We start from the raw sequence: 57671 nt of genomic DNA on the forward strand, positions 1-57671 counted from the left end.
GTGCCGCGCTCGCGCGCGTCCCAGCCCTGGTAGATGGCCTCCGGCACATGGAAGGGCGCATGCGGCCAGTCGAGCTGTTCGCGCGCCGCGGCGACCTCGTCGGCCCCCAGCGCCGCGCCGTGGCACTCCTCCTTGCCCTGCTTGTTGGGCGCGCCGAAGCCGATGACGGTGCGGCACACGATCAGGCTGGGGCGGTCGTCGTGACTGCGCGCCAGCTCGATGGCGGCCTTGACCTCGTCGGGCCGATGGCCGTCGACCTGGGGCACCACGTGCCAGCCATAGGCCTCGAAGCGCTTGGCGGTATCGTCGGTGAACCAGCCTTTCACCTCGCCGTCGATGGAGATGCCGTTGTCGTCATAGAACACCACCAGCTTGCCCAGCCCCTGGGTGCCGGCCAGCGAGCTCACCTCATGCGAGATGCCCTCCATCAGGCAGCCGTCGCCGACGAAGCAGTAGGTGTAATGGTCGATGATCGCATGCCCGGGGCGGTTGAACTGGGCCGCCAGGGCGCGCTCGGCGATGGCCATGCCCACCGCGTTGGCCAGGCCCTGGCCGAGCGGGCCGGTGGTGGTCTCGACCCCCGGGGTATAGCCCAGCTCCGGGTGGCCGGGGGTGCGCGAATGCAACTGGCGGAAGTGCTGCAGGTCCTCGAGGCCCAGTTCGTAGCCGGTCAGGTGCAGCAGCGAGTAGAGCAGCATCGAGCCGTGGCCGTTGGAGAGCACGAAGCGGTCGCGATCGGCCCAGTGCGGGTTGGCTGGGTTGTGACGCAGATAGTCGTTCCAGAGGACTTCGGCGATATCGGCCATGCCCATGGGGGCGCCGGGATGGCCGGAGTTGGCCTTCTGCACGGCATCCATGGACAGGGCGCGAATGGCATTGGCCAGTTGAAAACGGGTCGGCATGACGGAATTCCTGTGGTCAGTGGGCGGCGAGACGGTCGGCGATCAGGTTCTCGAGACGTGCCTGGTCCTCGGCGAAGCGGCGGATGCCTTCGGCGAGCTTGTCATTGGCCATGGCATCCTGATTGTGGCCCCAGCGAAACTCGGGTTCGGTGAGCGGCGTTGCCGGGCTCGGGCTACCGGGGCTGTCCAGCGCGATCTTGCGCTCCACCTCGCTGTCGCTGGCAGCCAGCTCCTCGAGCAGGGCCGGCGAGATGGTCAGCCGTGGGCAGCCGGCCAGCGCCAGTACCTGGCCAGTGGTACGGAAGCTGGCGCCCATCACCACCGTCTCGTAACCGCCCTGACGAACCCGCTCGCAGACGCCACGCACGAACTGCACGCCGGGGTCATCCTCGGCAGTGAAGTCCTGGCCGGTTGCCTGCTTGTACCAGTCGGTGACCCGCCCGACGAAGGGCGAAACCAGGAACACGCCGGCATCGAAGCAGGCCTGGGCCTGGGCCTCGCTGAACAGCAGCGTCAGGTTGCAGTTGATGCCTTCTTTCTCCAGCACCTCGGCGGCGCGAATGCCTTCCCAGGTGGAGGCCAGCTTGATCAGCACCCGCTCCTTTGAGACGCCGCGGTGTTGGTAGCGTTCGATCAGTTCGTGGGCCTTGGCGATGCTGGCCTGGGTGTCGAAGGACAGCCTGGCGGCGACTTCGGTGGAGACCCGGCCCGGCACCACACGGGCGATCTCCGCGCCCATGGCCACGGCTAGTTCGTCGACGGCCTGCTCAATCTGCATCTGGCGCTCGCCTGACATCGCTTTGACGGAAGCGAGCACCTCGTCGATCAGGGCTTGATAGCCGGGCAATTCGAAGGCCTTGAGGATCAAGGAGGGGTTGGTGGTGGCGTCCTGCGGCTGGTAGCGACGAATAGCCTCGAGATCGCCGGTATCGGCGACCACTAGGGAGAGTTGCTTGAGGGCGTCGAGTTGGGTGGGCATGACGTGGCTCCTGTCAATATGACATTCGATGTCAATGTTTATTTGAATTGTGTTTGTTCAAATGATCGATGCCTTTTCGTAATGTGTCAAGCCGTGCTAGGCAAGGCGATCATTGCCTTAAGGAGGTGGTGGTGGAGGAAAAATTTACGATGCGTGGAGTATATTGTTGATTTTACGGTATTTATACTGACTGCAGTTGTGGTATCTATGCTTGGGGTTGGTGCTGGGGAGGAGGTGTTCTTATGATCAATGGCTTTACAAATGAAAAGATGGTGTTATTTTGATCATAGGATCTGGTCGAGGATGGCCTCTGGTCAGGTCAAAGCTCCCTTAAACACAGAGAGGTGTCAGTCATGTCCAGTCACGCCAAGCCGCTACGAGTGGCCGTCGGTGGAGACGAGGCCGCCTTCGAGCTCAAGGAGGTGTTGATCGAGTACGTGCGCTCGCTGGGGCATGAGGTAGAGGATTTCGGTACCTACAATGCCGAGCCGATCCTCTATCCCGATGTGGCGGTGACGGTGGCGCAAGCGATTGCCGATGGCCGCTTCGATCGCGGCGTTCTGGTTTGCGGTACCGGCATCGGGGTGGCGATCGCCGCCAACAAGGTACCGGGCATTCGTGCCGCTCAGGCCCATGACACCTATTCCGCCGGCAAGGCCAGGACCAGCAACAATGCGCAGATCGTGACCCTGGGCGCGCGCGTGGTGGGGTCGGAGTTGGCCAAGGACATCGTGTCTACTTTTCTGGGCAAGTCTTTCCCCGGTGGACCTTCCGCCCAGAAGGTGGCCAAGATCAGCGAGTATGAGGCGCGCCTCAGTGGCGGTGAGGTCTGAGTCTTATCAATAAAGAATAATTCTGCTGTGCCGGTGGAGACCCTTTTTCGGACCGGCCTGCCTTTCACCCTAGGGGGCATTTTTCCATGACACGCCTGTTCAATGATCCCAGTGACTTTCCCGAAGAGGCCCGCTTGGGGCTGGTAGCAGCCCATCGCGACAAACTGATGGCCGTGCCCGGCGGGGTGGTGCGCAGCACCCGCAGCGAACCTGGCACCGTGGCGGTGGTAATCGGCGGTGGCAGTGGCCATTACCCGACCTTTGCTGGCTTGGTTGGCCAGGGGCTGGCTCATGGTGCTGTCATGGGCAACCTGTTTACGTCCCCTTCGGCGCAGCAGGTCTATTCGGTAGCCAAGGCGGCCGACAATGGCGGCGGCGTGCTGTTGGCCTTTGGTAACTATGCCGGTGATGTGCTGCATTTCGGCCAGGCCCGGGAGCGGCTGATCGCTGAGGGCATTCGCTGCGAGATCGTCACTATCACTGATGACGTTGCCAGTGCTTCGCTGGACGAGTTCGACAAGCGCCGCGGCATCGCCGGTGACCTGACGGTGTTCAAGGCGGCGGCTGCCGCCGCGGAGTCCGGAGCCGGCTTCGACGAGGTGGTGGCGGTGGCCAAGGAGGTCAATCGGCGCACGCGTTCCTTTGGCGTCGCCTTCGATGGCTGCACTCTGCCCGGCGCCGAGGATGCGCTCTTCCATGTGCCTGCCGGCAAGATGGCGATTGGCCTCGGCATCCATGGCGAGCCCGGCATCAGCGAGCAGGATGTGCCCACCGCCGATGGCCTCGCCGAGATGCTGGTCAAGCGCCTGCTCGAGGAAGTGCCGGAAGGCGTCGAACTCAAGGGCGCGCGAGTCGTGCCGGTGCTCAATGGTCTCGGAACCGTCAAGTACGAAGAGCTGTTCGTGGTCTACCGCCGGGTAGATGAACTGCTGCGTGAGGCGGGTGTTGAAATCGTCGAGCCCGACGTGGGGGAGCTGGTCACCAGTCTTGATATGGCGGGGGTATCGCTGACGCTGTTCTGGTTGGACGATGAGATGGAACGTCTGTGGAAGGCGCCGGCGGATACACCTGCCTATCGCAAGGGGAGCGTGAGGCCCGCCGAGGCCATCGACCCGGCCGAGGTGGAGAGTGCCACCCAGCGTGAGATTCCGCTGGCTACCGAAGCGTCCAAGCAGCTCGCCGGCGGCGCGGTGGCGGCTCTGGAGGCGCTGGCGTCCACCATGGACGACAAGGCTGAGGAGCTGGGGCGCATCGATGCGGTAGCCGGAGACGGTGATCACGGTATCGGCATGCAGCGCGGCAGCAAGGCCTGCCTGGAAGCAGCCAGGGAGGCCTTGGACGGTGGTGCGGGTGCCGAAACGGTACTGCGCTGGGCCGCCGAGCGCTGGGCCGACAAGGCTGGTGGTACCTCTGGGGCGATCTGGGGAGTGATCCTGACCTCCATTGGCGAGGCCTTGGGTGACGAACAGCCAATGGCCGCCGAGCGTCTGGCCGCTGGGGTGTCCGCCGCTAGTGATAATGTCATGAGCTTCGGCAAGGCCAAGCCCGGTGACAAGACACTGGTGGACGTACTGGTGCCCTTTGCCGAGACCCTGTCCGCGGCGGTGGCATCGGGTCAGGGCGTGGTAGAAGCCTGGGCGCAGGCCTCCGAAAGGGCTCAGCAAGCCGCGCAGGACACCGCCAACCTGCTGCCCAGGATGGGGCGGGCTCGCCCACTGGCTGAGAAGAGCCTGGGTACGCCGGATGCGGGCGCTATGTCCCTGGCCATGATCACTCGAGCCCTCGTGCCAGTGCTGAAGCGCTGTGAGCAAGCTTGACGCCATCTTCGACGCCTTGAAAACCGGCGTTGTCAACATCCTTGCCACCAACGCCCATGCCATCATCCGCCTCGACGGGACCACCCGTCGAGGTGGAGACATTTCTCGAGAACTGACCGTTGTTCGGTTGGTGTCCGTCCCCCCCCTCTCTTTGAGCGAGGTGCGATCTCTTCTGGTTCCCATCGGGCTGGCGCTATAGATCTGCCTGTTCGTTCTCATCTTCCGAATAATTGGTTGACATTTTATTCATCCGGCATGAAATGCAGGCATGATACCATTCTCCTCTGTAATTCAATAAAATGCATTAAATTCAATTTGTTAATATAAACTTCTTCATAGACAAAAGTCGAATTTTGTAAAGGGTTGAATGGGGTTACTCTGAATTGGTCAACCATTTTAGAAGAGGTGACCAATGAGCACTTCACTATCGAGAGTAGGGTTAGAAGATCTGGAGAAGCTGAAGCGGCATGCATATCGCATCCGCCGCAACGCGCTGCTGATGGGGGAGGTTCAGGGCCAGGGTTATGTCGGTCAGGCCCTGGGGGTAGCCGACGTGTTGGCGGTGGCCTATTTCCGCCATCTCAAGTTCCGCGCGGATGACCCCGAGTGGGAAGGGCGAGACCGTTTCCTGCTATCCATCGGTCATTACGCCATCGCGCTCTATGCCGCGCTGATCGAGGCGGGCATCGTCTCGGAAGACGAGATCGAGAACTACGGCAGCGATGACAGCATCCTGCCCATGTCCGGCATGGCGGCCTATACGCCGGGGATGGAAATCACCGGCGGCTCCTTGGGCCATGGCCTGGGTATCGGCGTCGGCATGGCCCTGGGTCTAAAGCGCAAGAGCAGCGACTCCTTCATCTATAACCTGCTTTCCGATGGTGAGCTGAACGAAGGCTCCACCTGGGAGGCGGCAGCATCGGCTTCGCACTGGAAGCTGAACAACCTGATCGCCATCGTCGACGTCAATGACCAGCAGGCTGACGACAAGTCTTCGACGGTGCTCGCCTACGAGCCGGTCGCGGACAAGTGGACGGCATTTGGGTGGGAGACCTGGCGGGTCAACGGCAATGATCTGGAAGAACTGGTTCAGGCCTTTGACGCCGCGGTCAGCAGCGAGTCTGACAAGCCCCGCGTGATCATCTGCGACACCTTGATGGGTCGCGGTGTGCCGCTGCTGGAAGCCCGTGACAAGACCCACTTCATCCGGGTGGATGAAAACGAGTGGGGTCTCGCGCTGGCACAGCTGGACGATGCTTACGGGATCAAGTGAGGAGACAGTAATGACAGCCAAGAAGAAGTTGAAGACCTCGGCAATGATCGCCTCTATCGCGGCGGAAGGGCAGCCGACGACGGCGGCGCCCTTCGGACACGCTCTGGTGGAAACCGCGGCGTCGAATGACAAGATCGTGGGCATGTCGGCGGACCTTGCGAAATACACCGACCTGCATATCTTCGGTAACGAGTATCCCGATCGCTTCTACCAGATGGGCATGGCCGAACAGCTGCTGATGAGCGCCGGTGCCGGCATGGCTCGCGAAGGCTTCATTCCTTTCGTCACCACCTACAGCGTTTTCGCCTCGCGCCGGGCCTATGACTTCATCGCCATGGCCATCGCCGAGGAAAAGCTGAACGTCAAGATCGTCTGTGCCCTGCCAGGTTTGACTACCGGCTATGGCCCAAGCCACCAGGCCACCGAAGATGTCGCCATTTTCCGTGGCATGCCGAATCTCACCATCATCGATCCCTGTGATGCCATCGATATCCAGCAGTCCGTCCAGGCCATGGTTGACTATGATGGCCCCGTTTATATGCGCCTGCTGCGCGGCAAGGTACCCAATGTGCTGGATCGCTTCGACGATTACCGCTTTGAGATCGGCAAGGCCAAGCGTCTGATCGAGGGTGGTGACGCACTGATCATTTCCTCCGGCCTGATGACCATGCGTGCCGTGGAAGCCGCCGATGAGCTGAAAGAGAAAGATGTTGCGGTAACAGTGGTCCACTGCCCGACCATCAAGCCACTGGACGAGGAGACCATACTCGCCGAAGTGCGTCGCCATACGGGCAAGCCGGTATTCGTTGCTGAAAACCATTCTGTGGTCGGCGGCCTGGGAGAAAGCATTGCTTCACTGCTGATGCGAAACGGTGTTCAGGCGAAGTTCCAGCAGATCGGCTTGCCGGATGAGTTCCTGGATGCCGGCGCATTGCCGACATTGCATGATCGCTATGGAATATCGACTCAGGAGGTGGTGAAAAAAGTAAATAGTCCCATTGATTAATGCACATTCATGAACTTATACAACAACATATAACGTGGAGTGGCTACTCATGAAAAAACTGATTGGTAGTGTATTTGTTGCCGGCTCAATGGTCGTTACGTCTTCGGCGTTAGCTGAGCAGACCTTGAAGTTTGCCCACGGTGCAGCAGAGGGCAATCCAAGGTGGGAGGCGTCTGAGCTCTTCGCCCAACTGGTCGAAGAGTCCACCGATGGTGAGATCAAGATCGATGTGGGCGGCAATGCCCAGTACGGCGATGACATGGAAGCTATTTCCCAGATGCGTCTTGGTACCTTGGCGATGAGTGCCAACTCTCAGGGCGCAACTGCATCAGTAGTGCCTGAATTCAACTTGCTGGGCCTGCCGTTCCTGTTCGATTCACTTCCGACCGCGTGGCGGGTCATGGATGGGGAAGTGGGTGACGAACTCAAGAAGGTCGCCAATGAAAAGGGCTTAGTACTGCTCACTCTGTGGGATAACGGCATTCGCCATGTCAGCAATAGCGTGCAGCCGATCGAGTCACCGGAAGACCTCGAGGGCATGAAGGTTCGTACTCCACCGGATGAAATGACGGTCGATATCTTCGAGGCCCTGGGTGCCAATCCAACACCAATGAACTTCTCCGAGCTTTACATTGCTCTTCAGCAAGGTGTTGTGGATGGGCAAGAAAATCCGTTGATGAATATCTACTCATCCAAGATTTATGAGGTGCAGGACTATATCTCTTTGACTGCTCACAAGTACGAATCGACACCTGTTTTTATAAGCAAAATGGTTTGGGACTCTCTGGCTCCTGATCATCAGGAGGCCATTCAGGAAGCGGCGCTGGAGGCCGGTGAATTCCAACGACAGGCATCACTTGAAGCCGACGAGGAGTTGAAGGGGGAAATGATTGAGGCCGGAGTCGAGTTCAACGAGGTCAGCAAGCAGCCCTTCATCGAAGCCACCGCCTCGGTTTATGACGCTTGGCGCGAAGAGTATCCCGAACTGGTGGATATGGTCGTCGAGGCAGCCCAGGGCGACGCTCAGTGAGCAGGAGGACCCCGTGATGAAGCTCTCCGAGGGGAGCCGTGTTGGTGAAGTGGCTTCGGCCACTTCACTGATGCTGAGCTCCAAGGCAGCGATCTACCAGCTAGCCAAGTGGATCGCCATCCTGTCTATCGTGGTCATGTTCCTGTCCTTGATGACAGGGGTAATCGTCCGCTACGTCCTGTCCACCAACCTGGGCTGGGTCGCGGAAGTTCCTAACCTGTTCTTTCCCTGGCTTACCATGAGCGCCATCGTCGCCGCGGCGGCCAGGAATGAGCACATCGGCATCGACCTGATTGTCGACCATCTGCCGGTGATCGCCCGGCGTCCCGTGATCTTCGCCACCAACGCCCTGGCCGTGATCGCTTTCGGGATGATCGCCTACCGCGGCCTGAATGTCATTGAGATCGCCGGTGGACAACGGCTACCCATCACCGGGATAGCCATGTCCTGGGCCTACTGGGCGGTTGTGGCCGGATTCGCCACTTTGGCGGTCGTCTCCTTGATAAACGTCGGTCTGTTGTTGACCGGTCATGAGGAACATACCGCATCCCAGGTCCCCCACGGGGAGGAAGCGCTATGACTGTTCATATGTTGCTGGGCTTCATCACCTTCATGCTGCTGGCCATGCCGGTGGGGTACTCCCTGGTCATCAGCGGCTGGGCGGCGCTCTCGGTATTCGGTTCCGTGCCGTCGAGCATGGTGGTAATGAAGATCTTCCAGCCGACCCAGAGCTTCCCGCTGCTCGCCATTCCGTTCTTCATTCTGTCGGGCAGCCTGATGATGTCCGGGAAGCTTGGCCAGAAACTTGTCGGGCTGGCCTCCATGCTGGTTGGTAAGTACCACGGTGGCCTTGGTCAGGTGACCGTCGTTGGCTCCACCGTTTTCGGGGGGGTATCAGGTTCCTCGGTGGCCGAGGCCTCGGCGCTGGGTTCCATGCTGATTCCTTGGCAAAAGAAGGAAGGCTATCCAGGGGCCTTCGGTGCGGCGGTTACCTCTTCGTCTTCCGTCATCGCCGGTCTGATGCCGCCCTCCATTCCGTTGATCCTGTTCGCGGTGGTGTCCAATACTTCTATTGCCTCCCTGTTCATCGCCGCCGTGATACCGGCCTTGCTGCTGGCCTGTGGGATGATGATTGCCTGCTATGTCATCGGCAAGCGTCGTGGCTTTCCAAGGCTTAAGATGAAGCATACGCGGGCCGAAGTGAGGTCAACACTCCTCAGCGCGCTGCCCGCCCTGATGATGCCGGTATTCATTCTGGTGCTGCTGCGTGCCGGCATTGCCACCCCGACCGAGGTCAGTATCATCGCCGTGGCTTATGCCCTCGCGATCAGTGCACTGATCTACCGTGACCTTAACGGCGCAAGGGTCATGGCGGCGCTCACCAATACCGTGATCACTACCGGTGTGGTGATGTTGATCATCGCAGCGGCCAACATCATCGGCTATATCCTGACGGCTGGCGGTGTGCCCCAGGCCGTGGCCAGTTGGGCTTTAGAATATCTCCAACATCCGCTGTTGATCATTATCGCCATCAACCTGCTGCTGCTGCTGATCGGCATGTTCCTGGATCTGCCCGCGGCCATTCTGCTGCTCGGCCCGACCCTGGTGTCCATCGCCAATGCCATCGGCCTGGATCTGGTTCAGCTCGGCATCATGATGTGCGTCAACCTGAGCATCGGCCTGTTCACGCCGCCCATCGGTACCACCCTGTTCGTCTCCTCGGCTATCGCCAAAGAGAGGATCGGCTCGGTAGTCAAGGAACTTCTGCCCTTCTATCTGGTGGCGCTGGTGGTGTTGCTGTTGGTGTCTTTCGTGCCTGCACTGATCATCTACTGAGAGGGCCGTGATGAGTAGCAATACGCCGGAAAGTTATATGTCGGTGAGCACCGCGGCTTACGATGGCTATGGCTTCCATGAGATCTTTCCTTCGCTTGCCCGCTGCGGGGTAAAGCAGGTTGAGGTGGCCTTTATCGAGGGGTATGTCGAGGCCTTCTCCGACAACGGCTTGACCACCGCCTACGGCCGAGAACTGCAGGAGGAGATGCGCCGCAACGGCCAGGAGTGCCGCTATTTCTCCGGCCATATCGACCTGGGGGAATCGAACGCCTGTCAGCGGCTGGAGGCGCGCTGCCGCTTCGCCTCCGCTCTGGGTGCTGCCTATGTGATCACCAATGCGGCCAGCATCGACTCCAGCGAGACCTTCCTGGCCCAGGCCGATGAACTGGCCGCCATCGCCAGGTACTACGGCATGCGCATTCTGCTGGAGAACCCGGGCAACCGTGTGGCGAACCTGATCGATCACTCGGCACATCTCGCCCCGGTGCTGGAAAAGCTGGAGGCCCCGGAGTTTGGGGTCAACTTCGATGTGGGCAATCTGCTATCCCACTGCCCACACCTCGATCCTCTGGCCGATGCCCTGGCGGCGGTTTCCCGGGTGGATCATTTCCATATCAAGTCCTGTTCCAAGATTGCCGAAGGCATCGTCTTCACCACGCTGGGCGAGGGCGATATCCACGAGGCGCCTTTACTCAGGAAGTTGATGAAAGAGGGCATTCCCTTTTCCCTGGAGCTTCCTTTCCGTCTGCGTCGTGATCGCGACGCTCAGCCCTGGCGGCTGGATTCAGCAGTACCGATGAAAGAGATCGAGGAAAATATTATTCGCTCGATTCGTTGGATAAATGACATCAAATCGGAGATGTAATCGTCATGACCAAGTTACTTGAAAACAAAGTCTGCATCGTCACCGGCGCAGCCGGCATCAATGGCATCGGCTTGCGTACCGCCAAGCTATTCTATGAACATGGTGCTTCCATCGTTATCACCGATGTGAATGAGCAGGCTTGCGATACTGTGCGTTCCATGTTCAATGAGGACCGCTCCTTGGTGCTGGTCGCCAACGTGGTCAGCAAGGATGATTGTGAGCGGGTGGCCAGTGCGGTGCTGGAGAAGTTCGGTCGTATCGACGTCCTGGTGAATAATGCTGGCATTACTCAGCCGGTGAAGTTCGATGAGATTCAGCCGGATGACTATGATAGAATCCTCGATGTCAACCTGCGTGGCATGCTGTACATGTCCCAGGCAGTGACCCCGCAGATGAAGCAGCAGGGTTCGGGTTCCATCGTCAATACCTCATCCGTTTCCGCCCAGCGCGGTGGCGGTATCTTCGGCGGCCCCCATTACAGTGCGGCCAAGGCCGGCATGCTTGGTCTCGGCAAGGCCATGGCACGTGAGCTCGGAGCCTTTGGGGTGCGTGTCAACGCCGTCACTCCCGGCTTGATCGCCACCGATATCACAGGCGGCAAGCTGGACGACGCCATGAAGCAGAAGATTCTCGAAGGTATTCCGCTCAATCGTCTAGGTAAGCCAGAGGACGTTGCCAAGGCTTTTCTGTTCCTGGCTTCCGATCTCTCTGATTACATTACGGGTGCCACGATCGACGTTAATGGTGGCATGCATATCCACTAAGTGATGCTATGCTGCCCTTGGCAGGCGCTGTATAAAGGAGTAGGTGACCCTGCCAGGGGCTACATTGGGTAATCTTATGAGTGCTATTGATCCGAGTCTTCTTGATAGGCTTAAAGAATTCGTTTCCATCTCCGATTTATCCAAGGATGGTCGCTTGAAGCTGCCTCCTGAAAGGGCTCTTTGCGAGCATTTCGGCATGCACCGAACGTCGGTGAGAAATGTTCTTTCGGTGTTGCAAAGCCTTGGGTTTATCGAGCGGAAGCAGGGCAGTGGCACCTTTCTCAAGATGCCGGAACCTGTCTTTATTCAGTTATATTTCGAGCTGGCGCTCAGGCTGAATTACATTTCCGTCGATCATCTGGAAACTGCCCGTGAAATGTTCGAGCGAGAAATCGTTCAGGCAGCGGCGGTCAACCATCTCAAGCCGGAACTGGAAAGGCTGCAAGCGCTTTGCGACAAGATCGTCAATTCCACGGATGTGATGGAAGGCCTTCAGGCCGACTACGAGTTCCATGAACAGCTGGCCATCATGGCCAAGAACCCCGCCATTTTGATCATCTTCCAGGGCCTGTCATCGGTGCTGAAGAAGGTGCTCCATCAGCGTCGCGTACTGGCACGGCAGTCGCCGGGGGCCCAGGAGAAGACCAACGAGACCCATATCGCCATCGTCGCCGCTATGAAGGCCCGCAGCCGTAAACTGGCCCGCCAGGCCATGGACCAGCATTTCGAAACCTGGAACCAGCAGACCATGCGCAGCTATCGCCAGGCATCGGATAGCGTGGTGGAGGAATAGATTCGGCGAAGGCTGTATTGTCGCGGGCATCCTGCGGCTCTTTGTGCCCCGCTGTTCCGCGCGGCGGGGCAGGGGGAAGTCGGCGGTCGATGTGCTATCGTATGGCGCCATTTACCACGATATTCGACCATCAGGGACAAGCGTGATGCACGACCGCCAGGACAACGCCGATATCGATCTGATGACGGAAATCGCCACCCTCTACTATGTGGAGGGTGAGACTCAGGAAGTCATCGCCAATCGCCTGGGGATCTCCCGTGTTCGGGTCGGGCGCTTGCTCAAGCGGGCCCAGGCGGAAGGCATCGTCGATGTGCGGGTGCGCCAGCATCCAGCGGTCAGCGCCGAGATCGAACGCGAGTTGAAGCAGCGATTCGGCATCAAGCGCGCGCTGATCGCGCTCGATCAAGGCGACGCCGACGCTCAACGTTCGGCAGTGGCCAGCCTGGTGGCGGATCATCTGGCGCGTAGCCTGGTGGAGGGCAGTATCGTCACCGTGGGCATGGGGCGAAATGTCGGCGCGGTGGCGGACAATGTATTCACGCAGGGCGAACGCAAGTGCTCCTTCGTCTGCGCCATCGGTGGGTCCCAGCGGGCCGGCGAATACATGAACCCCGACCATATCTGCCGCCGCCTGGCGATGAAGTTCGGCGGCGATAGCGAGACGCTCTATGCTCCCGCATTGGTACAGAACACGGCGCTGCGCGACGAACTCTACGAGAACCGTACGGTCAGGCAGACCCTGGATCGTGCCCGTCGCGCCGACTTTGCGCTGGTCGGCGTCGGCGACCTCAGCGAGGACAGCAACATGGTGCGCATGGGCTGGTTCTCACCCCAGGAGATCGCCGAGGCGCGCCTCTCCGGCACGGTGGGTGACATCATGGGCTGCCACTTCATCGACATCCATGGCCGGCCTTCGGCCACTCCCATGCAGGGGCGAGTGATCGGGCTCGGCCTTACCGACCTGGCGCGTATACCCGATGTCATCGCCATCGCCAGCGAGAACACCAAGGCGGCGGGAATTCTCGGCGCGCTGCGCACCGGGGTGGTGGATACCCTGGCCACCAGCGTCACCAATGCGCATACCATCATCCACCTCGATGAGGCGACGGTGACGGAACGCTGAGTGTCGGATGAGGGCATTTGTCGTTGGTGACAGCGGTCAGCGGGAGATGCCGGGGATCTCCACCTGCCGCGGGCAGGCGCGACCGTCGGGGCCAAACAGGTGGCAATGCTCGCCGGCAAGCCCCAGAGAAACGACCTGGTGCTCCTCGAGATGAGCCAGTCCATCCAGGCGTTGGGTGATAGCGCTCTCGAGACCATCGACCTGCAGATGCGCCAGGGTCTCGTAGCCGAGCTTCTCGGCTACGGTCAGCCTGGCCTGCAGCGTCGCTTCGGCATGCCCGGGGGCAACGAAGTCCTCGGCGCGTACGCCTAGCGTGGCCTGATCGCCAGACGACAAGCCACGGCCGTCCACCGCCACGGCCAGGGTGTCACCATTGGCCAGTTGCACGCCGGTGCGGTGTGGGCCGGGGTCGATGACCGTCACCGGCAGGGTATTGATACGCGGTGAGCCGATGAATTCAGCCACTTCCAGGCTCTCGGGAAAATGGTAGAGCGTCAGCGGCGCGCCGACCTGGGCGATGCTTCCGCCACTGAGCAGCACGATTCGGTCGGCGAGTGTCATCGCCTCGACCTGATCGTGGGTCACGTAGATCATGGTCGCACCCAAGCGCTGGTGCAGTTCGGCGATCTGTACGCGCATCTCGACCCGCAGTGAGGCGTCTAGATTGGAGAGCGGCTCGTCGAACAGGAATACCGCTGGTTCCTTGACCAGGGTGCGGCCGATCGCCACCCGTTGGCGCTGGCCGCCGGAGAGGTCCTTGGGCCTGCGTTCGAGCAACTCGCTGAGCTGCAGGATACCGGCGGCATGGGTGACGCGATTGCGGATCTCATCCTTGTCGGTGCGCGCGAGCTTGAGACCGAAGGCCATGTTCTCGGCCACGCTCATGTGCGGGTAGAGCGCATAGGACTGGAAGACCATACCAATGTCGCGCTCCTGTGGCGGGATCTCGTTGATGCGTTCGCCATCCAGGCACATCTCGCCATGGGTGATGTCCTCGAGCCCGGCGATCATGCGCAGCAAGGTCGATTTGCCGCAGCCCGAGGGTCCGACGAAAACCACGAATTCTCCATCCTCGATGGTCAGGTCGATGTTCCGCGAGATCTCGACGCCATCATAATCCTTGCCGATACCGCTCAGTGTCAGACGTCCCATTGGATAACCTCCTCATCGGATTGCGGGCAGCGAGCGATGGCGATGCCGTAAGGCGGCAACTGGAGCTTGCCGTCACTCCAGGTACCGTTGATCAGTGCCGGGGCTTCCTCGATGGCCATTGCCTGTGGGGGAGCCGGCAGCTCCCGGGCTTGGTCCGAGAAGTTCAACGCCACCAGCAGACGCTGAACGGGAGCGTTGGATGGATGGCAGCGTTCAAAACACAGCACCTCGTTACGTACCGGGTGGTAGTGCACCGAGCCCTTGACCAGCGCGGGTTGCTGGCGACGGAAGGCCAGGAAGTCGCGGTAGGCGTTGAGCAGCGAGTCCGCAGCACGATCCTGGTGATCCACCGCCAGGCCCAGATGCGTATCGGGCACCGGCAGCCAGGGTTCTGCCCCGGTGAAACCGGCGTGGCAGGCGTCGGCTTTCCACGGCTGTGGCGTGCGGCAGCCATCGCGCCCCTTGTAAGCCGGCCAGAAGGTAATGCCGGCGGGATCGATCAATTGCTCGAAGGTGAGTTCCACCTCGGGCAGGCCCAGCTCTTCTCCCTGATAGAGGCACACGCTACCGCGCTGGGTAAGCAGGAAAGCCATGTACAGTCGCAGTGCGGCCGGGTTGCCCTCGGCCTGCCAACGGGTGGCCAGACGAGTCACGTCATGGTTGCCCAGTGCCCAGCACGGCCAGCCGTCGCCGATGCGCGCTTCCATTTCGGTCAGGGTATCGTGCAGGTATTGCGGGTCGGCTTGCTCGGTCAGCAGGTTGAAGGAGTAGCACATGTGCAGGCGCTTGCCGCCTTGGGTGTACCCGGCCATCACCCCCAGCGAGTCATCGTCGCCGACTTCGCCGACGCTGGTGGTGCCGGGGTATTCGTCGAGCAGGGCGCGAAGCCGCTCGAGGAAGGCGAGATTCTCCGGCTGGGTCTTGTCGTGGAGGTGCTGCTGGTAGCCGTAGGGATTGTCCGGTCGCACGCCGATGAAGCCCTCGGCGATCTCCTCCTGTGGCGGGTTGTCCCTGAGCTCGCCATGGGTGCAGAAGTTGACTGCATCGAGGCGGAAGCCGTCGACGCCACGTTCCAGCCAGAAGCGCACCTCGCCGAGGATCGCCTCGACCACTTCGGGATTGCGGAAGTTGAGGTCGGGTTGGGTGGTCAGGAAGTTGTGCAGGTAGTACTGGCAGCGTCGGGTATCCCATTGCCATGAACTCCCGCCGAACACCGACTGCCAGTTGGTGGGCGGAGAGCCGTCCGGTCTGGCGTCGGCCCACACGTACCAGTCGGCCTTGGAATTGTCACGGCTCGAGCGGCTCTCCTGGAACCAGGGGTGTGCATCGGAGGTGTGCGACAGTACCTGGTCGATGGTGACCTTGAGGCCCCGAGCGTGGGCGGCCTCCACCAGGCGGTCGAAATCTTCCAGGGTGCCGAACATCGGGTCGATGTCACGGTAGTCGCTGACATCGTAGCCGAAGTCCTTCATCGGCGAGGTGAAGATGGGCGACAGCCAGATGGCGTCGACATTCAGCGAGGCGATGTAGTCGAGCTTGTCGATTACCCCCTGCAGGTCACCGATACCGTCGTTGTTGGCGTCCATGAAGCTGCGCGGGTAGATCTGGTAGATAACCGCACCGCGCCACCAGTCCTGGCCTTGATGGCCAATGAGAGTCGAGTTGCGAGTCATGTGCCGTGTCCATGTTGTCGAGTAGCGTTTCACGACATGGTCGCGCGACATCGCGCAGGAAAAATCCTCCCAGGGGGAGGAGAGGTGGCGTAGGAAGGGGGAGGAGAGCCCTACGCGTTGTCTGAAAACTGCCTGCACTCGATCATACGGCGTTAAAAACCGGCTCAAAGTACTCATTTACATCCCGTAAACTCCGTCTTCTCGTCGGTTTTTGCCTTGTCTGATCATCGTTCGGTGACTTTTCAGACGACGCTTACTCCCCTTGGATGCGCGAGAGCAGGTCTCGTGCCAGGGCAATGGCCTCCTCGCGGCGACGAATGTTCTGCTTCTGGTACAAGCTTCGAATATGCGTCTTGATGGTGGTGGGGGCCACCGACAATTGTTCGGCGATCTGTTCGTTGGACAGTCCGGCATGGATCAGACCAAGGATCTGCCACTCGCGGCGGGTCAGCGGTGAGGTACGAATCAACTCGGGAACATCGGGACGGGAGACGATATCGGCGATCACCGATTCGTCGAGCATCAGTCGCACGGCACGGCCAAAGTCGCGCTGGCGGCCGGCCAATTCGAGCAACCGCTTGGCACGGGCTCGGGCCAGGTCATCCATCTCGTCGGCGTCCAGCAACGCCTGCAGCATCTCTCCCAAGGGCTTGCCCAGACGCAGGAAACTGCCGACCAGCGCGGTGCGTGAGGCCAGTTCCAGTGCCTGACACATATGGTCGAGCGCCCCCTCGCGGTTGTCGGCCTGCCACTCCAGCGCCGCCAGGCAAAGCTGATTGCGGTTGGCGTCGGTAACGAGTCCGAAGCGTGCGGTCTGCTGTTCCAGAGCCCTGAGCAGCTGCCGAGCCTCCTCCAAATGGCCGAGCAGAGTCAGGGCGCGAGCATGGTTGCGCACATTGCACTGAGCGAAGTGGTTGCTGGCAGACTCGGGCTCGGCAGTGGGGGCTTCCTGCAACCAGCGCGCCACGGCATCGTGATCGTCGTTGGCCTGCCACCAGGCGAGCAGGGTGGCATGGGCATTGGCCAGCCAGTCGATATGGTAGTCGCCGTCGGCCAGGATCTTGCGCAAGCGGCGGATATGGTCGGCACATTGGGCCTGGTCGCCACGTGCCTGAGCCACCTTGGCCAGGCTGATATGGCACTGCAGCGTCCAGCGCTCGCCCTGGTTGTCGAGTACGGCGATGCCGTTGAGTGCGGCCTGTTCAGATTCATCCAGGCGATGCCATTCCCACAACAGCTGGCTGCGGATGCGATACAGGAATTCGGTCACTGGCAGATGCTCCAGGCCACAGCGCTCGACGTGCGCGAAAGCACGCTCCTGGATGTCGAAGGCAGCCTGCAACCGGCCTTGCGCGACCAGCACCTCGGATTGTTGGCAGAGAGTCTGCAGCAGCAACTGGTCGTCGCCGATGCGGCTCGCTTCGCGTTCGACGTCCCTCACCCGGGCCAGCGACTCCTCGAGCCGCCCCTGGACGAAACGCGCCTCGGCGAGAATCGCCGCCGCCGATACCGGGGTCGGGGCCAGGTAACGGGCCGGCAGGGTCAGTGCCCGTTCGGCGAGCGGGGCGGCGCGCTCGGCATCGCCCTGGTTGATGGCCAGTTGCGCGCGCAGAGTCGCGAATTCGGCGGCGAGTTCCTGCCATGCCGGCTCTTCTTGCTGCGCCTCGATCCAGCCAATGGCACGTTCGGTACGAGCAAATTGGTACTGGGCATGGGTCACCCAGCCGTGGATCAGGGTCAGGCGTGGCAAGGCACCGATGCGTGGCTCGCCGAGAGTCTCCATGGCACGGGCCAGTAAGGCGAAATGACCGTTGGCCAATAGCTTGGGGCCATGTTCCTCGATCAATGCGACAAGGGCTTCGGGGTCGTCGGCGTCGATGGCTTGGGCCAGCGCGAGCGCCGGATCGCCGAGTGCCAGCCAGGCCTGACCGGCGCGGCGATGGAGCTGGCGCTGGGAATCCAGGCTCAACTCATGGCGGCGGTGACGCAGGTACTGGGCGAACAGGGTGTGGAAGCGGCACCATTGGTCGTGGGAGGCGAGCCGCTGAATGAAAAAGCCACCACGCTCCAGTGTCTCCAGGCGCTGGGAAACGCGCTCGCCTTCGAGTAATCGGGCCACGATCTGTGGCGAGAAGCGTTCGAGCACCCCAAGTTGCAACAGCAGGTGGCGGTCGTCGTCTTCGAGCGCTTCGCGCAGCAGGTCGTCGAACCAGGCCACGAAGTCCGGATGGTTGCCGCCCAGGCGCTCGACCAGGGTGTCGAAGCCGGCACGGGTGGTGGTGCGTTCGACCAGCCAAGTCAGTGCCATTGGCCAGCCTTCGGTGCGCCGTAGGGCTCGCTCCAGGCTGACCCGGGTTGGCGGGAAGCTGAGCTGCTCGGCGCACAGCGTCTGGGCCTCTTCCAGATTGAACGCCAATGCCTCCAGGTCGATCTCCTCCAACTCGCCGCGTAGGCGCATGGCCGGCAGGCCCAATGCCGGGCGTGTGCGCGAAATCAGGGTTAGGGTCAGCCAACGGGGCTGGTGGCGTAGCCAATGGCTCAGGCCTTGGAGAAGGGCCGGGTGGCTGATGTGCTCGAACTCGTCGATCACCAGTCGACAGGGGGTAGCTTGCGTCGGTAAACCACTCAGCCAGTATTCGATGACGGTGTTGAAGGGGCCGGCTTCGTCTGTCGACGGCAGCTCGACGTCGAGATGCTCGCGACACAGGGTCTTGAGCGCCGCCTGGAAATAGCGGCTGAAACGCTCGGGCTCATCGTCGCAAGCGTCCAGGCGTAGCCAGGCTGCCGGCTGCTCCAGGGCCGGTAAGCGCTCGGCCAGCAGCGTGGTCTTGCCGTAACCGGGCGGCGCCTGCACCACCTGCAGCCGCACCCGCTCGTCGAGCACGAAACAGTCGTTGAGCCGTTCGCGGGCCACGATGCCTGGTGGCAGGGATGGCGGTGTCAGCTTTTCCTGGATCAGTCGCATGCGTTTCTATGGGAGTTTCTGAAACGTTTCAGTTCGCGATTAGTATGCCGGTTAAACAGGGGCAACGGGGGCCATTGCGACCAAGGTGGTAGACATCGGTGGACAGGTTCGTCTCAGGCCGGCATGCGGCCATGTTGCCGCCTACCCGGGATGACTCCAGGGCAGGCGGCGAGACTATCGAGGTCGGATCAAGCCATCAGCGGAGCCAGGGCGGCGTTGATGCGTTGGCCCTGCTCGGCGGTGATCAGGCGCGTGAGCACGCCGGCGAAGCGCGGCTCCAGCACGCCGGAGACAATGAACTGCCAGCGGTAGGCATCCAGGAACGCCTCGGCGATCCTGGCGTTTTCCTCATCGTTGTGGCGAGGGGCCAACTGCTGGAAGTAGTCGGCGTCCGCCGCGGCCTGTGCCTGGAGGATGCCGTCGACCGCAACGACCAGGTCGATCAGGTCGGTAACGGCCTGCTCGCGCTCGTCGTCGGTGAGCCGGGCGTCCTCGCGCACCCATTCCAACTCGTCGAGGATGGCATGCTGGGATTCTTCCTTCCAGTGATACAGAAAGACGTCCTTGTAGAGCGGATCGATGTGCTGTTGCGGATCGATACTCTGCCGGTAGTGGGCCTGGGTGAACAGTTCGATATGCAGGGTCAGTCCCAGCACCGCCCAGGTCGACTTGCCCAGCACCACCAGCGCCACCTCGTTGGGTTGCGGCAGGAAGCGGTATCCCTCCGGCATGCGGCGGGCGATCATCTGCTCGATGCGTCGGAAGAGCTCCTGGTGCTTGAGTTCCTCGTCGCTGAAACGCACCAGCGCTTCCAGGGCCACCTGATCGCCCAGGAAGTGGTCGCGGCTCAGTTCCAGGATCTTGGCGCAGATGAAGCGTTCCACCAGCCCGAACATGTTGGCATAGGTGCGGCCTTGGATATGGCTATACAGGCGCTTGTCGTCCGTGTTCAGGAAATCCAGTCTGTCGACCCGGGACAGGCCATCCGGGATGAAGGTCTTGCCGAAGTCGAAGTCACGGTCGCGGATGACGTCCTTGTCGATGTCCCAGCGCACGCGCTTGGAGACTTCGATGCAACGGGCATAGCGGTCGACGGCCTGGGCTTGGATCATGGCGGTCATGGTGTGGCTCCTCGTATTGTCGTTTTGGGGATCGCGTTACGGCAGGGCGGCGCGATGGAGCCAGATTAGGCGCGTCTCGTATCCAGGGTATTTCCGTACGCGATGGTATTGTTGCCGAAGTGCTTCAGTGGCTAGTCCTTTGTTGCCGTGCCGGGAGGAGCAGTGGTCAGCAACTCGCTCAACTGCTGGTGAAGGGCCCCGGTGTCCACGGGTTTGCGCAGGAACGCGCGGACGCCGGCGGCAAGCGCCTGGGCATCGGTCAGGTCGTCGCTGAAGCCGGTATACAGGATCACCGGTAGCGCCGGCCAGCGTTGACATAGGGTATGGGCCAGTTGCAGGCCGGTCATCCTGGGCATGGTCTGGTCGGTGATCACCAGGTCGAAGACGGCGTCGCTATCGAGCAGTGTCAGAGCCTCGGTGCTGGACAGCACCACGGTCGGCTCCAGACCCCAGCCGCTGAGCAGGTCGCCCATGAATTCGGCGACCATGGCCTCATCGTCCACCAGCAGGACCCGGCCGGACAGCCGTTGCGGCTGGGCCGGGGGCACGGCCGTCGGCGTAAGGCCGGCGGAGCGATCGGTAGCGGCGACAGGCAGCGGCTTGAACAGCACCCGGAAGGTGGTACCTTGCCCTGCCGTGGTATCGACCAGGATATGGCCGGCGTAGTCATGCACGAGGCCATGCACGGTCGACAACCCCATACCGCTGCTCTTGCCGGTCTGCTTGGTGCTGAAGAACGGCTCGAACATGCGCTCGAGCACGCTATCCGCAATACCGGTGCCCTGGTCGCTGACACACAGCTCCACCCAGTTGCCCTCGACCGGCTGATGACAGGAGCGACAGTGGCCGCCGGAGAGCCGGTGGTGGGATACCGAGACGTCGAGCGTGCCGCCCTGGGGCATGGCATCGCGGGCGTTGATGCAGAGGTTGAGCAGGATCTGCTCGAAGTGCACGGGGTCGATCATGAGCGGCGCGCAGGCGGCCTCGCAACGGGTGGTCAATTCTATGGTGGAAGGGAAGGTGGCGGTGATCAGGTCCACGGACTCCGCCAGGATCGTTGCCAGTTGCAAGGGTTGGGGGGTGCCGTGTTGACCGCGGCTGAAGGTGAGCATCTGTTGGATCAGGTGGCGGGCCTTCTGCCCGGCCTGCTGGACCCGATCCAGGTATTTTTCCAGCTTGGCATCGGGCACTTGGGCCAGGCGCTCCTGGGCCATGACGGTATAGCCTAGCGCGGTCGTCAGGATGTTGTTGAAATCGTGGGCGATACCGCCGGTCAGATGGCCGATGGCCTCCATTTTCTGGGCCTGGCGCAACTGGGCTTCCAGTTGGGCGCGTTCGCGCTCGGCTTGCTTGCGTTCGGTGATGTCGCGCAGGTAGCCGATGAAGATCGTGCCGTCCTTGCCCCGGGCATGGTCGATCGCCAGCTCGACAGGAAATTCGCTGCCATCGGCGCGCATGGCCGTGACCTCCACCCGCTTGCCGATATAGGGGCCGGAGTGGGTCAGGTGAAAGCGTTCCAGGCCTTGTTGATGCGCCTGCCGGTAACGAGGGGGGATCACCAGGTCGGCGAGGGAGCGGCCGACGGCATCCTGCTTGCGGATGCCGAAGCAGCGCTCAGCGGCGGGATTGAAGTCGATAATGTCGCCGTTGCCGTCCATGCCGACGATGCAGTCCAGGGCGGCTTCGACCGTGGCGCGCAGCCGGTCCTCGCTCTTGTGCAGGGCTTCCTCGTGCTCCTTGCGTGCGGTGATGTCCCGGGTAAAGGCGATGATGTGGGCGGTATCGCCCAGCGAGAACCGCTTGAGCTTGACCTCGTCCCAGCGCAGGGAGCCGTCCTTGTGTCGGGTACGCCATTCGAATCGGGTCGGTTGGCCGGCGCGGGCCCGCTCGAAGTGTTGTCGTGCCTCGGCCGCGGTATAGGGGCGGTAGCCCGCGCTGAGGGCGCCGATCGACAGGTGGTGAAATTCTTCCCGCGAATAGCCATAGGTTTCGCAGGCCCGGGGATTGACGTCGAGGATGACGCCAGTGGTCAGGTCGTAGATGAAGACCGCGTCATCCGTGGCCTCGAAGAGCGTGCGATAGTTGGCCTCCGAGCGTTGCTTGGCCGCCAGCATGTGGCGCTGTTCCAGTTCCAGGGCCGCTCGCACGGCAAAGATCTTGAGCAACGACTCGGTCAGCTCGGGTTGGGTCAGTGGCTTGGTGTCCAGTGCCGCCATGATACCGATGGGGCCCCCGGTGGAGGAGAACAGGGGGATCGCGGCATAGCCTTCGGCGCCCAGTTCGCGGAGATGGGGGTCGAGGAAGCGGGCCTGGATATTGTCAGGGTAGAAGCGGTAGCACTGGCCCACCACGTTCCGGCAGGGAGTGTCCCGCAGGGGATAGTCGAAGTTTGCTTCGCAGCGCCCGGCGAAATAGCCACCGATCACGTGCACCACCTCGGGTTCCCTGCCGGCGTAGAGTTCGCCGATAAAGGCATGGGCGACACCCAGGGCCTGGGCGAGATGACGGGCCAACTGGCAGAAGACGTCATTATCGCCAGACGTGCTGCGGGCTTCCGCTGCCAGCCGCAGGGCGTCGACGATGCGTTGTGGCGGAAGTTCCGGCTGGCTGGATGCGCTCATGGGGGCACGCTCCGGTAGCGACACGAACTATGGATGAAGTCTATCTTTCGCCATCGATCCCGAGGGCGACCGGAAACACTTGTGACAACTGAAACGGGCGGGAAACACGCTGGCATTCCCGTCCGGATCATCCCCCGCCGGGTGGCTGGTAGCGATAGCCGGCCCCGCGCACCGTCTTGATGAACTCGGGCTTGTCCGGCGTCGCTTCGATCTTCTTGCGCAGTCGGGCTACCCGAATATCGATACTGCGGTCGAAGGGATCCCAGTCCCGGTTTTGGGTCAGGCCGAGGAGGTCGTCGCGGCTGAGGACGCGATTGGGACGTTCGAGAAAGACCCTGAGCAGGTCGAATTCCATGCTGGTGAGGGGAATCTCGGCTCCCCCGCCATCCAGCAGTCGTCGGCCGTCGAGGTCCACCTGGCAGCGCCCGAAGGGTCGCCATGCTTGCGTATCCGTGGTGTTCGTAGCGGTGGCCGAGAGAGCGGAGGATAGCGGCGGGTAGCGGCGGATCACACTCTTGACGCGAGCCAGCAGCTCCCGGGGATCGAAGGGTTTGCTGACATAGTCGTCGGCACCGACTTCCAGTCCGATGATGCGGTCCACGGTCGCGCCAGCCCCCGAGACCATGATGATGCCGATGTCGTAGTGCTCGCGAATATGCCGGGCCAGGGACAGACCATCCTCATCCGGCAGGCTCACATCGAGCAGTACCACTTGCGGCAGACAGGCTTGCAGCATGGCTCTCAGCTGGGTTGCGCTCTCGGCCTGGCTCACCTGGTAGCCGAACGGGGAGAGATAATCGACGAGCATCTCCCGAATGTCCGCATCGTCGTCGACGACAAGAATGTTGTGCATGCCGGCGCATCCCGCCTCCCATGACGTTCAGAACAAAACCATGCCTGTTCAAGGATTTTAGCACCGGATCGCCAGCCGGTATCTTGAAGTTTGTCGGCAGCGGGAATCATCTGTCAGGTCGGTTGCGTCGCTCAGGTGCTTTCCCCGACCGCCAGTTCGAAGCCGACGTCGACCTGATCGGCATCGAGAGGGCGTCCCTCGATGCGCGCAATCACCTGTTCGGCGGCGATGCGGCCGATGGCCTCGCGGGGCGACATGATGGTGGTCAGGCGTGGTGTCAAATGCTGGCCGAGCGGCAAGCCGGTAAAGCCGCAGATGGCGACATCGTCCGGCACCTTGAGGCCGACACGGTTGGCGTGAAGAATCGCGCCGGTGGCGAGGATGTCGTCGGCGAAATGAATCGCCTCGGTCTGCGGGCGAGTCGTCAGGACATGCTGGAGCGCATGCGCTCCCCGCTCGAGCTCGCTGGCCTCGGGCCACTCCACCAGCGGGGCCTCGATGCCGTGCCGTTCGAGCAGGTCACGGTGCCCCTCGTAGCGCAGCCTGGCGCGGTAGTTTCCTTCCATCTGGGTCCCGGCGTAGACGATGCGTCGATAGCCTCTGTCCAGCAGATGCTGGGTCATGCAGCGCCCGGCATCGTAGTGCGATAGGCCCACATTGAGGTCGATGCCTTTCCCCAGTTCCATGATTTCCACCACCGGCTTCTGCCAGCGCCTGAGCAGGCTGGTGCAGTTTTCCTCATGACGCAGCCCGGTGGTCACCAGGGCCAGCGACGACCAGCCGAGGAAAGCGTTAACCAGCTCGTATTCGCGCTGCATGCTGTAGTCGGTATTGCCCAGCAGGATCTGATAACCGTGCTTCTCGAAGGTGGTCTGCAGGCCCTGGATCACCTCGATGAACACCACGTTGGACAGCGAGGGCACGATCACCGCGATGAAGCGCGAGCTGGCCGAGGCCAGGCTGCCTGCCACCATGTTGCGCACATAACCGACCCGTTCGATGGCCGCCTCGACCTTGTGCCGGGTGGCCTCGCGGACGCTGTCCGGCGAGTTGAGCACCCGCGACACGGTAATCGACGACACGCCTGCCTCCTTGGCCACGTCGTCGAGCGTGGGATTGTTGGCACCTCGGCGCCGTCGCCGCTCCGGGGGTTGCTGGTTAGACATTGGTCGGACTCCTTTCGACAGCGCTTGCATGTCCTTAGAGCATAATCTAAAAAGAATGGTAGCGCTAACATCGGGCGATCGAATTCACGCGTTCAGGTTCACGCGGTCATGGGAGGAAGTGTCAGGATGCAGCAGCAATCGCCAAGCAGTGCGGTCGGAGTGATCGGCCTGGGAGCCATGGGCATGGGCATCGCGAGCGCTTTGCTCGAGGCCGGACTGCCGGTGATCGGCTGCGATGTGTCGGCCTCGACACGGGACGCCTTCGTCGCCCAGGGGGGCAGGAGCGTGGCGACCCCGGCCGAACTGGCCGCTGAATGCGACGTCGTGGTGCTGGTGGTGGTCAACGCCGAGCAGGTCGAAGCGGTGCTGTTCGGAGAACAAGGCGCGGTCGCCGGGCTGGCACCGGGTAGCCTGGTCATCCAGTGCGCGACCGTGGCGCCCAGCTTCGCCAGGTCCTTGGGGGAGCGCCTGACAGCGGCAGGCCTCGAGATGCTCGATGCGCCGATCAGCGGCGGGGCGGCCAAGGCACGCTCGGGCGACTTGTCGGTGATGTCGTCCGGCAGCGAGGCGGCCTACGCCAAGGGCCAGGCGGCACTGGAGGCCATGGCCGCCACCGTCTATCGCCTGGGCGATACGCCGGGAGCCGGTTCCAGCGTCAAGCTGGTCAACCAGCACCTGGCCGGGGTGCATATCGCCGCTGCCGCCGAGGCCATGGCGCTGGGCATGAGCATGGGCATCGACCCCGACACGCTGTATGAGGTGATCACCCACTCGGCGGGCAACTCCTGGATGTTCGAGAACCGGGTGCCGCATATCCTCAAGGCCGACTACACCCCGCTGTCGGCGGTCGACATCTTCGTCAAGGACCTCAATATCGTTCATCAGACCGGTCGCGAGCTGCGCCTGTCGATGCCGGTCGCCGCCAGCGCTCTGCAGCAGTTCACCGCCGCCAGCGGGGCCGGGTTCGGTCGCGAGGACGACGCCGCGGTGATCAAGGTCTACCAGCGACTGTCGGCTCTCGAGCTGCCGGCGGCCAACGACGCGCAGCGGGAGGGCGAGCCATGAGCCTCGTGCTGGGCGCCATCGCCGACGATTTCACCGGTGCCACCGATCTGGCCAATAACCTGGTGCGTGCCGGCATGCGCACCCTGCAGGTCATCGGCGTGCCAGGAGGTGAGCTGCCGCTCGATGATGTCGATGCGCTGGTGGTGGCCCTCAAGTCGCGTTCCTGCCCGGCGGACGAAGCGGTCGACGACTCCCTGACGGCGCTGGACTGGTTGCGGGCGCTGGGTGCCCGGCAGATCTTCTTCAAGTACTGCTCGACCTTCGACTCCACCGACGCGGGCAATATCGGGCCGGTCGCCGATGCCTTGCTGGATGCGATGGAGGCACGCCAGACGGTGATGGTGCCGGCCTTTCCGGCCAACGGTCGCACCGTCTACCAAGGGCACCTGTTCGTCGGCGACCGGCTGCTCAACGACAGCGGCATGCAGAACCACCCCCTGAACCCGATGACGGATGCCGATCTGGTGCGGGTGCTGGCACGCCAGACACCGCATCCGGTCGCCCTGTTGCCTCGCCCGGTCCTGGCCAGGGGCGCCGAAGCGGCGCAGACCCATCTCGACGATCAGGCGGCACAAGGCGTACGCCATATGATCTGCGATACCCTGGATGAAGCGGATCTCGAAGTGCTCGCCGCTGCCGTGGCGGAGTATCCCCTGGTGACCGGCGGCTCCGGGCTCGGCCAGGCGCTGCCCGCCGAGTATCGCCGCCGCGGCTGGCTGGAGACGGTCGACAACGCCGGGCGTCTGGCACCGGCCGGCGGCGCGGCACTGGTGCTGTCCGGGAGTTGTTCGCGGGCCACGCTGGGTCAGGTCGAACATTTCCTGGCGACGCATGACGGCTTCACCTTGGATCCGCTGGCGCTTGCCGAAGGGAGTGGCCAGGTCGAGCAGGCCTTGGCCTTCGCTCGGGAGCGACTGTTCGCTACCGACGGCGGCGAGGCACCGGTGCTGATCTACGCCTCGGCGGCGCCGGACAGGGTCAAGCGTGCCCAGCAGCGCCTCGGCGTGGCCGCGGCCGGGGAATTGGTCGAGCGTGCCCTGGCCGGACTGGCGAAAACGCTGGTGGCGGAGGGCGTGGGCCGGCTGGTGGTGGCCGGTGGCGAGACCTCGGGGGCCGTGGTCTCCGCGCTGGGTATCAGGGAATTGCGCATCGGCGAGCAGATCGACCCCGGCGTGCCTTGGACCCAGACCTACATCAAGGGACACGAGTCGCCACTGTCGCTGGCGCTGAAGTCCGGCAATTTCGGTGGTGTCGATTTCTTTTCCCGAGCCTTCGATGCCCTTCGAGAGGAACGTCTGCCATGAGCGTGCACGACGACAACCGTCTGCGTGAGCAAATCGCCATGTTCGGCCAGTCGTTGTTCGATCGTGGCCTGACCATGGGCTCGAGCGGCAATATCAGCGTGCGGCTCGCAGACGGCGGCTGGCTGATGACCCCGACCAATGCCTGTCTGGGACGCCTCGACCCGGCGCGTATCTCGCGGCTCGATAGCGAAAGGCGGCTGCTGGATGGCGACCGGCCGACCAAGGAGAGCTTCCTGCATCTGGCGGTGTATGGCGAGCGTCCGCAGTCCGGGGCCATCGTGCACCTGCATTCCACTCATTCGGTGGCGGTGTCCTGCCTGCCCGAGATCGACCCTGGCGACTGCATCCCGCCGCTGACCGCCTATTACGTGATGCGTGTCGGCAAGCTGCCGCTGGTGCCTTACCACATGCCCGGCGACCCGACCCTGGGCGACGCGGTCAGGGGACTGGCCGGCAAGCACAGTGCGGTGCTGCTGGCCAACCATGGCCCGGTGGTGGCCGGCAAGTCGCTGGAGGCGGCGGTGTACGCCACCGAGGAGCTCGAGGAGACGGCCAGGCTGTTCCTGCTGCTGCGCGGTCAGAACCCGCGCTGCCTGAGCGATGCGCAGGTCGCCGAACTCGAAGCGCGCTTCCTGCGCGATTGACACCGAACGAGACAGGGAAGGAACCGAGATGATTCGACTGGCCGCCAACCTGAGCATGCTGTTCCCCGAGCACGATTTTCTCGCTCGCTTTTCGGCCGCTGCGGCTGCCGGCTTTCGTGGCGTCGAGTACCTGTTTCCCTATGCCTACGAAGCGGGCGAGCTGCGAGCGGCACTGGATGACAATGGCCTCAGCCAAGTGCTGTTCAACCTGCCACCGGGCGATTGGAACGCTGGCGAGCGGGGACTGACCAGCCTGCCGGGCCGCGAGGCCGAATTTCGCGACTCGCTGGTCGAGGCGCTGCGCTACGCTGAGGTGCTGGACTGCCCGCGTGTGCATGCCATGGCCGGCCTGCTGCCGGAGGACGCCGATGCCGACACTCGCGCGGCCCACCTGGCGACCTATGTCGAGAACCTGCGCTTCGCCGCCGGGGAGCTGGCCAAGGTCGGCAGGACCCTGCTGATCGAGCCGATCAACGGTCGCGACATGCCGGGATTCTTTCTCAATCGCCAGGATCACGCCCGCGAAATCCTGGCGCGGGTAGGGGCCGACAACCTGCGCGTGCAATTCGACCTCTACCACTGCCAGATCGTCGAGGGTGACCTGATTCGCAACCTGGAAGCGCAGTTCCCGCATCTCGGCCACGTGCAGATCGCCGGCGTGCCCGAGCGTCACGAACCGGATCGCGGCGAGGTGCATTATCCGGCCCTCCTCGAACGCCTCGAGGCGCTGGGCTATGACGGCTGGGTGGGTTGCGAGTATCGACCGGCCGGCGACACGCGGGCCGGCCTGGGCTGGGCCGCCGCCTATGGGCTGACGCCATGAATAGCGAGACGACCACAAGGAACACGCCATGCATGTTGTGATCACCGGCGCCGCCGGCTTTCTCGGACAACGCCTGACCCACGCGCTGCTGGCGCGCGGGGAACTCGACGGCCGACCGCTGTCGCGGCTGACGCTGATCGATCGGGACGCCCCTGTCCCGCCATCCGACCAGCCTCTCGAGATCGTCTCGCGAGCGGTGGACATTACCGCCCCCGGCGCCCTGGAGTCGGTCCTGGATGAGCGCCCGGACATGATCTATCACCTCGCGGCGGTGGTCAGCTCGGCGGCCGAGGCGGATCTCGACCTGGGACTGACGGTCAACTTCGATGCCACACGCGCGCTGCTGGAAGGCTGCCGCGCCCGGGAGCTGTCGAGCACACGCCTGGTCATGGCCAGTTCGGTGGCGGTCTACGGCGGCGAACTGCCCGCGGTGCTCGACGACATGACCGCCCTGACCCCGCAAAGCTCCTACGGCACCCAGAAGGCCATGGGCGAGCTGCTGATCAACGATTACAGCCGTCGTGGCCTGGTCGACGGCCGGGTGCTGCGCCTGCCGACCATCGTCATCCGCCCCGGCCGACCCAATGCCGCGGCGTCCAGTTTTGCCTCGAGCATCTTGCGGGAGCCGCTCAATGGTGAAGAGGCCATCTGTCCGGTGCCGACCGACCTCGACTTGTTCGTCATGTCGCCCGACCGGGTGATCGAGGCGCTCGTGCATGGAGCCGAGGTGGCGGGGGAGGCCTTCGGCGCCTCGCGCAGCCTGATGCTGCCGGGCATCACCGTGAGCGTTGCCGAGATGCTCGACACCCTGCGTGAGCAGGGCGGCGAGGAGGCCCTGGCACGCGTCCGCCACGAGCCGGATGCACGTATCGAGGCCATCGTCGCCAGCTGGCCGGCACGCTTCGCGACCCGCAAGGCCGAGCGACTCGGCTTCGTGGGCGACCGGAACTTCCGCGAGATCGTCGAGGCCTTCCTCGCCGACCCCGCACGAAACGACTGATATCGGGTTCGCGTTCGCGCGGCTCGACCAGCAAGGTGCCAGCGGACTTCGCCGCTGGCCACCACCACCAGCGTTAAACCTGCAAGAGGACACAACAATGACAGTACGCTTCGCTCGCAACGCCCTGAATGCCGCCATCGCCGGTGCCTCCACCCTCGCCCTGGCGGCGGTCAGCTTCAATGCCCTGGCTGCCCAGAGCATCACGGTGGGGCACACCACCTCCGACAACTCGCACTACTCGGTCGGCGTCGATGCCTTCAAGGAAAAGCTCGAGGAACTCAGTGGTGGTGAATTCACCGTCGAGGAGCATCCTTCCGGTGCTCTCGGGGGGGAGCGCGACATGATCGAGGGGCTGCAGATCGGTACGCTCGATGCCGTGGTCACCTCCACCGGGCCGCTGGGCAATTTCGTGCCGGAAACCTATGTGCTCGACCTGCCGTTCCTGTTCAAGGACTACGCCCAGGCGCGCTGTGTACTGGACGGCGAGGTCGGTCAGGATCTATTGGCCAAGGTCGGTGAGCACGAGCTGGTCGGCCTGGCCTGGTCCGAGAATGGCTTCCGTCACATGACCAATAGCCAGCGCGAGATCAATACGCCCGAGGATGCTGCCGGATTGAAGGTTCGCACCATGGAGAACGAGATGCACATGGCGGCGTTCCGCGAGATGGATGTGCACCCCACCCCCATGGCCTTCCCCGAGGTCTTCACCGCCCTGCAGCAGGGTACCGTGGACGGTCAGGAAAACCCGATCCCGGTGATTCTGACCAGCAACCTGTGGGAGGTGCAGGACTACCTATCGCTAACCGGTCATGTCTACTCGCCGGCGATCATGCTGGCCTCGCCGATCCTCTGGGAGGGGTTGAGCGAGGAAGAGCAGGGCTGGTTCATCGAGGCGGCCCAGGCCGGGGCCGAGGCGACTCGTGCCGAGGTCTCGCGGCTCGAAACCGAGGGGCTGGCGGAACTCAAGGAGAAGGGCATGACCGTGGTCGAGGATATCGACAAGTCACTGTTCCAGAATGCCGTCGAACCGTCCTACAAGGGCTACACCGACCAGTACGGCAGCGAAATGCTGGATCGTATCCGTAACAGCGACTGCTGATCGTCCCGATCTGCCCGCCCCGGTGTTATCGCCGGGGCGGGCCGACGCAAGGTGAATGTCATGGTGGAATTCTTTCTGCGTATCGAACGCTTCACGTCGCGCATGGCGCTGGTGGCTGCCGTCCTGATGCTGGTCGTCTCGGTGACCATGGGCTTCTATCAGGTGCTGACGCGCTTCGTCTTTGATGCGCCGTCGACCTGGTCCGAGGTCATGGCACGCTCGACGATGATCTGGTGCGTGTTCCTGGGTGCCGCGGCGAGCTTTCGCGGCGGCTACATGATGGCCGTGGAGGTCATCTACAAGCTGGTGCCGAGGCGCCGCTTGATCCTGGTGGAGAGCCTGATCGCCCTGTGCTGCATCATCTCGCTGGTGGTGCTGATCTATTTCGGTACCGCCATGACCTGGCGGGTGCGCTCGCAGGTACTTTCGGGGCTGGGGATCTCCATCTCCTGGGCCTATGCCGCTATTCCTATCGGTGCCGGCTTCTCGTTATTGGCGGTATTGGCACGCTTGTTGGCCCAGGCCACCGGCCGTGAGCCGGTCGGTATTGCCGACGCCGACATGCCGTCTGCCCATGACCGGCAACCAGTGGCGGAGCCTTCGCTTGCAACGCCGTCGGAGCCTGAATCGCCTGCCGTCTCCAACTCGTCTCGACTCACCAGGAGGGCTCGCTCGTGAACGCAGCCATCGGCCTGTCGCTGATCATTCTGTTCGCCCTCGGTGTTCCCATCGCCGTCTCGATCATGCTGGCCTCGATCATCGGTATCGAGTTCTTCTCGCGGCTGCCGCTCTTGATGGTGCCCCAGCGGATGTTCGTCGGCATCGACAACTTCCCGCTGATGGCGATTCCGTTCTTCATCCTGGCCGGCAACCTGATGGCGGCGGGTGGTATTTCCCAACGTCTGGTGGATCTGGCCAAGTCGATCGTCGGCGGGCTGCAGGGTGGCCTGGCCATGACCTGCGTGTTGACCTGCATGATGTTCGCCGCGGTCTCCGGCTCGAGCGTGGCGACCACCTTCGCCATCGGTTCGATCCTGATTCCGGCGATGGTCAAGCACGATTATCCCAAACCCCTGGCGGCCTCCATTCAGGCCTCCTCCGCGGAGCTCGGCGTGCTGATCCCGCCGTCGATTCCGCTGATCCTGTATGGCGTGAGTACCGACACCTCGATCGGGCGGCTGTTCATTGCGGGAATCGGCCCCGGCCTATTGATCGGCGGGGCGCTGCTGCTGTTCCTGTTCCTGTTCTGCAAGGTGCGCGGCTACGGCCTGCGGGACCGCGAGGACCGCTCCGATTTCCCCTCGGCCTTCAAGCGGGCCTGGGTGGCGCTGCTGATGCCGGTGGTGGTCATCGGCGGCATCTACGGCGGCGTCTTCACCCCCACCGAGGCCTCAGCGGTGGCGGTGGTCTATGCGCTGATCGTCGGCGGCCTGATCTATCGCGAACTGCCCCTCACGGAACTCTGGCCGATCCTCAAACAGAGCGTGATCTCCACCGCCACGGTGATGCTGATCATCTCGGCGGCGGCGTTGTTCAGCTTCCTGATCAGCCGCTCGGGGCTGCCTACCCAGGTCGCGGCCTGGGTCACCCAGGTTTTCGACAGTCCGGTCTCCTTCCTGCTCGCCGTCAACGTGATGCTGCTGGTGATCGGCATGTTCGTCGAGACCTCCGCGGCGATCCTGGTGCTGGCCCCGATCTTCACGCCGATCGCCATCCAGTACGGTATCGATCCGGTGCATTTCGGGTTGATCGTGGTCGTCAACCTGGCGCTGGGCATGTTCACCCCGCCGCTCGGCGTCAACCTGTTCGCCGCCTGTGCGGTGGCCAAGCTGTCCATCGACCAGTTGATTCCCTGGCTGCTGCGCTTCGTGCTCGTGGTGCTGGCCTGCCTGATCGCGATCACCTACCTGCCCTGGATCTCGCTGGGGCTGGTCGATCTCCTTTACTGACACCGACTTGAAGAGAGGGAACAACGATGCGTGACCTTCCTGCAATGCCGCCTTGTGCCGCGTTGATTGCCGGTGAGTGGGTGCGTACGCCGCATGTGCTGAGCGTCGAGGCCCCCGCCACCGGCAAGACGCTGGCCGAGATCGCCCGCTGTGAGGCGGAACATGTCGAGAATGCCGTCATGGCGGCGCGTCAGGCCTTCGACGGCGAGTTGGGCGACTGGAGCCAGTGGTCGGCGCGTCGGCGTGGCGAGTGGCTGTATGCCTTCGCCGCGGCGATCGATGCCGACGCCGAGTCGCTGGCCGCTCTGGAGTGTGCCGATACCGGCAAGCCGATGAGTCAGGCCAAGGGCGATATCGCCGTCTGTGCCCGCTATTTCCGCTTCTATGCCGGGGCCGCCGACAAGCTGCACGGCGAGACCATTCCCTTCGAGACCGACTACGCGGTGATGACCCTGCGTGAGCCGTTCGGCGTCTGTGCCCAGATCATTCCCTGGAACTATCCGGCGCAGATCTTCGGGCGCTGCGTCGCCGCGGCGCTGGCGGCGGGCAATACCGTGGTGCTCAAGCCCGCCGAGGATGCCTGCCTGAGCATCCTGCGTCTGGCGCAGATCGCCATGCAATGTGGCCTGCCGCCCGGTGTGCTCAATGTCATTCCCGGGTTGGGCAACGAGGCCGGTGCGGCGTTGGCCGCGCATCGACGCATCGATCACCTGTCGTTCACCGGTTCGCCGGCCACCGGCACGCTGGTCACCCAATCGGCGGCGGCCAACCACGTTCCCGTGACCATGGAACTGGGCGGCAAGTCGCCACAGGTGGTGTTCGCCGATGCCGATCTGGACGCCGCGCTGGCGGCGGTGGTGCGCGGCATCATCCAGAATGCCGGCCAGACCTGCTCGGCGGGCAGCCGACTGCTGGTCGAGGCCTCGTGCTACGACGAGGTGCTGTCGCGCCTCGCCCAACGCTTCTCCGAGTTGCGTTGCGATGCCGGTGAGAACGATCCGGATTGCGGGCCGCTGATCAATGCCCGCCAGCGCGCCAAGGTCGAGGAGTGTCTCGCCGCCGCCAGGGCCGATGACATCCGCGTGGTGGCCGAAGGGCGGCTGGCCGAGGATGCCCCGGCCGAGGGGCACTTCGTGGTGCCGACGCTGCTGGCCGATATTCCCGAAGGACACTACGTCACCTGCGAGGAGCTGTTTGGCCCGGTGCTGGCGGTGCAGCGTTTCGAGGACGAGGAGGACGCCGTGCGCCTGGCGAACGCGACCGACTTCGGCTTGTGCGCCGGTGTCTGGACGCGCGACGGCGGTCGCCAGTTGCGCCTTGCCAAGCGCATTCGCAGCGGCCAGGTGTTCGTCAACAACTACGGCGCGGCCGGTGGTATCGAGTTGCCGTTCGGCGGCGTCGGTCGCTCCGGCCATGGTCGGGAAAAAGGCTTCGAAGGCCTCAAGAGCTATACCCAACTGAAAACCATCGCCATCCGTCACGGGTAGCGATACCAACACCGCGTTCAGCAGCGCTTTTCATGGCTGCCAACGGGTCTGCATGGGCGACCCGCGGCAGCAGGGACCTCTGCGTGCGCGCTAAACGCCATCAGGCGGTTGCCGGAGTGAAAACATGACATACAGGATTGCCGTATTGCCGGGTGATGGGATCGGCCTCGAGGTCGTGCCGGAGGGACTTCGCGTCCTTGAGGCGGCGGCGAAGCGCTTCGACCTGCCGCTCGAGTTCGAGCCCTTCGATTTCGCCAGCTGCGCCTATTACCGGCAGCATGGCGACATGCTGCCGGACGACTGGTTCGAGATCCTCTCGAAGTTCGATGCCATCTACTTCGGCGCGGTGGGTTGGCCCGACACGGTGCCCGATCATGTCTCGGCGTGGGGCTCGCTGCTCAAGTTCCGCCGCGCCTTCGACCAGTACGTCAACCTGCGCCCGTGCCGGCTGATGCCGGGCATCGAAAGCCCGCTGAAAGGCCGGGTCCCGGGGGACATCGACTTCCTGGTGGTGCGCGAGAATACCGAGGGCGAGTATTCGCGGCTCGGCGGCAAGGTCTTCGAGGGCACCGAGCGTGAAGTGGTGCTGCAGGAGACCATCATGACCCGGGTCGGCGTCGACCGGGTGCTGAAGTATGCCTTCGAGCTGGCCCGGTCGCGGCCGCGCAGGAAGCTGACCTCGGCGACCAAGTCCAACGGCCTGTCGATCTCGATGCCCTACTGGGACGAGCGGGTCAAGGCGATGCGGGCCAACTTCCCCGATATCGAGGTCGACCAGTACCACATCGATATCCTCACCGCGAACTTCGTGCTGCACCCCGACTGGTTCGATGTGGTGGTGGCCAGCAATCTGTTCGGCGACATCCTCTCCGATCTGGGCCCGGCGTGTACCGGCACCATCGGCATCGCGCCCTCCGGCAACATCAATCCCACGCGGCAATATCCCAGCCTGTTCGAGCCGGTGCACGGTAGTGCGCCGGACATCGCCGGCAAGGGTATCGCCAACCCCATCGGCCAGATCTGGTGCGGGGCGATGATGCTCGAGCATCTCGGCGAGGCCGAGGCGGGGGCGGCGATCGTCGGGGCCATCGAGGCTGTCCTCGAACGCAGCGACACGGCAGTGATCACGCCGGACCTCAAGGGCACCGGGGCGACCGGGACGCTGGGGCGTGCCGTCGCCGAGGCGCTCGAACTACGCTGATATCTGGATCCGAACAATGCAGGAGGGAGAAGTCCCGATGAGTAGAACCTACCGAGTGGGCATGGTGGGCGTCGGCTTGATGGGCCATGGCATCGCCTTGAGCCTGCTGCGTGCCGGCCACGACTTGTGTTTTCTCGATCACCCCGGCAACCAGCCGGTCGACGATCTGCTGGGGACCGGTGCGGTCCGCAAGCTGACGGCCCGCGAGGTCGCCGAGGCCTCGGAAGTGGTGATCCTGTGTGTGACCGGCACCCCCCAGGTCGAGAGCGTGCTGTTCGACGCCGGCGGGGTGCTCGACGGGTTGCGGCCCGGCACCGTCATCGTCGATTGCTCCACGGCGATTCCCCGCTCGACCGAAGCCACCGCCGAGCGTGTCGCCGCAGTGGGAGGACGGTTCATGGATGCCGCCATGACACGCACCCCCAAGGAGGCGGCCGAGGGGCGACTGAATCTGATCGTGGGGGCGTCGGACGAGCTGTTTCGCGACGTGCGACCGCTACTGGAGAGCTTCTCGGAGCATATCACCCACGGCGGTCCGGTGGGCTCGGGCCACAAGCTCAAGCTGCTGCACAACTATGTGTCGCTGGGCTTCACCGCGGTCCTGTCGGAAGCGACGGCGGCGGCTCGCAAGGCGGGTATTGCCGACGATGTCTTTCTCGAGGTGCTGGGTAACGGCGGTGGCGGTGGGGTGGTGCTCGAGCGCCTGCGGCCGTTCATCGTCGCCGAAGATCCCTCGGGTTTCCGCTTCAGCCTCGCCAACACCCTCAAGGACGTCGGCTACTACAACGCCATGGCGACGGATGTCGGGGCATCGCACCATGTGGCCGAGATCATCGAGGCGCTCTACCGCGAGGTCAACGACCAAGGGCATGGCGAGCGGCTGGTGCCCGAGCTGATCCAGCTCCTGGAAGCACGCTAGCCGTGTGACAGTTACGAGGCGTCGGCGTCGCGAATCTTGCCGAAGTAGGCATCGCTGCCGATCTGCCCGCCCTTGAAGGCGATCTCGAGCCCATCGAAGGCGGGATTGTCGCTGTGCGCGGTGCACAGCGGCGAGCCCGGTGTTTCCGGTAGCGGGAGACGGGTCGTCAGTGCATGAATGCCCAACTGCTGCAGCGCGTGGCTGGAGGTGTCGCCGCCGGCGACCACCACCCGGGTCAGCCGTTCCTGCACGACCAGCTCGCGCAGGATTAGCCCCAGTCGCCGCCCGATACCGTGCCGAGCCTGCTCGGTACTCAGCGAGCGGTCGTTCGTCTCGGGTCCCAGGGCGGTGTAGAGCACCACGCTCTTGCCCTCTCGCAGCGCCGTCAGTGCCTGCGCCAACAGTTCGTCCTGCATGGCATCGGCCGTGGCGTCACTGGCGAGGCGCGCCACATCGATACCGATGGCACGGAAGCCGTTTTCCTGGGCCCAGCGGATCTGCCGTGCGGTGGTCTCGGAACAGCTGCCGGAGACCACCGCGATGCGCTCCACGGCACCGGGGTTCTCGAAAGCTGGTGGGGCATCGATCAGGCCCTGGCGACGCCACTCGGCGAGCAGGGCATATTCGACCCCGGACGAGCCGACCACGAAGCTGCCCTCCGGCCGGCGCGTGCGCCACAGCTGGTGCCCGACGGTTGCCTGGCTCGTTGGGTCGAGCACATCATAGAGCAGCGCCTCGTATCGACGCTGCCAGTCGTCGACGCGGGCATCGAGGTCGTCCGCGGTGAGCGACACCACGTCCACCAGGCCGATATCGAGCGCGGTCTGGTGGCTCAGGTGCCGGCACAGGTCGGCCTCGGCCATCGGCGTGACCGGGTGGCGCGACATGACCGGATGACGGTCGATGCGATGGACCTCACCCTGGGCGGCGGCGAAGAGCTGGCCGAACGCGGTGTAGCGCTTCATCTGCGGCACGCCGACCACCAACGGCACGCAGGACTGCTCGAACTGTTCGCGACCGATCTCCAATGCGCAGCCGATGCTGCCGACTTCGGGGGCGCTGTCGAAGGTGGAGCAGGTCTTGTAGTGGCAGAAAGCGGTATCCAGGGAACGTAGCCATGCCAAGGCGGGCGTCAGGTGTTCATGCATCCAGGCGGGCGATTCGCTGCGACTGGTGCCGGCCAGGCCGATGGCTCGGCAGTCGGCGAAGCGCGCCAGTTGCGACGCCTCGGGAATGGCGGTGAACAGCACCGTCGGTACGCCCTGGCTGCTCAAGGCCTCCATGACATCCGTCGAGCCGGTCAGGTCGTCGCCGTAGTAGGCGATCAGCGGCGTGTCGGCTCCCATCAGCGGAAGGCCTCCAGTGCCTGGGCGAGTTCGCGGTGCTCACGGGCGTAGTCGCCCAGTGCCACGCCTTGGACTGCCGCTTCCCAAGCCTGGCGCAAGCTACGGACTCCCGCGCCGATACCGCCGGGGTGGGCCATGATGCCGCCGCCGGCGCAGTAGATCAGGTCGGTGCTGGCGATGGCCTGATAGGTATCGGCGGCCTGGGTGGCGGTCTGGCCCGAGGAGAACACTGGCATCACCTCGCAGCCCGGCGCGGGCGGCTCGAACATCGGCGTCAGGCAGGCACGCGCGCTGGCGATGACACTGGCATCCTCCTCGCTGAACTTGTTGCGCAGGCCATTGACGTGAATGTGGTCGACCCCGGCCAGGCGCCACAGCTTGTGGTAGGCGTTGAAGCTCATGCCGAGATGCGGCGAGCGACTGTACAGGCCCCAGCCGGCGCGATGGCCGTGCAGCGCCACCTGACAGTGGCGGCGCAGATGGGTGACGCCGGCCAGCCCGACGCTGTTGATCGCGACCATCACGCAACTGCCACCGGCGGCGACCACATGGTCGTGGTTGTCGAGCATTTCGTCGATGTCGCCGGTGACGTTGAAGGCGTACATCACCTGACGCCCGGTGCGTGCGGCATGGGCGTTGATGATCGGCATGACGGCATCGACCCGCGCCTTGAGGGGGTTGTGAGGCCCGTTGGCCTGCAGTTCATCGTCCTTGATGAAATCGATGCCGCCCTCGACCAGTTCCCTGACCACGTCGGCGGTCTGCTGTGGCGACAGGCCGACGCTGGGCTTGATGATGGTGCCGATCAGCGGGCGTCGCTGAATGCCGGTCAGTTCCCGCGTCCCGGCGAGGCCGAACTGGGGGCCTGGGTAGGCGTCGGCGAAGCTCGGCGGCAACGTCAGGTCGAGGAGCTTCAATGCCGAGAATTCCTTGAGCTCGAACAGGTTGCCGGCGACGGTCGACATCAGGTTGGGCAGCGATGGGCCAAGGTTGGCGATCGGCCAGGAGAGGGTGACGTTGCCGCGCCGGTAACGAGATACGCCGGCCTGACCCGGTATCGGCCGTGACGGTAGCGAGGGGACAGCGACGCTCTCCAGCGGCTCGATGCGCTCGACGATGGCGCCATGGTTGGCGCGCAGCGCGTCGGTTTCGTTGGCCAGCCGGGTGAAGGTGCCGGAGGATTGCTCGCCGGCCATGACCTCGGCGGCCCGTGCCAACGGGTAGGGCGTTTCGATGAAGTAGGTGGCAAAGATACGCTCGGTCATGGGCCGGCTCCACGAGGTCAGGTGATGAGCCGGATGCTTTCGGCAATCTCGTCGCGCTCGAAGACCCGCTTCCAGTCGTCGCGCATCAGCAGTGGTTTGCCGTTTTCGATCGCCTTGTTGCAGGCATCGGAAAAGGCCCCGGGCTGTTCGTCGAAGATCACCGCGCCGAGGATGTTCATATGGCCGAGCAGGAAGTCGCGGGCGCACTGCTGCGACACGCCGCGACTGACCACTTCGTCCATGGCCTCGCGCATCACCGACAGCAGGGTGGCGCAGACGGTCTCGGACAGGCCGGGTTCGAGCAGCGCCATCTCATCGACGGAGACGCGATGCGAGCGGCCCACCGGCGCGTAGATGGTGCGTGCGATTGTCTCGCCGAGCGCATAGCTCTCCTCGGGGCCCTGCATCAGCGCGCTGACGATATGCTGGGTGGCCTTGTAGCCGCCGAAGAAATCCTTCTTGGCCTCCATTTCCGTCTCGTCGTTGAAGATCGACGGATGGCAGGGATGAGTGACGAAGTAGGTCAGGTCATCTCGTGCCGGCAGGTGGCCGGCGAAGGGGGCCGCGGCGTCCAGCGTGATCACCATGGTGCCGGACTCCATCATTGGCGAAAGCTGGTGAGAGATTTTCCCGACCAGGGTATCCGGCACCGCCAGGATGACCACGTCGGCGCCGGGCACGGCCCGATCGGCGTCGCGGCAATCGATGCCCAGTTCTTCCTTGAGCCGGACACGCCCCGATTCGCTGACTTCGACATGGCTCACGGAAAATGCCGAGCCCTGGAGATTTCGTGACAGCCGAAAGCCCATCTTGCCGCCGGCACCGATCAACGCGATGGTGGTCATGGTTTACGCCTCGTTCTGGTGTGGAGAGCTATTGCGTCGTGGAGCGAGTGTGATGTGAAGCTATTGAGGAAATGTGAGGGGGTTATCATTGGGAAACTGGTATAATGACATAATAAGTATGCCAGTCTGTCAAACACAACTTTAGTCGTGGTGGCGCTGATTGCCGGTGATTTGCTGGGTATGCTGCGATCTTGCCGATCATTGACTGAAGGCCGTTATCATGAGTGATGTCTTGAAGATCCCGCGCCGCAAGCTGTCCGATGAAGTCTTCGATCGGCTCTATGCCATGCTGCTCAATGGCGAATATGTCCCCGGCGATCTGCTGCCCTCGGAACGGGAACTGATGGAGTTGTTCGGCGTGGGGCGACCGGCCATTCGCGAGGCCATGCAGGACTTGGAGCGGCTGGGCCTGGTATCGATCCAGCACGGCCAGCGTCCGCGGGTAATCGCGCCCACCGCTTCAGAAATGCTGGCACAGATCGACCTGACGGCGATGCACATGCTTTCCAGCTCGCCGCAATCGTTGGAGCATCTGAAGGAAGCCCGGGCCTTTTTCGAACTGGGCATGGTGGCGCGGGCCGCAAGAGTGGCCAGTGACACGGACATCGCCAGCCTGGAAGCCGTACTCGAAAGACAGCGCGCCGAGCTGAACCGCGATACCGGCGCCTTCATCAAGGCCGATATGGCCTTTCACTCCACGATTGCCGAAATCACGGGAAATCCGATCTTCGTCGCGGTCAGCCATGCCATGCTCAACTGGCTGGCGCACTTTCATGCCACGGTACTGCACTGGAAAGGCAACGAGCACATCACCCTGGAGGAGCATGCGCGGATTCTCGATGCGATCAGGGCCCACGACGAAGCGGCGGCGATCCGCGAGATGCGGTCCCATCTCGATCGGGCACGCAACCTCTACAGCCTGACGTGAATGTCACCATGCAGAAAGGCAACCCGCAACACGTCCAATGACGAAAGGTGTGCGCCATGGATGACTGCCTGAGCCTGACCGCAACGCAACTGCTGGCAGCCTACCGCTGCAAGACTCTTTCCCCGCTGGAATACGTCGAGACACTGACGGCCCATATCGAGCGTTGGGAACCTGAGTTGAACGCACTCTACGCCTATGATCCCGATGGATTACGGCAGGCGGCGAAGGCAGCCACCGAGCGCTGGGCGCGTGGCGAGCCGAGAGGGGCGCTGGATGGGGTGCCGGTGACGCTCAAGGAACTGATCGCCACGCACGGCTTGCCGGTGCCGCATGGCACCCTCGCCGGGGACCATCCTCCGGCGGTGGCGGACGCGCCGCCTGCGGCGCGGCTGAACGAGGATGGCGCCCTGCTGGTGGCCAAGACCACTTGTCCCGATTACGGCATGCTGTCTTCCGGCCGCTCCTCCTTTCACGGGCTGACGCGCAACCCCTGGAACCTGGCATGCAATCCCGGCGGCTCGAGCTCGGGAGCGGCAGTGGCGGCAGCCGCTGGCTACGGCCCCCTGCATGTGGGCACGGATATCGGCGGCTCCATTCGTCTGCCGGCGGCCTGGTGCGGCATCGTCGGTTTCAAACCGAGCCTGGGGCGTATCCCCATCGACCCCTACTATGTCGGGCGTTGCGCCGGGCCGATGACTCGCTGCGTCGATGATGCCGCGCTGATGATGGCCACGCTATCGCGTAGCGACCGCCGCGATGCCATGCGGCTGCCACCGGAAACCATCGACTGGCAGGATCTCGCCTGCGAGGTCGGCGGTATGCGATTGGGGGTGATGCTGGATGCCGGCTGTGGCCTGCCCCTGGACGAGGAAATCCGCCATGTCGTCGAGGCCGCTGCGCGGCAGTTCGAGCGCGCCGGTGCGACCCTGGTCCCTCTGGCGCCGGTCATGACCCGCGAGATGCTCGACGGCCTGGACCGTTTCTGGCGGGCCCGTCAGTGGAGCGAGCTCGAACTCCTGGGGCCCGAGGAGCGTGCCAAGGTACTGCCCGAGATCCTGGCCTGGGCCGGTGACGGGGCACGGCTCAGTGGCGTCGAAGCAGTACGCGGGTTCCAGCAGACCCTGAACATGCGTCGTGCCACCGAGGCAGTGTTCGACGACGTCGATGCGGTGCTGTCGCCCACCACCCCGAACGTCGCCTTTCCCGCCGGCTGGGTTTCGCCGACCAACGACCCCCAACGTCCCTTCGAGCATATCGTCTACACCGTGCCATGGAACATGGGCGAGCAGCCTGCCGTGTCGCTGAATGCGGGGTTCAGCCACGCCGGCATGCCCATCGGTGTGCAGATCATCGGGCCGCGCTTCGCCGATCGCCTGACGTTGCAACTGGCCAGGGCGTTCGAAACCTGGCGAGGCGTCATGACTGCCTGGCCATCGCCGCCGCGAAGCTGACCCTGAACGGCTTCGCGCTGTCGGCGTTGATGGTTATACTCTGCGCAGTCACTTCGTTGCAGGGAGCAACCAATGCAAGGACCGCAGCGCAAGATAGCCCCTCGTCAGCATGTCCTGCAGCTCGGTTGCGTGCTGGTGGTCGCGATGTGGCTCGCGGCCTGCACCTCGCCACTGACAAGGCCGGCGCCGCAAGTCGATATCGCCAGCCAGATCCAGGCCCGCTACGAGGCCGAGTTGTTCACCCTGCCGCTATCCAAGCAACGCCACTATGCGCAGCGGCTGTACCGCATCACCGGCGATGAAAAGTACCTGCCGCTCAATCGAGGCTATGCCAAGCGTCTGATCCCTGGCTTGCGCGAGGATATCGAGGGACTTGCACAGCCTGGTTATGCGCTATCACGCAGTCAGGCCCTGATCGCCGACTACCCTACCCGTACCGACAAGCAGCGGGCCCGCAAGCAGATGCTGGGCGAGTGGGGCGAAATCGCATTTGCCCGCAATCTGCTATTTCGCCTGGTCCAGCTCGAGTACTACCAGCTATTGGAGTCTCCGCCTCTGGCAGGTCACGAGCGAGCTCTGGACTATCTGGCGACGGTGGATTTTCGTGCCTTCCTGACCGATCCGGCGGTCATGCGGGTCTATGCGGCCCAAGTGGCCAATATCGTCTATTACCTGCATCAACTGGGGATCGACGATCTGCGCGGCGAGGTCGTCACGGCCTTTCGCGAACAGTATCCTCCCGAGCGAGATGCCATGCTGTCCAATGCCGAGTATCGCAACAAGATCTACGGCATGACCCATTTCGTGATCGCCGCCAGCCGCTATTATCAACAGCCGGTGAGTGGGCAGGAATTTGCCTGGATACTCGAGGAGTTCGAAGACAGTCTACCGCGCATTCTCGATGAGACTACCGAGGATATTTATGCTGAGGTGGGCATTAGCTTTCTGCTGGCCGGGCAGCAGGAACATCCGGCTATCGAGAGAATCGAAGCCGCGCTCGTGCGTGCCTACAATCCAGAGACACGGATGATTCCCTCACCAAGTGGCAGTAACGATCTTGAGCGTGGCGAGCATCGTAACGTGTTGGCCATCATTCTGTTCAGGTGGCCTGATCAGCTGACTCCGGGACCTTATCTTTCATCTGTTGCAGAGCATCTCAAAGTGGAACTCAATAATTCGTCACGGTTGCATGTCGTTGATGCAGGAATGCCGTAGCATACTGTTGGCTCAGAGTTTCATGAATATGCAGGTAGAGCGGGTGCAAGCTTGGATTCATGGTTATCTCGGCTTGGCGCTGGTCAATGTAATATGCCGCCCGACTGCCATGATAATCTATGATTTCGCCAATCCGGTTAAATTTCAAACCGAACCTTCCCAATAGACGGGCAAAGCGAGGCTCCATCATGGCGAAGACATGATGCCGCTCCACGATGCCAACGAGTGCAGTTGCCGCCAGAAAGAGGCTGATGCTGATAAGCGGAAATAGCTGGCTGTGTTCAGCGCTGATATCCTGGTGTTCAATGTGGCTCGATATTTCCTCATTATTTAACGTTTTTTGTCTTCTGAAATGAAGAGGGACGGCGAGGCGTGACACTTCGCATATCCTGCTTTCAGGCATAAGACGAGGGTGAATTTCTGGATGCTTCAAGCTGCTGTAACAGCTTTGCTCCAAGGGGAGAACATCGAGTGGGTAAGGACCTGACTCTCGGGGAATGACGAGCCGCATGCATCCTGCAGATAGGCCACTTTTCTTATGCGTCAGCAAGCAGTGATATGAAGTGTCGTCATGACTATCTATTTCCAGTTTTTGGTTTTCTTTATACGGTTTTTCATAGCCTAGCTCCTCGCAATACACCTTGTAGCGCAAACCAAAAACTTTGCTTTTCTCTTCTTTTGTGTCTGAGAGTTTAAAGCTGAATTCGTCTATAAATCTCTTGAAAAGAATATCGCTTTTTCCATGGTTATGTGACGGTGGTGAGCCAATTTTCATAGGACTGATTCCTTGATGAATTGGATGTCTATCCATGAGTAACCAATACTCAAGGAATGATCCCGAAAGTATCGCAAGCAGGCATTGGGCGTCCAAGATGGAAGCCTTGGCCATAAGTGATGCCGTACTCTTGCAACAATGATATCAGAACTTCCTGATCGACGAACTCGGCGATAGCCTGCTTGCCGAAGCCCGTGGCGATATCGGCGATGGCCCTGACGATCACCCGACTGTCGGTGCTGGTCGAGAGGCTGCGAATGAAGGAGCCATCGATCTTGATGTAGTCGACGGACAGTTGGCTCAGGTAGTGGAAACTGCTGAACCCTACCCCGAAGTCATCCAGTGCCGTCCGGCAGCCCAGCTCCCGGATGCCGTGCATTACGCCGCGGGCAGTAGCAAAGTCGGTCACGGCGGCCGTTTCGGTGACCTCGAGAATCAGATGGCGCGGGTCGGCACCGCTGGCCGCCAACTCATCGGCAAGATACTGTTTGAAATCGTCGTCATGCAGCGACTGCCCGGAAAGGTTGATGGCCAGGCTGATGCCCCGGTGCTGTACGGCCTTGAGAATTTTCAGGCTGGCGCGCAACACCCAGCGGTCCAACTGCACGATCTGACCGCTGCGCTCGGCGATGGGAATGAAATGGCCAGGCGACACCAGGCTGCCATCCTCGTCGCGCATGCGCAGCAGTACCTCATAGTGCTGAACATCGCGGTCGGCCAGGCGTACGATAGGCTGTACCATCAGCTCGAAACCATCGTGTCTCAGGGCCTTGCGAATGCGCTCCACCCAGTAGACACGCTGCTGCAGTTCGTCCTTGGCGCGCTCGATGGTGGCAAGCAGATGCCAGCGTTGAACGCCACTTTCCTTGGCCTTGTACATGGCCACATCGGCGCTTGCCATCAGGTCGGCAGGCGTATCGCCATGCATTGGATAAAGAGCGATGCCGATACTGGCGATGGCGCGATGCCGGCGTTCGGCTACGGTGAGACCGATATTGTCGAGCAGTTGCTCGATATGCTGGGCGATGCGTATTGCCCGCTCGGCATCGGCCCCTTCCAACAGCATCGAGAATTCATCGCCCCCGAGACGGGCGATCACGCCTTCCCGACCGATCTCCTGGTGCAGCGTGTCGGCGACCATACGCAGCAGACGGTCGCCGGCATGGTGGCCGCTGAGCTCGTTGACATCCTTGAATTGATCCAGGTCCAGGAACAACACGGCACCCGTATGTCCCTTTGCCAAGGCTTGCACGAGTGCTTCCTGAAAGAAGCGGCGATTGTAGAGCTCGGTGAGCGGGTCGCGTTGCGCCAACCAGGTCAGACGTGCTTCGGCTGCCTTGCGCTCGGTGATGTCGAGTCCCACCGAGATGCGTGCCATCGAACGGTCATCGCCGGAGGAAAGTGGAGCATGGTACCAGACAATGGTGCGCTGCTGCTGGCCTGGAATCAGCAGGGTGCGCTCCTCCTGCAGGCTGCCATCGGGTTCGGGTAGGGGGTGATCATCGCGAGTAAAGACGGCATCGAAGCATTGACCGATCAGCGCATCATGGGTCAGGCCGAGCATCGACAGGGCGTAGTCATTGACCAGGGTGATGCGTCCGTTGTCATCCTGGGTGAGAATGAAGACCCGTGCCGTGTCCAGCAGCCCTCCAACGAAGTCACGTTCTTGCGCCAATTCTTTCACTCGCGCGGCCAACTGCTCGCCGCGTGAGCGGACCTCGTCTTCCAGAGTCTCCAACTGATTGGCCAGGTCCAGGGTGGTGCCGTCGAGTACATCGATCTCGTCGGGCAGTCGCTTCCTCGGACGCTGGATAGTCGCCCTGGCCGTTGCAAAGCCTCCCTGAGCCAAGGCGGGCAGAACGCCGGCCAGGCGACGCAGGCGTGCCATGGGTCGCCAGAGAATCGCCAGCAGCATCAATTCGGCAGCCAGCCAGCCGCCCAATGCAGCCACAAGGATGGTGCGCGTGTCCTGATCGATAGCCTCGAGCTGGTCGGTGATATCGGAAATCAGCAGAAAATAGTCGCTGACGCGGCGTTCGCTGCTGCTTGCCATGCGGATCGCGGTCAGTTCATGGTAACGGCCCTGGTGTCGAAGCGTCAGCGGGGTGTCCAGTAGTCGTTGGAGAGACGTGCGGCTGGCCGCTTCCTGCAGCAAGGGTAGGGTTTGCTCCTGATGCGTCAAGGTTTCGAGATGCCCGTTCCAGGCTTCGATGCTGCGGTCTTCTGCCAGATACTTCGGCGCAGGCCGGCCACTGACCAGAAGCGCCACATCGCTTCCAGACACCTGCTGGGCCTGACGGGTCACGTCGGCCAGCGAGCGGGAGACCATCACCAGGCCGACGCTGTCGCCGGCAACCAACACTGGCACGGTGGCGTACTGACGGCAGTCCATGGAACAGCGTCGAGCCGTCAGTGGGGTTTCGGACGACATGACCTGCTGTGCCCAGTTCTTGATAGGGCGCTCGTCATCTGCCAGTCCTTCCCCCCAGGAAGCCATGATTCGTCCCCGCGCATCGAAGACCAGGATTTCATCGAGACCGGTCTCGAGTTGCATGGTAGGCCACTGGGAGGAAAGCGACTCGGCGATCGCTATCTGATCGCCGGAGGCAAGGGCCGGCCCCAATCGGGGGGAGGCTGCCACCAGACTGGCCAGTTGGCGCAAGCTCTCCTCCGAGCGGCTCAGGGCGAGTCTGATTTCCTGTTCTTGGCGTTTGAGATGGGCATCGCGGCTTTGCTGGAATTGGCGTGTCAGGCTGTCATGACCGATATAGGTGAACAGGGTAGCGAGCCCCAGCAGCAACAGGCTGGTGAGGGTGATGACGCGCCAGGTCAGGCTAAGCCTATGACGTTTGTCAGTGGTGTTCGTCTTAGTCATCCTCGCGCATTCCTGGCAGTTCGACACCATTTCCAAGCAACTGTCGGAAGATCAGAATCGCAGTGAAAGCTGGAATAGCAACATGTTCCAGCGACGGCTGGTTTCCCGGGGGTCGGGGTTGTCTTGGAGAGGAAGCCAGCCGGTTCCATCGACATGATGATATTCCGCCGCCAGTAGTACCTGAGGATGCACGGTCCATTGCAAGCCCAAGGTAATGTCGTCGGCGAACTGGGAGTGGGCGGGGCCGGCGCCAATTGCTTCGAAGGCCTTTCCCGAACGGTCGTCACGGTTATTGGTCAGGCTGTCGTAACGGACCAGCCATTGCCAGTCGTCATGAAAGCGGCGAGTGTACTGCACATACCAGCTTTCGCCAGTAATATCGAAGTTGAAGGCATTCAGCCCCGTGAGGCTTGATGAGCGTAACGCATACTCGGCTGTCAGGCTCCAGAGCTCTTCATTGTATTGCAGCGACAGAATCCAGGGCCGGAAACGAAACTCTCCCGTACCGAGTGCCTCGGGAGGGGAGTCGAATCGAGCCTTTACGCTGGCAGCACTCAAGGCGGCGACAATATTTCCGCCCTCGTGTTCGTAGAGCAGTTGTCCAATGTAGGATGTTCGACCATCCACCGAGCGTTCTTGATCGGTCGGGGCCAATTGTTGTTCGAGGTCGTTATCCGTCTGCGGGGTGCCGATGCCTGCCTGGAAGCGGAGGGTTCCAGCAGGCAGACGCTCCTCCGCGTACAGGCTTACACCGTCGGCGGCCAGCCCCAGCGACCGAGTGCGGTCGAAGTAGATGGATTGCGGCAGCAGGATACTGGGCCGGGTAAAGGCGACATCACGAGTCTGGTTGTAAAACCCGAAGGGATTCTTGAAGCGCCCAACCTGAAACCCCAAGCTGCGATGCTGATCCGAGATCATTTGATAGTCGATCACGCCATAGTCCAGCACCGGCTGTGCATCGCTGCCGTCCCCCCCGGCCCGGCGGCTCAATACCTGGGCGGCTACCAGTACATCCTGATGCGGGCGAAACGAGGCATTGGCACCGATTTCGGTGAACTTGACACTGCCACCATCACTGCTGGGGCCGAAGAAGTCATTCTCGTCGGTGATGACCAGCGCCTGACTCAGGAAGCCGTGTACCTGCAAGGTATCCAGCATGCCATCGGCCAAGGCCGGGCTGGCGGACCCTGCAATCAGGGCGCACAGTGCCAGGCGGGCGCAGGTGTCATTCCATCGATATGACTTGGACACGATCATCCAGGTGCTCCCTTTCCAGATATCCCAGGCCGCCGGGCGTGTCAGCGATACGCTCCAACATCTCGGACTGGGAGAAAACGCGAGTCGGTGCTTGACCGGTGCCTGAGAAGACCAAGCGGTCCCAGGACAACTGAAGCTGATGCGGATAGACAGCAAGGAGTTCCTTGGCGAAGCGGGCATGAACGGGATGGTCATTGGGAAGCACGAAGACGCGTGCGGCTTGGCCATCGGGCCAGGTACGCTGGCGCATGGCAAAGATGGCACGCGCGGTATCGCGATTCAGCGTACTGGTGCCCACCGCCGGGTGAGCCACCAGCACCACCGACTCCTCGTCGGCGAACCCGGCCGAGGGCGTCAACAGGGCCATAAAGATCAACACCAGGCCAAGTATCAATACGGGCATGGTCCGTGACTCCGCTCGGGTCCATCCGCCGGCAAGGCTACCGAGGCCGAAAGACCACGGAAGATCAGCACGCATGGCGCCTGGCTGACGACCCCGGTTCCCGAGGAGCGGGAGTGGGGTCAGGGTTCGGAACAGGTGTCAGATACCTGATTGTCGGTGGTGTCTCGATGGTCCTTCCTCCCTTGCTGCCCCTCATGCCTCTACCGCTCAGCCTTTTTTATGAAGCTTTCTGAAACATCCAAGGAATCAGCCCGATATGTCAGCGGCACCGATTCTACACACTAATACCATTCAAGTTACATCACATGAAGGCGTTGTGCCGGTTTAGTCTCTACACGGTGTCACCCGAACTGGGTGAAGCTCTCGGCATTCAGCCACAAATGGACCAGGATGCTAGCGATATAGCCCAGCAGGATCATCGGGGCCCACTTGAGATGGCCCATGAACGTATAGGAGCCACGTGCCTGCCCCATCACCGCTACGCCGGCAGCGGAGCCCACCGACAACAGGCTGCCGCCAACACCGGCGGTCAGGGTGATCAACAGCCAGTGGCCATGCGACATCTCGGGCTGCATGGTCAAGACGGCGAACATCACCGGGATATTGTCGACTACCGCCGACATCAGCCCGAGGATGATATTGGCGCCGGTGGCATCCCACTGGCTGTACAGCACCTCCGAGAGCATTGCCAGGTAGCCCATGAAGCCGAGTCCGCCGACACACATCACCACGCCATAGAAGAACAGCAGCGTATCCCACTCGGCTCGGGCGATACGATTGAAGACGTCGAAGGGCACTACGCTACCGAGGCGTTCCAGGGCCTGTCTGTCGCCACGGCGTACTGCGATATTGCGCTTGCGTTCCAGTGAGCGGGGCAGGGTGCGGCGCAGATAGTAGCCGAAGAATTGCAGATATCCCAGACCGGTCATCATGCCCAGTACCGGCGGCAGGTGCAGCAGCGTGTGGCAGGCCACGGCACTGGCCACGGTGAGCAGGAACAGGGCGATGATGCGTCGTGCGCCGCGCTTGAGCTCGATGGGCTCGTGATGCGCATGGGGCCGGTGTTTCTTGACGAACAGGCTCATCGCCATGGCCGGCACCAGGTAATTGACCAGCGAAGGCAAGAACAGATCGAAGAATTCATAGAACTTGACCAGCCCGGCCTGCCACACCATCAGGGTGGTGATATCGCCGAAAGGGCTGAAGGCACCGCCGGCATTGGCGGCAACGACGATATTCACGCAACACAGGTTGATGAAGCGGTGATCGCCTTCTGCCACCTTGGTCACCACCGCGCACATCAACAGTGCCGTGGTCAGGTTGTCGGCCACCGGGGAAATAACGAAGGCGAGGGAACCGGTGATCCAGAACAGACTGCGATAGCTGAATCCACGCTGGAGCAACCAGGCGCGCAGTGCATCGAAGACGCGCCGCTCGTCCATGGCATTGATGTAGGTCATTGCCACCAGCAGGAACAGCATCAGTTCGGTGAATTCCAGCAGTGTCTCACGAAAGGCATGCTCGGCGGCATCGGGCATTCCAGCGCTGACATAGACCCAGCCGATCAGGGCCCAGATGATCCCTGCCGCCACCAGCACCGGCTTGGACTTGCGCATGTGCAACTTTTCCTCGCCCATCACCAGTAGATAGGCGAGGACGAAGATGGCCAGGGCGACGATGCCGACGTTGGTGCCGGTCATGTTCAGCGCGCCGGTGGCTGCTGCCAGCACGGGAGGGCTGAAGAACAGGACCAGTGCAGCGAGACAGAGGGTGGGCAGGTATCGAGGGACGGACGGGGGGTATACGTTGATATGCATGGAGGTAGCGGTTTTTATTAGCCAGGAAAAAAGGAAGCCCGATGCTACCATGAAGGCGTACATGGAAACTCCGCTACATTAGGCTCAGTACCCAAAGCGACGGTGCTCGCTGCCCGTCGGTGCCGTCACTTCCCCAGTCGGTCGATTTGCTTGGCAAGGGGGAAATCGCGCTCGCTGATTCCACCGGTTTCATGGGTGGTCAACCAGATATCCACGGTCTGGTAGACGTTGAACCACTCGGGATGAATGCTTGAGGGCCTGGGTGTCATCAGCCTTGCGGCTTACACTATGGGAGGAGTCGTCGGATATTTGGCCTTTGATGGTCGTCCGATCAAAGAAGTCATGGACCCCGATGTGGTATAACCGCGATCAGTGTCCCGTGCCAAGTGCGGGTTCTTACCTTGAGGCGCAAGTAGACGACGCATGTTTCTTGACAACTTCCATACACTCACGGACGGTCGTATCCGTATTTCCGCCGAGCAGGCCAGCCACTTCGCCAAGCGGGTTGCAGGCGATTACAACCCGATCCACAACCCGGATGCGCGCCGCTTCTGCGTGCCCGGAGACCTGCTGTTTGCTCTGGTGTTGGCGCGTTTCGGCCTGTCCCAGCGTATGACGTTTCGCTTTCTCAGCATGGTCGGCGCCGGGGTGGCACTCCACTTCCGTGAGCATGCCGATGGGGGCATCCAGGTGGAGGATGACACCGGGAAGGTCTATCTCAAGGTCGAGCGTAGCGGTGAGTCGACCCATGACGAGTCGGTGGTGGAAGCCTTTACCCGGCGTTACGTGGCCTTTTCCGGCAAGAACTTTCCGCATTATCTGAAGCCGCTGATGGAAGCGCAGGGCGTGATGTTCAATCCCCAGCGTCCGCTGGTGATCTACGACAGCATGGGCTTCGCCCTGGACCGGCTCGACGCTCTCGATCCAGGCCTGGAGTTGGCGGACTCCTCGTTCGAGGTGATCGGCAAACGTGGCGAGGCGTTGCTGGAATTTCGCATGACATCGGGCGCCGAGACCATCGGTAGCGGCTCCAAGAAGCTGGTGGTCAGTGGCCTGCGCGACTACGATGCCGATGCCATGGAAGCCATCGTCGATGAATTCTACCGTCTCAGACGGGCCTACGAAGCGATGGCCTGAGGCGATGAGAGATGCCGGTTTTGGGATGTCCGGCGTCGTCCAAGAGCATGCCTGACGAGAGGGGCTGTCGCATCCTGACACCATTGTTGGCGCAAATCGTCAAGAGCCGATAAGGAAGTGCTAACTTCACAGCAGTGCCATCGGTGGTGGATCATGAATACCTCCCTCAATCAACTGGTCACGGCTCTGGCTCCTGGCACACCGGATATCGAGATCGCTCGTGCCGTATTGATGCGGCCGATACTGTCACTGGCCGAAGAAAGGCTCGGCACTCCCGCCCAAGCGTTGATTCCCTATGGTCATTACAAGGCAAAGTTGTCTCATGACTACCTGGCCTCGCTGAAGGAATGCCCCAAAGGCAAGCTGGTGCTGGTGACCGCCATCAGTCCCACACCTGCCGGTGAAGGAAAGACCACGACCAGCGTCGGCCTCGCAGACGCTTTCAACCGTCTGGGGATACAGGCAGCAGCCTGCCTACGGGAACCTTCACTGGGCCCCTGTTTCGGCATGAAAGGCGGCGCGGCCGGTGGTGGACATGCGCAGGTCGTGCCCATGGAAGACATCAATCTGCATTTCAACGGTGACTTCCACGCCATCACTTCGGCACACAATCTTCTCGCTGCGTTGCTAGACAATCATCTGCACTGGGGGAATGCGCTGGACATCGATCCCCAGCGAATCGTCTGGAAACGGGTGATCGATCTCAACGACCGCGCCTTGCGTCACATCACCATCGGCCTTGGCGGCGCGGGCAATGGCATACCGCGCGAAGATGGCTTCGATATTACCGTGGCTTCCGAGGTCATGGCGATCCTGTGTCTGGCCAATGATCTCGACGATCTTGAGCATCGCTTGGGACGGATCATCGTCGCCTACCGTCGCGATGGCTCCCCGGTCACCGCTCACAACCTGGAGGCTGCTGGGGCCATGGCGGTGTTGCTCAGGGATGCCCTGCAACCCAACCTGGTGCAGAGCCTGGAACACAATCCAGCCTTCATCCATGGTGGACCCTTCGGCAATATCGCCCATGGTTGCAGTTCGGTGATGGCGACTCGCGCGGCATTGGCGTTGAACGATGTCGTCGTCACCGAGGCGGGCTTCGGAGCGGACCTGGGGGCCGAGAAGTTCATCGATATCAAGTGCCGGCAATCGGGCCTGTCCCCCGATGCCTCGGTACTGGTCTGCACTCTGCGGGCCCTGCGATTCCACGGCGGTGCCGACAAGGAGAGTTGGGGGATGCCCAACCCGGACAGGGTACGCCAAGGGTTCAGCAATCTCCGCCGTCATGTGGACAATCTGCGGCATTTTGGCTTGTCTCCGATCGTGGCCATCAACACTTTCGACTCGGACTCCCGGGAAGAACTCGACCTGTTGAAGTCGATGTGCGCCGAACTGGGGGTTCAGGCGCTGGAAACGTCGCACTGGGCTCACGGCGGAGCCGGGGCGATGACGCTGGCGGAAGCGTTGAGCGAGCAGCTCGACGAGGCGCCGGCACCCCATGTCAGATGCCTGTATCCTGACAGGCTGTCGCTGGCCGACAAGATCCGCACGGTGGCGACAGAGCTCTATGGGGCGGACGATATCACTCTGCATCCCGCTGCCGCGCGATGGCTGCAGACCTTCGAGGACCTGGGATATGGCGACTTGCCGGTGTGCATCGCCAAGACCCAGTACAGTTTCTCCTGCGACCCCCAGGCGCGTGGCGCCCCCGAAGGGCATCGGCTGGATGTGCGCGAGGTGCGCCTATCGGCGGGTGCCGGCTTCGTGGTCGCCGTGTGCGGCGATATCATGACCATGCCAGGATTGCCGCGGCAGCCTGCCGCGACGCGCATGGAGCTGGACACCCAAGGACATATCGTCGGCCTGTTCTGAGCCCGAGCCTATCGGACCGTCAATTGCTTGCCGAATAGCAGTCCTCCCCCGGGTACCTGGTTGGCCACGATGTTGAAGCCTATCGAGCCGAGGAAGCCGACCACGATCAGCAATGCCGAGTAGAGCACCAGCGGCAAGTGTGCCCAGTGGTCGACGAAATCGACCATTCCGAAGAACAGTGGGTGGGTCAAGTAGATACCGAAAGAGAACTCGTTGATCTTCTTGACCATCGGTGTGGCTGGGCGATCCTTGAGATAACGCATGAAGTACAGGGTAAAGAGGATGAACAAGGGCACCACCCAGACTTCCTTGGAAGAATATTCCAACCAGCTCGGCAGAGACAGCAATATGACGAGGCTGACGAAGCCCGCCAGCCACTTTGGAGAAGACAGCCAATGTAGCAGCATGACCCGTTCCTGGTTCGGGTAGTAACGGGCCAGCAGCACGGCCAGGAAAAACAAGTAGATCCAACCCAGGGGGGCGATCCACAGCAAGTAACCGGGCGGGTCGATGTCGAAGAGTCTTGTCAGGCCCCAGTACGACATGCTGATCAGGCTACCGATCGCCAGGCAGGGGCCGGCGGGAAGAAAACGTTCCAGATCATAGCGCGCATATACCCAGTAGAAGGCGTAGAACTGCGTGGCAATGATCAGGAAATAACCATGCCAGCCGGCATAGATCAGATACTCGATGAAGTTGGCCACGAAACCGATTTCGCCGTGGCTTGTGTCGACGTTCGTATAGTTGACGTTCACGTAGTTGGTGCCGGCATAGATCAGGCCATAGACCACATAGGGCACCATCACGTACTTGACTCGGTTGGCGAGGAAGCCCTCGGGAATGGTCTTGGCGTAACGGACGGAGAACAGGAAGATCGAGATGAAGATGAAGGCGGGGGTACCCAGCACCGTGGGAATCCGCGCCAGATCGACATAGACGTTGTCGATATGTTGGTTGAGCCGGTCCAGAAAGTGGAAGCAAAATACGGCGATACAGCCATAAAAGCGCAACCAGTAGATTTCTTCGATTCTTGCCATGGGGTCCCTGGAGGTTATCCGAACATGGACTTTGAACGGCATCGGCCGAACGATTGTCGGACTTCAATACCGTGAAAGAATTCCTGCGAACCGGTTTTTCATTTTTTTCATGGAGATGGAGGTGATATCGCATGCGCGCGCACCGGTCCCTCGTCGCCATGCTGATACTCACTCTACTGAGCGCCGGTGCGGCCGCGGCCGGACAGATCTCGCACCATGCCTTTCCTTCCGAGATATTGGACCGTGACTATGCCTACAATATCTATTTGCCGAGTGACTATGCCGATTCCGGGTTCTCGTATCCTGTGGTGTATTTGTTACACGGATCTTTCGGCAGTGAGCATGACTGGGTCGGCAAGGGGAGGTTGCGACGGATCGCCGATCGCATGATCCGCAACGGGGACATTCCACCGACGATCTTCGTGATGCCAGGCAGCCAGAGCTGGTGGGTGGATGGCTACAACGAGGAGGCCAGGACCGCCTTCTTCGAGGAGCTGATCCCGCATGTCGATGCGACCTGGCGTACCATCGCCGAGCGTGAAGGGCGAGCCATCGGCGGGCTGTCGGCGGGCGGCTATGGAACCGTCAATTTCGTGCTCGAATATCCACACATGTTTGCGGCGGCGGCGGCCTTGAGTCCGGCCTCGTACGAACCGTTACCGCCACAGCTGTCATCGAGCCATCGGCATCCCGCCTTCATGACTCCGGAAGGAAACTTCGATCCTGAGCTGTGGTTGAGGCTGAATTACCCCGAATACCTCGACGACTACAAGGCACAGGAATATGTCGTGCCCATGTACATCAGCTCCGGTGACCGCGATATCCTCGATATCGAGCGCCATGCCTCCGCACTCTATCGAAGACTGCAGGCTCACCAGCCTGACCGGGTGGCGTTCGAGTTGTTTCGCGGTGGGCACCAATGGCGGGTATGGCGTGCCAGCCTGCCGCCGGCACTGCGCTTCATGGCGACTTATACCAGCTTGCCGCGCAAGGAGCTGGCCGCCGACTGAGGCTTCAGTCCTCCAGCATGGCCAGACGCTGTTCGAGAAAGCGTCGCTCCGGGACCTGCTGCGCCAGCTCGAGCGCGCGCCGGTAGGCGGCGCGCGCTTCGGCACGCTTGTCCAGCCGCCGGCACAGGTCCGCCCGGGCCGCATGGGCCGGGTGGTAGTCGGCCAGCTCGCCCTGAGACAGTAGGGTATCGATCAAGGCCAGACCGGCATCGGGGCCGTCGCGCATCGCCACGGCGACGGCACGATTCAGCGCGATCACGGGAGAGGGTTCTACCCGGGCCAGGACGTCATAGAGGCCGACGATCTGCTCCCAGTCGGTCATCTCGGCACTCGGCGCCTCGGCATGCACGGCAGCGATCGCCGCCTGCAGCGTATAGGGGCCGAAGCGCCGCGATCGCAGGGCCTGTTCCACGAGCGACGCACCTTCGGCAATCAATGCCCGGTCCCACAGGGCGCGATCCTGTTCGTCGAGCAGGATCAGTTCGCCTGTCGCGGAGGCGCGCGCCGTGCGACGCGACTCATGCAGCAGCATCAGCGCCAGCAGGCCGAGGGCTTCGGGCTCCGGCAGCAGTTCGTGCATCAGGCGGCCCAGTCGGATCGCTTCGCTCGACAGGTCGGCGCGCGTGACGCTATCCCCTGAGGAGGCCGAGTACCCTTCGTTGAACACCAGGTAGATCACGCGCAGTACCGCATCCAGGCGTTCTGGCAATTCCTCTGCCGAGGGCAACTGATAGGGAATGCGGGCGTCGCGGATCTTGGCCTTGGCGCGTACGATGCGCTGGGCCAGGGTGGAGGCCCGGCTCAGGAAGGCGCGAGCGATTTCCTCGGTGGTCAGGCCGCAGACTTCGCGCAGCGTCAAGGCCACCTGAGCATCCGCCGGCAGCGCCGGATGGCAACAGGTGAAGATCAGGCGCAGGTGATCGTCGGCCACGCTCGCCTCGTCCCAGTCCGGCGGCGTGGCAGAATCGATCTCCAACTGGTTGGCGAGTTCGGCCACGGAAGCATCGTAACGGGTCTGGCGACGCAGGCTGTCGATCGCCTTGAAGCGCCCGGCCGAGACCAGCCAGGCACGCGGATTGGCCGGCATCCCCTCGCGCGGCCATTGGGTCACGGCCGCGGCGAAGGCATCGTGCAGCGCTTCCTCGGCGAGCTCGAAGTCGCCCAGAAGCCGGATCAGGGTGGCAAGAACGCGTCGCGAGTCGTCACGGTAAATGGCCGCGACTTTCTCGCGTATGGCAGGGCTGGCCTCACTCATCATCGGCGGACTCTGTCGGGGGGCGCTCCATAGTATTGTTCATGCCACGCCATCGGTCATGCGGGGTGTTCCTGTGCGTGAACCGACGGCGAAGTGACATCGAGTTCGCGTACCGGCCGTACCTCGACGCTACCCACGCGGGCTGCCGGGATCTTCTCGGCGATCCGCAGGGCCTCGTTCAGGTCGTGGGCATCGACCAGGTAGAATCCTGCCAGTTGCTCCTTGGTTTCGGCGAAGGGCCCATCGGTGATCGAGGTCTTGCCGCCTCGCACCCGCACGGTGGTGGCGGTATGCACGCTCTGCAGGGCCTCGGCGGCGATCATCCGCCCGCTGGCCTGGATATGCTCGGCATAGGCCAGGCACTCGCTGTCCTCGGGACTCTCGGGCAGGGAATGCAAAAGCGCTTCGTTGCTGTAGACGAGGCAGAGATATTTCATGACGGCTTCCTTTATGCAGTGCTTCCGTTATGGCTCGAGATCGAACATGGCCTTGCCGCTGGCCATGTCGAAGGGGGCTGAGAAGTGCTCGTGCACCACCAGCCAGCGACCGTCGATACGGCGATAACCGGCGGTCATTCGCATCCAGCCGGATTCCTGCTCGCCCTTGTCGTTGGTGCCCCCGCAGTTGACGAGGGCGTGGCAGAAGGCGGCGTGCTCATCCGCGGTGATCGCCACCTCGTGTAGTTCGAAGGTCATCGGGCCTTGGCACATGGCCATGCATGCCTCCCAGTGCTTGCGGTAGGCCTCGAGTCCCTTGAATTGCAATTGGCTGATGGCATCGAAGGCCACGATACCCGGTGCATAATGGGCGGTGATGGCCTCGATGTCCTTGTCGCGCACCGCAGCTTGCCAGGATTCCTGCAGTTCGAGAATCGCGGCCTCGGCGGAGACGTGGGTGGTTGCGCTCTGCATGTCGGCTTC

Annotated in this window: 49 protein-coding genes and 1 pseudogene; 28 read left to right on the plus strand and 22 right to left on the minus strand. The window is 62.4% G+C overall.

Going from position 1 to position 57671, the window contains the following annotated elements; genetic code table 11:
* Together ACFOEV_RS19705 and tal are read right to left on the minus strand one after the other, a co-directional pair.
* Positions 1–902 (minus strand): annotated as a pseudogene (locus tag ACFOEV_RS19705) (transketolase); the annotation flags it as partial.
* A 16-nt stretch (positions 903–918) separates the two neighbouring features.
* A complete protein-coding gene (gene tal / locus ACFOEV_RS19710) occupies positions 919–1881 on the minus strand; it encodes a transaldolase (RefSeq protein WP_386776602.1) in 963 nt (320 codons plus the stop codon).
* Between the two features lie 353 nt (positions 1882–2234).
* Here tal and rpiB point away from each other — a divergent pair, with 353 nt between their 5' ends.
* The 11 genes from rpiB to ACFOEV_RS19765 all read left to right on the plus strand — a co-directional run bounded on the left by rpiB (position 2235) and on the right by ACFOEV_RS19765 (position 13221).
* On the plus strand, positions 2235–2714 hold the full coding sequence (rpiB, locus tag ACFOEV_RS19715; RefSeq protein ID WP_386776603.1) for a ribose 5-phosphate isomerase B: 480 nt from the start codon (positions 2235–2237) through the stop codon (positions 2712–2714).
* A gap of 86 nt (positions 2715–2800) precedes the next feature.
* A complete protein-coding gene (locus ACFOEV_RS19720) occupies positions 2801–4531 on the plus strand; it encodes a dihydroxyacetone kinase family protein (RefSeq protein WP_386776604.1) in 1731 nt (576 codons plus the stop codon).
* Positions 4532–4943: 412 nt separating this feature from the next.
* On the plus strand, positions 4944–5804 hold the full coding sequence (locus ACFOEV_RS19725) for a transketolase (protein WP_386776605.1): 861 nt from the start codon (positions 4944–4946) through the stop codon (positions 5802–5804).
* A 10-nt stretch (positions 5805–5814) separates the two neighbouring features.
* A complete protein-coding gene (locus tag ACFOEV_RS19730) occupies positions 5815–6810 on the plus strand; it encodes a transketolase family protein (protein WP_386776606.1) in 996 nt (331 codons plus the stop codon).
* Positions 6811–6859: 49 nt separating this feature from the next.
* Positions 6860–7840 carry a TRAP transporter substrate-binding protein gene (locus ACFOEV_RS19735; protein WP_386776607.1) on the plus strand — a complete coding sequence of 327 codons (981 nt, stop codon included), beginning with the start codon at positions 6860–6862 and terminating at the stop codon, positions 7838–7840.
* 16 nt (positions 7841–7856) lie between these two features.
* A complete protein-coding gene (locus ACFOEV_RS19740; protein WP_386777061.1) occupies positions 7857–8420 on the plus strand; it encodes a TRAP transporter small permease in 564 nt (187 codons plus the stop codon).
* Positions 8417–9676, plus strand: coding sequence for a TRAP transporter large permease (locus tag ACFOEV_RS19745; RefSeq protein WP_386776608.1), 1260 nt, complete (start codon positions 8417–8419; stop codon positions 9674–9676). The genes ACFOEV_RS19740 and ACFOEV_RS19745 overlap by 4 nt, the downstream gene beginning before the upstream one ends.
* Positions 9677–9686: 10 nt before the next feature.
* Positions 9687–10541 (plus strand): sugar phosphate isomerase/epimerase family protein, encoded by an 855-nt coding sequence (locus ACFOEV_RS19750; RefSeq protein WP_386776609.1) that lies wholly within the window; start codon positions 9687–9689, stop codon positions 10539–10541.
* Positions 10542–10546: 5 nt separating this feature from the next.
* On the plus strand, positions 10547–11305 hold the full coding sequence (locus ACFOEV_RS19755) for an SDR family NAD(P)-dependent oxidoreductase (RefSeq protein WP_386776610.1): 759 nt from the start codon (positions 10547–10549) through the stop codon (positions 11303–11305).
* Positions 11306–11381: 76 nt separating this feature from the next.
* Positions 11382–12098 carry a FadR/GntR family transcriptional regulator gene (locus ACFOEV_RS19760; RefSeq protein ID WP_386776611.1) on the plus strand — a complete coding sequence of 239 codons (717 nt, stop codon included), beginning with the start codon at positions 11382–11384 and terminating at the stop codon, positions 12096–12098.
* Between the two features lie 145 nt (positions 12099–12243).
* Positions 12244–13221 (plus strand): sugar-binding transcriptional regulator, encoded by a 978-nt coding sequence (locus ACFOEV_RS19765; RefSeq protein ID WP_386776612.1) that lies wholly within the window; start codon positions 12244–12246, stop codon positions 13219–13221.
* Positions 13222–13257: 36 nt separating this feature from the next.
* On the opposite strand, the gene ugpC is transcribed toward ACFOEV_RS19765, so the two are convergent.
* The 7 genes from ugpC to ACFOEV_RS19800 all read right to left on the minus strand — a co-directional run bounded on the left by ugpC (position 13258) and on the right by ACFOEV_RS19800 (position 24772).
* Entirely contained in the window at positions 13258–14373 is a 1116-nt protein-coding gene (gene ugpC / locus ACFOEV_RS19770) for a sn-glycerol-3-phosphate ABC transporter ATP-binding protein UgpC (RefSeq protein ID WP_386776613.1), read from the minus strand.
* Complete coding sequence (locus ACFOEV_RS19775; protein WP_386776614.1) at positions 14361–16046, minus strand: alpha-glucosidase; 1686 nt, start codon at positions 16044–16046, stop codon at positions 14361–14363. The genes ugpC and ACFOEV_RS19775 overlap by 13 nt, the downstream gene beginning before the upstream one ends.
* 253 nt (positions 16047–16299) lie before the next feature.
* Entirely contained in the window at positions 16300–19011 is a 2712-nt protein-coding gene (gene malT, locus ACFOEV_RS19780) for an HTH-type transcriptional regulator MalT (RefSeq protein ID WP_386776615.1), read from the minus strand.
* A 188-nt stretch (positions 19012–19199) separates the two neighbouring features.
* Positions 19200–20132 carry a hypothetical protein gene (locus ACFOEV_RS19785; protein WP_386776616.1) on the minus strand — a complete coding sequence of 311 codons (933 nt, stop codon included), beginning with the start codon at positions 20130–20132 and terminating at the stop codon, positions 19200–19202.
* A gap of 131 nt (positions 20133–20263) precedes the next feature.
* Complete coding sequence (locus ACFOEV_RS19790; RefSeq protein WP_386776617.1) at positions 20264–22753, minus strand: PAS domain-containing hybrid sensor histidine kinase/response regulator; 2490 nt, start codon at positions 22751–22753, stop codon at positions 20264–20266.
* Between the two features lie 127 nt (positions 22754–22880).
* A complete protein-coding gene (locus ACFOEV_RS19795) occupies positions 22881–23606 on the minus strand; it encodes a response regulator (RefSeq protein WP_386776618.1) in 726 nt (241 codons plus the stop codon).
* 131 nt (positions 23607–23737) lie between these two features.
* Positions 23738–24772: a LacI family DNA-binding transcriptional regulator gene (locus ACFOEV_RS19800; protein WP_386776619.1), complete on the minus strand. Its 1035-nt coding sequence runs from the start codon at positions 24770–24772 to the stop codon at positions 23738–23740.
* A gap of 126 nt (positions 24773–24898) precedes the next feature.
* On the opposite strand from ACFOEV_RS19800, the gene ltnD reads away from it, so the two are divergent.
* From ltnD to ACFOEV_RS19855, 11 genes are all read left to right on the plus strand, one after another.
* Entirely contained in the window at positions 24899–25837 is a 939-nt protein-coding gene (gene ltnD / locus ACFOEV_RS19805; RefSeq protein ID WP_386776620.1) for an L-threonate dehydrogenase, read from the plus strand.
* On the plus strand, positions 25834–27141 hold the full coding sequence (gene otnK, locus ACFOEV_RS19810) for a 3-oxo-tetronate kinase (RefSeq protein WP_386776621.1): 1308 nt from the start codon (positions 25834–25836) through the stop codon (positions 27139–27141). The genes ltnD and otnK overlap by 4 nt, the downstream gene beginning before the upstream one ends.
* On the plus strand, positions 27138–27785 hold the full coding sequence (otnC, locus tag ACFOEV_RS19815; protein ID WP_386776622.1) for a 3-oxo-tetronate 4-phosphate decarboxylase: 648 nt from the start codon (positions 27138–27140) through the stop codon (positions 27783–27785). The genes otnK and otnC overlap by 4 nt, the downstream gene beginning before the upstream one ends.
* A gap of 28 nt (positions 27786–27813) precedes the next feature.
* Positions 27814–28608, plus strand: coding sequence for a 2-oxo-tetronate isomerase (gene otnI / locus ACFOEV_RS19820; RefSeq protein WP_386776623.1), 795 nt, complete (start codon positions 27814–27816; stop codon positions 28606–28608).
* A 28-nt stretch (positions 28609–28636) separates the two neighbouring features.
* A complete protein-coding gene (gene denD / locus ACFOEV_RS19825; RefSeq protein WP_386776624.1) occupies positions 28637–29608 on the plus strand; it encodes a D-erythronate dehydrogenase in 972 nt (323 codons plus the stop codon).
* A 97-nt stretch (positions 29609–29705) separates the two neighbouring features.
* Complete coding sequence (locus ACFOEV_RS19830) at positions 29706–30707, plus strand: TRAP transporter substrate-binding protein (RefSeq protein WP_386776625.1); 1002 nt, start codon at positions 29706–29708, stop codon at positions 30705–30707.
* A 60-nt stretch (positions 30708–30767) separates the two neighbouring features.
* Complete coding sequence (locus tag ACFOEV_RS19835; RefSeq protein ID WP_386776626.1) at positions 30768–31385, plus strand: TRAP transporter small permease; 618 nt, start codon at positions 30768–30770, stop codon at positions 31383–31385.
* Complete coding sequence (locus tag ACFOEV_RS19840) at positions 31382–32656, plus strand: TRAP transporter large permease (RefSeq protein WP_386776627.1); 1275 nt, start codon at positions 31382–31384, stop codon at positions 32654–32656. The genes ACFOEV_RS19835 and ACFOEV_RS19840 overlap by 4 nt, the downstream gene beginning before the upstream one ends.
* 26 nt (positions 32657–32682) lie before the next feature.
* Positions 32683–34143 (plus strand): aldehyde dehydrogenase family protein, encoded by a 1461-nt coding sequence (locus ACFOEV_RS19845; protein WP_386776628.1) that lies wholly within the window; start codon positions 32683–32685, stop codon positions 34141–34143.
* A 124-nt stretch (positions 34144–34267) separates the two neighbouring features.
* On the plus strand, positions 34268–35344 hold the full coding sequence (locus ACFOEV_RS19850; RefSeq protein ID WP_386776629.1) for a tartrate dehydrogenase: 1077 nt from the start codon (positions 34268–34270) through the stop codon (positions 35342–35344).
* Positions 35345–35381: 37 nt separating this feature from the next.
* Positions 35382–36263, plus strand: coding sequence for an NAD(P)-dependent oxidoreductase (locus ACFOEV_RS19855; protein WP_386776630.1), 882 nt, complete (start codon positions 35382–35384; stop codon positions 36261–36263).
* Positions 36264–36274: 11 nt separating this feature from the next.
* Here the strand turns inward: ACFOEV_RS19855 and ACFOEV_RS19860 are convergent, their stop codons facing one another.
* From ACFOEV_RS19860 to ACFOEV_RS19870, 3 genes are read right to left on the minus strand one after another with little or no spacing between them, the layout of a single operon-like run.
* On the minus strand, positions 36275–37609 hold the full coding sequence (locus ACFOEV_RS19860; RefSeq protein ID WP_386776631.1) for a four-carbon acid sugar kinase family protein: 1335 nt from the start codon (positions 37607–37609) through the stop codon (positions 36275–36277).
* Complete coding sequence (locus ACFOEV_RS19865; protein WP_386776632.1) at positions 37609–38874, minus strand: ribulose-bisphosphate carboxylase large subunit family protein; 1266 nt, start codon at positions 38872–38874, stop codon at positions 37609–37611. Before ACFOEV_RS19865 ends, ACFOEV_RS19860 begins: the two co-directional genes overlap by 1 nt.
* A 17-nt stretch (positions 38875–38891) precedes the next feature.
* Positions 38892–39719, minus strand: a complete 828-nt coding sequence (locus ACFOEV_RS19870) for a phosphogluconate dehydrogenase C-terminal domain-containing protein (RefSeq protein ID WP_386776633.1) — start codon at positions 39717–39719, stop codon at positions 38892–38894.
* A 220-nt stretch (positions 39720–39939) separates the two neighbouring features.
* Here ACFOEV_RS19870 and nanR point away from each other — a divergent pair, with 220 nt between their 5' ends.
* From nanR to ACFOEV_RS19885, 3 genes are all read left to right on the plus strand, one after another.
* Complete coding sequence (gene nanR / locus ACFOEV_RS19875) at positions 39940–40647, plus strand: transcriptional regulator NanR (protein WP_386776634.1); 708 nt, start codon at positions 39940–39942, stop codon at positions 40645–40647.
* A gap of 56 nt (positions 40648–40703) precedes the next feature.
* The gene (locus tag ACFOEV_RS19880; protein WP_386776635.1) at positions 40704–42098 is read left to right on the plus strand and encodes an amidase; all 1395 of its coding nucleotides are present in this window, start codon (positions 40704–40706) and stop codon (positions 42096–42098) included.
* A gap of 72 nt (positions 42099–42170) precedes the next feature.
* Positions 42171–43313, plus strand: coding sequence for a DUF3541 domain-containing protein (locus ACFOEV_RS19885; RefSeq protein WP_386776636.1), 1143 nt, complete (start codon positions 42171–42173; stop codon positions 43311–43313).
* On the opposite strand, the gene ACFOEV_RS19890 is transcribed toward ACFOEV_RS19885, so the two are convergent.
* The 6 genes from ACFOEV_RS19890 to ACFOEV_RS19915 form a co-directional block, all read right to left on the minus strand.
* Positions 43267–44088, minus strand: coding sequence for a PEP-CTERM/exosortase system-associated acyltransferase (locus ACFOEV_RS19890; RefSeq protein ID WP_386776637.1), 822 nt, complete (start codon positions 44086–44088; stop codon positions 43267–43269). The genes ACFOEV_RS19885 and ACFOEV_RS19890 overlap by 47 nt on opposite strands.
* Positions 44089–44137: 49 nt before the next feature.
* A complete protein-coding gene (locus ACFOEV_RS19895; protein ID WP_386776638.1) occupies positions 44138–46963 on the minus strand; it encodes a bifunctional diguanylate cyclase/phosphodiesterase in 2826 nt (941 codons plus the stop codon).
* 51 nt (positions 46964–47014) lie between these two features.
* A complete protein-coding gene (locus ACFOEV_RS19900) occupies positions 47015–48220 on the minus strand; it encodes a hypothetical protein (RefSeq protein ID WP_386776639.1) in 1206 nt (401 codons plus the stop codon).
* Positions 48189–48623: a hypothetical protein gene (locus tag ACFOEV_RS19905; RefSeq protein WP_386776640.1), complete on the minus strand. Its 435-nt coding sequence runs from the start codon at positions 48621–48623 to the stop codon at positions 48189–48191. The genes ACFOEV_RS19900 and ACFOEV_RS19905 overlap by 32 nt, the downstream gene beginning before the upstream one ends.
* 341 nt (positions 48624–48964) lie before the next feature.
* A complete protein-coding gene (gene nhaD, locus ACFOEV_RS19910) occupies positions 48965–50440 on the minus strand; it encodes a sodium:proton antiporter NhaD (protein ID WP_386776641.1) in 1476 nt (491 codons plus the stop codon).
* A 125-nt stretch (positions 50441–50565) separates the two neighbouring features.
* Positions 50566–50709 (minus strand): 4a-hydroxytetrahydrobiopterin dehydratase, encoded by a 144-nt coding sequence (locus tag ACFOEV_RS19915; RefSeq protein ID WP_386776642.1) that lies wholly within the window; start codon positions 50707–50709, stop codon positions 50566–50568.
* Between the two features lie 154 nt (positions 50710–50863).
* On the opposite strand from ACFOEV_RS19915, the gene ACFOEV_RS19920 reads away from it, so the two are divergent.
* Positions 50864–51577, plus strand: a complete 714-nt coding sequence (locus ACFOEV_RS19920) for a DUF3581 domain-containing protein (RefSeq protein WP_386776643.1) — start codon at positions 50864–50866, stop codon at positions 51575–51577.
* Between the two features lie 153 nt (positions 51578–51730).
* Complete coding sequence (locus ACFOEV_RS19925; protein WP_386776644.1) at positions 51731–53449, plus strand: formate--tetrahydrofolate ligase; 1719 nt, start codon at positions 51731–51733, stop codon at positions 53447–53449.
* 8 nt (positions 53450–53457) lie between these two features.
* Here ACFOEV_RS19925 and ACFOEV_RS19930 read toward each other — a convergent pair whose 3' ends face one another.
* Positions 53458–54486 carry an acyltransferase family protein gene (locus tag ACFOEV_RS19930; RefSeq protein ID WP_386776645.1) on the minus strand — a complete coding sequence of 343 codons (1029 nt, stop codon included), beginning with the start codon at positions 54484–54486 and terminating at the stop codon, positions 53458–53460.
* 131 nt (positions 54487–54617) lie between these two features.
* On the opposite strand from ACFOEV_RS19930, the gene ACFOEV_RS19935 reads away from it, so the two are divergent.
* On the plus strand, positions 54618–55496 hold the full coding sequence (locus tag ACFOEV_RS19935; protein WP_386776646.1) for an alpha/beta hydrolase: 879 nt from the start codon (positions 54618–54620) through the stop codon (positions 55494–55496).
* A gap of 4 nt (positions 55497–55500) precedes the next feature.
* Here ACFOEV_RS19935 and ACFOEV_RS19940 read toward each other — a convergent pair whose 3' ends face one another.
* Genes ACFOEV_RS19940 through ACFOEV_RS19950 form a run of 3 tightly spaced genes read right to left on the minus strand, consistent with a single transcriptional unit; the run spans position 55501 to position 57662 of the window.
* Positions 55501–56754 (minus strand): RNA polymerase sigma factor, encoded by a 1254-nt coding sequence (locus ACFOEV_RS19940; protein WP_386776647.1) that lies wholly within the window; start codon positions 56752–56754, stop codon positions 55501–55503.
* Positions 56755–56807: 53 nt separating this feature from the next.
* Complete coding sequence (locus ACFOEV_RS19945) at positions 56808–57188, minus strand: YciI family protein (RefSeq protein ID WP_386776648.1); 381 nt, start codon at positions 57186–57188, stop codon at positions 56808–56810.
* A gap of 27 nt (positions 57189–57215) precedes the next feature.
* The gene (locus ACFOEV_RS19950; protein ID WP_386776649.1) at positions 57216–57662 is read right to left on the minus strand and encodes a YybH family protein; all 447 of its coding nucleotides are present in this window, start codon (positions 57660–57662) and stop codon (positions 57216–57218) included.
* Between the last annotated feature and the right edge of the window lie 9 nt (positions 57663–57671).

Origin of the sequence: Litchfieldella rifensis, from assembly GCF_042646605.1 — a bacterium.
In the GTDB taxonomy this organism is placed as follows: domain Bacteria; phylum Pseudomonadota; class Gammaproteobacteria; order Pseudomonadales; family Halomonadaceae; genus Litchfieldella; species Litchfieldella rifensis.

What these genes read in the sequence shown, in the direction of transcription:
- tal (WP_386776602.1), bottom strand. Translation starts at nt 1,881, where the DNA reads ATGCCCACCCAACTCGACGCCCTCAAGCAACTCTCCCTAGTGGTCGCC.
- rpiB (WP_386776603.1), top strand. Translation starts at nt 2,235, where the DNA reads ATGTCCAGTCACGCCAAGCCGCTACGAGTGGCCGTCGGTGGAGACGAG.
- ACFOEV_RS19720 (WP_386776604.1), top strand. Translation starts at nt 2,801, where the DNA reads ATGACACGCCTGTTCAATGATCCCAGTGACTTTCCCGAAGAGGCCCGC.
- ACFOEV_RS19725 (WP_386776605.1), top strand. Translation starts at nt 4,944, where the DNA reads ATGAGCACTTCACTATCGAGAGTAGGGTTAGAAGATCTGGAGAAGCTG.
- ACFOEV_RS19730 (WP_386776606.1), top strand. Translation starts at nt 5,815, where the DNA reads ATGACAGCCAAGAAGAAGTTGAAGACCTCGGCAATGATCGCCTCTATC.
- ACFOEV_RS19735 (WP_386776607.1), top strand. Translation starts at nt 6,860, where the DNA reads ATGAAAAAACTGATTGGTAGTGTATTTGTTGCCGGCTCAATGGTCGTT.
- ACFOEV_RS19740 (WP_386777061.1), top strand. Translation starts at nt 7,857, where the DNA reads ATGAAGCTCTCCGAGGGGAGCCGTGTTGGTGAAGTGGCTTCGGCCACT.
- ACFOEV_RS19745 (WP_386776608.1), top strand. Translation starts at nt 8,417, where the DNA reads ATGACTGTTCATATGTTGCTGGGCTTCATCACCTTCATGCTGCTGGCC.
- ACFOEV_RS19750 (WP_386776609.1), top strand. Translation starts at nt 9,687, where the DNA reads ATGAGTAGCAATACGCCGGAAAGTTATATGTCGGTGAGCACCGCGGCT.
- ACFOEV_RS19755 (WP_386776610.1), top strand. Translation starts at nt 10,547, where the DNA reads ATGACCAAGTTACTTGAAAACAAAGTCTGCATCGTCACCGGCGCAGCC.
- ACFOEV_RS19760 (WP_386776611.1), top strand. Translation starts at nt 11,382, where the DNA reads ATGAGTGCTATTGATCCGAGTCTTCTTGATAGGCTTAAAGAATTCGTT.
- ACFOEV_RS19765 (WP_386776612.1), top strand. Translation starts at nt 12,244, where the DNA reads ATGCACGACCGCCAGGACAACGCCGATATCGATCTGATGACGGAAATC.
- ugpC (WP_386776613.1), bottom strand. Translation starts at nt 14,373, where the DNA reads ATGGGACGTCTGACACTGAGCGGTATCGGCAAGGATTATGATGGCGTC.
- ACFOEV_RS19775 (WP_386776614.1), bottom strand. Translation starts at nt 16,046, where the DNA reads ATGACTCGCAACTCGACTCTCATTGGCCATCAAGGCCAGGACTGGTGG.
- malT (WP_386776615.1), bottom strand. Translation starts at nt 19,011, where the DNA reads ATGCGACTGATCCAGGAAAAGCTGACACCGCCATCCCTGCCACCAGGC.
- ACFOEV_RS19785 (WP_386776616.1), bottom strand. Translation starts at nt 20,132, where the DNA reads ATGACCGCCATGATCCAAGCCCAGGCCGTCGACCGCTATGCCCGTTGC.
- ACFOEV_RS19790 (WP_386776617.1), bottom strand. Translation starts at nt 22,753, where the DNA reads ATGAGCGCATCCAGCCAGCCGGAACTTCCGCCACAACGCATCGTCGAC.
- ACFOEV_RS19795 (WP_386776618.1), bottom strand. Translation starts at nt 23,606, where the DNA reads ATGCACAACATTCTTGTCGTCGACGACGATGCGGACATTCGGGAGATG.
- ACFOEV_RS19800 (WP_386776619.1), bottom strand. Translation starts at nt 24,772, where the DNA reads ATGTCTAACCAGCAACCCCCGGAGCGGCGACGGCGCCGAGGTGCCAAC.
- ltnD (WP_386776620.1), top strand. Translation starts at nt 24,899, where the DNA reads ATGCAGCAGCAATCGCCAAGCAGTGCGGTCGGAGTGATCGGCCTGGGA.
- otnK (WP_386776621.1), top strand. Translation starts at nt 25,834, where the DNA reads ATGAGCCTCGTGCTGGGCGCCATCGCCGACGATTTCACCGGTGCCACC.
- otnC (WP_386776622.1), top strand. Translation starts at nt 27,138, where the DNA reads ATGAGCGTGCACGACGACAACCGTCTGCGTGAGCAAATCGCCATGTTC.
- otnI (WP_386776623.1), top strand. Translation starts at nt 27,814, where the DNA reads ATGATTCGACTGGCCGCCAACCTGAGCATGCTGTTCCCCGAGCACGAT.
- denD (WP_386776624.1), top strand. Translation starts at nt 28,637, where the DNA reads ATGCATGTTGTGATCACCGGCGCCGCCGGCTTTCTCGGACAACGCCTG.
- ACFOEV_RS19830 (WP_386776625.1), top strand. Translation starts at nt 29,706, where the DNA reads ATGACAGTACGCTTCGCTCGCAACGCCCTGAATGCCGCCATCGCCGGT.
- ACFOEV_RS19835 (WP_386776626.1), top strand. Translation starts at nt 30,768, where the DNA reads ATGGTGGAATTCTTTCTGCGTATCGAACGCTTCACGTCGCGCATGGCG.
- ACFOEV_RS19845 (WP_386776628.1), top strand. Translation starts at nt 32,683, where the DNA reads ATGCGTGACCTTCCTGCAATGCCGCCTTGTGCCGCGTTGATTGCCGGT.
- ACFOEV_RS19850 (WP_386776629.1), top strand. Translation starts at nt 34,268, where the DNA reads ATGACATACAGGATTGCCGTATTGCCGGGTGATGGGATCGGCCTCGAG.
- ACFOEV_RS19855 (WP_386776630.1), top strand. Translation starts at nt 35,382, where the DNA reads ATGAGTAGAACCTACCGAGTGGGCATGGTGGGCGTCGGCTTGATGGGC.
- ACFOEV_RS19860 (WP_386776631.1), bottom strand. Translation starts at nt 37,609, where the DNA reads ATGGGAGCCGACACGCCGCTGATCGCCTACTACGGCGACGACCTGACC.
- ACFOEV_RS19865 (WP_386776632.1), bottom strand. Translation starts at nt 38,874, where the DNA reads ATGACCGAGCGTATCTTTGCCACCTACTTCATCGAAACGCCCTACCCG.
- ACFOEV_RS19870 (WP_386776633.1), bottom strand. Translation starts at nt 39,719, where the DNA reads ATGACCACCATCGCGTTGATCGGTGCCGGCGGCAAGATGGGCTTTCGG.
- nanR (WP_386776634.1), top strand. Translation starts at nt 39,940, where the DNA reads ATGAGTGATGTCTTGAAGATCCCGCGCCGCAAGCTGTCCGATGAAGTC.
- ACFOEV_RS19880 (WP_386776635.1), top strand. Translation starts at nt 40,704, where the DNA reads ATGGATGACTGCCTGAGCCTGACCGCAACGCAACTGCTGGCAGCCTAC.
- ACFOEV_RS19885 (WP_386776636.1), top strand. Translation starts at nt 42,171, where the DNA reads ATGCAAGGACCGCAGCGCAAGATAGCCCCTCGTCAGCATGTCCTGCAG.
- ACFOEV_RS19890 (WP_386776637.1), bottom strand. Translation starts at nt 44,088, where the DNA reads ATGAAAATTGGCTCACCACCGTCACATAACCATGGAAAAAGCGATATT.
- ACFOEV_RS19895 (WP_386776638.1), bottom strand. Translation starts at nt 46,963, where the DNA reads ATGACTAAGACGAACACCACTGACAAACGTCATAGGCTTAGCCTGACC.
- ACFOEV_RS19900 (WP_386776639.1), bottom strand. Translation starts at nt 48,220, where the DNA reads ATGATCGTGTCCAAGTCATATCGATGGAATGACACCTGCGCCCGCCTG.
- ACFOEV_RS19905 (WP_386776640.1), bottom strand. Translation starts at nt 48,623, where the DNA reads ATGCCCGTATTGATACTTGGCCTGGTGTTGATCTTTATGGCCCTGTTG.
- nhaD (WP_386776641.1), bottom strand. Translation starts at nt 50,440, where the DNA reads ATGCATATCAACGTATACCCCCCGTCCGTCCCTCGATACCTGCCCACC.
- ACFOEV_RS19915 (WP_386776642.1), bottom strand. Translation starts at nt 50,709, where the DNA reads ATGACACCCAGGCCCTCAAGCATTCATCCCGAGTGGTTCAACGTCTAC.
- ACFOEV_RS19920 (WP_386776643.1), top strand. Translation starts at nt 50,864, where the DNA reads ATGTTTCTTGACAACTTCCATACACTCACGGACGGTCGTATCCGTATT.
- ACFOEV_RS19925 (WP_386776644.1), top strand. Translation starts at nt 51,731, where the DNA reads ATGAATACCTCCCTCAATCAACTGGTCACGGCTCTGGCTCCTGGCACA.
- ACFOEV_RS19930 (WP_386776645.1), bottom strand. Translation starts at nt 54,486, where the DNA reads ATGGCAAGAATCGAAGAAATCTACTGGTTGCGCTTTTATGGCTGTATC.
- ACFOEV_RS19935 (WP_386776646.1), top strand. Translation starts at nt 54,618, where the DNA reads ATGCGCGCGCACCGGTCCCTCGTCGCCATGCTGATACTCACTCTACTG.
- ACFOEV_RS19940 (WP_386776647.1), bottom strand. Translation starts at nt 56,754, where the DNA reads ATGATGAGTGAGGCCAGCCCTGCCATACGCGAGAAAGTCGCGGCCATT.
- ACFOEV_RS19945 (WP_386776648.1), bottom strand. Translation starts at nt 57,188, where the DNA reads ATGAAATATCTCTGCCTCGTCTACAGCAACGAAGCGCTTTTGCATTCC.
- ACFOEV_RS19950 (WP_386776649.1), bottom strand. Translation starts at nt 57,662, where the DNA reads ATGCAGAGCGCAACCACCCACGTCTCCGCCGAGGCCGCGATTCTCGAA.